This window comes from Streptomyces sp. NPDC030798, assembly GCF_055572275.1.
Genome location: NZ_JBVIDR010000005.1, coordinates 318512 through 369564 on the forward strand (window position 1 = coordinate 318512; position 51053 = coordinate 369564).

The 51053-nt window shown below is 69.8% G+C and carries 50 protein-coding genes and 3 pseudogenes (1 of these 53 cut by a window edge); 36 read left to right on the top strand and 17 right to left on the bottom strand.

Features of this window, described 5'->3' with window-relative positions; genetic code table 11:
- The 4 genes from ACZ404_RS14440 to ACZ404_RS14455 all read right to left on the bottom strand — a co-directional run.
- On the bottom strand, positions 1-205 hold the 5' portion of the coding sequence (locus ACZ404_RS14440; protein WP_468439844.1) for a penicillin-binding transpeptidase domain-containing protein. Its footprint begins 1253 nt before the window's first position; only the first 205 of its 1458 coding nucleotides appear in the window; its start codon is at positions 203-205; its stop codon lies beyond the left edge, outside the window.
- Between the two features lie 23 nt (positions 206-228).
- Positions 229-1590: an FtsW/RodA/SpoVE family cell cycle protein gene (locus ACZ404_RS14445; RefSeq protein WP_468439531.1), complete on the bottom strand. Its 1362-nt coding sequence runs from the start codon at positions 1588-1590 to the stop codon at positions 229-231.
- 65 nt (positions 1591-1655) lie between these two features.
- Positions 1656-2903 (bottom strand): ATP-binding protein, encoded by a 1248-nt coding sequence (locus ACZ404_RS14450; RefSeq protein ID WP_468439533.1) that lies wholly within the window; start codon positions 2901-2903, stop codon positions 1656-1658.
- Entirely contained in the window at positions 2900-3667 is a 768-nt protein-coding gene (locus tag ACZ404_RS14455; protein WP_468439535.1) for a hypothetical protein, read from the bottom strand. Before ACZ404_RS14455 ends, ACZ404_RS14450 begins: the two co-directional genes overlap by 4 nt.
- A gap of 218 nt (positions 3668-3885) precedes the next feature.
- Here ACZ404_RS14455 and ACZ404_RS14460 point away from each other — a divergent pair, with 218 nt between their 5' ends.
- On the top strand, positions 3886-4689 hold the full coding sequence (locus ACZ404_RS14460) for a nuclease-related domain-containing protein (RefSeq protein WP_468439537.1): 804 nt from the start codon (positions 3886-3888) through the stop codon (positions 4687-4689).
- 31 nt (positions 4690-4720) lie between these two features.
- Here the strand turns inward: ACZ404_RS14460 and ligD are convergent, their stop codons facing one another.
- The gene (ligD, locus tag ACZ404_RS14465; protein WP_468439539.1) at positions 4721-5608 is read right to left on the bottom strand and encodes a non-homologous end-joining DNA ligase; all 888 of its coding nucleotides are present in this window, start codon (positions 5606-5608) and stop codon (positions 4721-4723) included.
- Positions 5609-5670: 62 nt separating this feature from the next.
- On the opposite strand from ligD, the gene ku reads away from it, so the two are divergent.
- A complete protein-coding gene (ku, locus tag ACZ404_RS14470; RefSeq protein ID WP_468439541.1) occupies positions 5671-6699 on the top strand; it encodes a non-homologous end joining protein Ku in 1029 nt (342 codons plus the stop codon).
- Between the two features lie 41 nt (positions 6700-6740).
- Here ku and ACZ404_RS14475 read toward each other — a convergent pair whose 3' ends face one another.
- Positions 6741-7646 carry an RNA polymerase sigma-70 factor gene (locus ACZ404_RS14475; RefSeq protein ID WP_468439543.1) on the bottom strand — a complete coding sequence of 302 codons (906 nt, stop codon included), beginning with the start codon at positions 7644-7646 and terminating at the stop codon, positions 6741-6743.
- A gap of 173 nt (positions 7647-7819) precedes the next feature.
- Between ACZ404_RS14475 and ACZ404_RS14480 the strand changes: the two genes are divergently transcribed.
- Together ACZ404_RS14480 and ACZ404_RS14485 are read left to right on the top strand one after the other, a co-directional pair.
- The gene (locus ACZ404_RS14480; protein WP_468439545.1) at positions 7820-8308 is read left to right on the top strand and encodes a carboxymuconolactone decarboxylase family protein; all 489 of its coding nucleotides are present in this window, start codon (positions 7820-7822) and stop codon (positions 8306-8308) included.
- A 113-nt stretch (positions 8309-8421) separates the two neighbouring features.
- Positions 8422-8838: a hypothetical protein gene (locus ACZ404_RS14485; protein WP_468439547.1), complete on the top strand. Its 417-nt coding sequence runs from the start codon at positions 8422-8424 to the stop codon at positions 8836-8838.
- 73 nt (positions 8839-8911) lie between these two features.
- On the opposite strand, the gene ACZ404_RS14490 is transcribed toward ACZ404_RS14485, so the two are convergent.
- Positions 8912-9745: a class II glutamine amidotransferase gene (locus ACZ404_RS14490; protein ID WP_468439548.1), complete on the bottom strand. Its 834-nt coding sequence runs from the start codon at positions 9743-9745 to the stop codon at positions 8912-8914.
- Between the two features lie 257 nt (positions 9746-10002).
- Here ACZ404_RS14490 and ACZ404_RS14495 point away from each other — a divergent pair, with 257 nt between their 5' ends.
- From ACZ404_RS14495 to ACZ404_RS14505, 3 genes are all read left to right on the top strand, one after another.
- Positions 10003-12681: a winged helix-turn-helix domain-containing protein gene (locus ACZ404_RS14495; RefSeq protein WP_468439846.1), complete on the top strand. Its 2679-nt coding sequence runs from the start codon at positions 10003-10005 to the stop codon at positions 12679-12681.
- 32 nt (positions 12682-12713) lie between these two features.
- Positions 12714-13235: a hypothetical protein gene (locus tag ACZ404_RS14500; RefSeq protein WP_468439550.1), complete on the top strand. Its 522-nt coding sequence runs from the start codon at positions 12714-12716 to the stop codon at positions 13233-13235.
- A gap of 145 nt (positions 13236-13380) precedes the next feature.
- Positions 13381-13578 carry a hypothetical protein gene (locus ACZ404_RS14505; protein ID WP_468439552.1) on the top strand — a complete coding sequence of 66 codons (198 nt, stop codon included), beginning with the start codon at positions 13381-13383 and terminating at the stop codon, positions 13576-13578.
- 61 nt (positions 13579-13639) lie between these two features.
- Here the strand turns inward: ACZ404_RS14505 and ACZ404_RS14510 are convergent, their stop codons facing one another.
- Positions 13640-15049 (bottom strand): DUF2252 domain-containing protein, encoded by a 1410-nt coding sequence (locus tag ACZ404_RS14510; RefSeq protein ID WP_468439554.1) that lies wholly within the window; start codon positions 15047-15049, stop codon positions 13640-13642.
- A 621-nt stretch (positions 15050-15670) separates the two neighbouring features.
- Between ACZ404_RS14510 and ACZ404_RS14515 the strand changes: the two genes are divergently transcribed.
- From ACZ404_RS14515 to ACZ404_RS14540, 6 genes are all read left to right on the top strand, one after another.
- Entirely contained in the window at positions 15671-16336 is a 666-nt protein-coding gene (locus ACZ404_RS14515; RefSeq protein ID WP_468439556.1) for an HdeD family acid-resistance protein, read from the top strand.
- 315 nt (positions 16337-16651) lie between these two features.
- Entirely contained in the window at positions 16652-16777 is a 126-nt protein-coding gene (locus tag ACZ404_RS14520) for a hypothetical protein (RefSeq protein ID WP_468439558.1), read from the top strand.
- 108 nt (positions 16778-16885) lie between these two features.
- Entirely contained in the window at positions 16886-17674 is a 789-nt protein-coding gene (locus tag ACZ404_RS14525) for a ribonuclease BN (protein WP_468439560.1), read from the top strand.
- Between the two features lie 139 nt (positions 17675-17813).
- Entirely contained in the window at positions 17814-18290 is a 477-nt protein-coding gene (locus ACZ404_RS14530; RefSeq protein ID WP_468439562.1) for an SHOCT domain-containing protein, read from the top strand.
- A gap of 4 nt (positions 18291-18294) precedes the next feature.
- Entirely contained in the window at positions 18295-18729 is a 435-nt protein-coding gene (locus ACZ404_RS14535; RefSeq protein WP_468439564.1) for a DUF7144 family membrane protein, read from the top strand.
- 379 nt (positions 18730-19108) lie between these two features.
- Positions 19109-20578 carry an FG-GAP-like repeat-containing protein gene (locus ACZ404_RS14540; protein ID WP_468439566.1) on the top strand — a complete coding sequence of 490 codons (1470 nt, stop codon included), beginning with the start codon at positions 19109-19111 and terminating at the stop codon, positions 20576-20578.
- 10 nt (positions 20579-20588) lie between these two features.
- On the opposite strand, the gene ACZ404_RS14545 is transcribed toward ACZ404_RS14540, so the two are convergent.
- Positions 20589-21395, bottom strand: a complete 807-nt coding sequence (locus tag ACZ404_RS14545; RefSeq protein ID WP_468439568.1) for a YhjD/YihY/BrkB family envelope integrity protein — start codon at positions 21393-21395, stop codon at positions 20589-20591.
- Between the two features lie 102 nt (positions 21396-21497).
- Positions 21498-22244: a hypothetical protein gene (locus ACZ404_RS14550; RefSeq protein ID WP_468439570.1), complete on the bottom strand. Its 747-nt coding sequence runs from the start codon at positions 22242-22244 to the stop codon at positions 21498-21500.
- Between the two features lie 244 nt (positions 22245-22488).
- Between ACZ404_RS14550 and ACZ404_RS14555 the strand changes: the two genes are divergently transcribed.
- Together ACZ404_RS14555 and ACZ404_RS14560 are read left to right on the top strand one after the other, a co-directional pair.
- Positions 22489-24402, top strand: coding sequence for a glycoside hydrolase family 15 protein (locus ACZ404_RS14555; protein WP_468439572.1), 1914 nt, complete (start codon positions 22489-22491; stop codon positions 24400-24402).
- Positions 24395-25819 (top strand): MFS transporter, encoded by a 1425-nt coding sequence (locus tag ACZ404_RS14560; RefSeq protein ID WP_468439574.1) that lies wholly within the window; start codon positions 24395-24397, stop codon positions 25817-25819. The genes ACZ404_RS14555 and ACZ404_RS14560 overlap by 8 nt, the downstream gene beginning before the upstream one ends.
- A 21-nt stretch (positions 25820-25840) precedes the next feature.
- Here the strand turns inward: ACZ404_RS14560 and ACZ404_RS14565 are convergent, their stop codons facing one another.
- Positions 25841-27595, bottom strand: coding sequence for a CHAP domain-containing protein (locus ACZ404_RS14565; RefSeq protein ID WP_468439576.1), 1755 nt, complete (start codon positions 27593-27595; stop codon positions 25841-25843).
- Between the two features lie 233 nt (positions 27596-27828).
- Between ACZ404_RS14565 and ACZ404_RS14570 the strand changes: the two genes are divergently transcribed.
- The 7 genes and pseudogenes from ACZ404_RS14570 to ACZ404_RS14600 all read left to right on the top strand — a co-directional run.
- The gene (locus ACZ404_RS14570; RefSeq protein WP_468439578.1) at positions 27829-27981 is read left to right on the top strand and encodes a hypothetical protein; all 153 of its coding nucleotides are present in this window, start codon (positions 27829-27831) and stop codon (positions 27979-27981) included.
- A 45-nt stretch (positions 27982-28026) separates the two neighbouring features.
- Positions 28027-28407 carry a hypothetical protein gene (locus tag ACZ404_RS14575; protein WP_468439580.1) on the top strand — a complete coding sequence of 127 codons (381 nt, stop codon included), beginning with the start codon at positions 28027-28029 and terminating at the stop codon, positions 28405-28407.
- Positions 28408-28947: 540 nt separating this feature from the next.
- A complete protein-coding gene (locus tag ACZ404_RS14580) occupies positions 28948-29532 on the top strand; it encodes a hypothetical protein (RefSeq protein ID WP_468439581.1) in 585 nt (194 codons plus the stop codon).
- A 1014-nt stretch (positions 29533-30546) separates the two neighbouring features.
- Entirely contained in the window at positions 30547-30924 is a 378-nt protein-coding gene (locus ACZ404_RS14585) for a hypothetical protein (RefSeq protein ID WP_468439583.1), read from the top strand.
- Between the two features lie 1278 nt (positions 30925-32202).
- Positions 32203-33603 carry a serine/threonine-protein kinase gene (locus tag ACZ404_RS14590; RefSeq protein WP_468439585.1) on the top strand — a complete coding sequence of 467 codons (1401 nt, stop codon included), beginning with the start codon at positions 32203-32205 and terminating at the stop codon, positions 33601-33603.
- Between the two features lie 134 nt (positions 33604-33737).
- A complete protein-coding gene (locus tag ACZ404_RS14595; RefSeq protein ID WP_468439587.1) occupies positions 33738-34118 on the top strand; it encodes a transposase in 381 nt (126 codons plus the stop codon).
- Positions 34100-34522: pseudogene (locus tag ACZ404_RS14600) on the top strand (hypothetical protein); the annotation flags it as partial. The gene ACZ404_RS14595 and the pseudogene ACZ404_RS14600, both read left to right, overlap by 19 nt.
- On the opposite strand, the pseudogene ACZ404_RS14605 reads toward ACZ404_RS14600, so the two are convergent.
- Together ACZ404_RS14605 and ACZ404_RS14610 are read right to left on the bottom strand one after the other, a co-directional pair.
- A pseudogene (locus ACZ404_RS14605) lies at positions 34485-34589 on the bottom strand (GNAT family N-acetyltransferase); the annotation flags it as partial. The pseudogenes ACZ404_RS14600 and ACZ404_RS14605 sit on opposite strands and share 38 nt — an antisense overlap.
- A 603-nt stretch (positions 34590-35192) precedes the next feature.
- A protein-coding gene (locus tag ACZ404_RS14610) for an IS630 family transposase (RefSeq protein ID WP_468439589.1) occupies positions 35193-36268 on the bottom strand; the annotation gives its coding sequence in 2 pieces (ribosomal slippage) (positions 35193-35809 and positions 35809-36268; 1077 coding nt in all).
- A gap of 352 nt (positions 36269-36620) precedes the next feature.
- On the opposite strand from ACZ404_RS14610, the gene ACZ404_RS14615 reads away from it, so the two are divergent.
- The 3 genes and pseudogenes from ACZ404_RS14615 to ACZ404_RS14625 all read left to right on the top strand — a co-directional run bounded on the left by ACZ404_RS14615 (position 36621) and on the right by ACZ404_RS14625 (position 39560).
- Positions 36621-37211, top strand: coding sequence for a hypothetical protein (locus ACZ404_RS14615; protein WP_468439591.1), 591 nt, complete (start codon positions 36621-36623; stop codon positions 37209-37211).
- Between the two features lie 1171 nt (positions 37212-38382).
- A pseudogene (locus ACZ404_RS14620) lies at positions 38383-38988 on the top strand (tyrosine-type recombinase/integrase); the annotation flags it as partial.
- Between the two features lie 191 nt (positions 38989-39179).
- Complete coding sequence (locus tag ACZ404_RS14625; protein ID WP_468439593.1) at positions 39180-39560, top strand: DUF6083 domain-containing protein; 381 nt, start codon at positions 39180-39182, stop codon at positions 39558-39560.
- 413 nt (positions 39561-39973) lie between these two features.
- On the opposite strand, the gene ACZ404_RS14630 is transcribed toward ACZ404_RS14625, so the two are convergent.
- Together ACZ404_RS14630 and ACZ404_RS14635 are read right to left on the bottom strand one after the other, a co-directional pair.
- Positions 39974-40420: a hypothetical protein gene (locus ACZ404_RS14630; RefSeq protein ID WP_468439595.1), complete on the bottom strand. Its 447-nt coding sequence runs from the start codon at positions 40418-40420 to the stop codon at positions 39974-39976.
- A gap of 461 nt (positions 40421-40881) precedes the next feature.
- Positions 40882-41403, bottom strand: a complete 522-nt coding sequence (locus ACZ404_RS14635; protein WP_468439597.1) for a hypothetical protein — start codon at positions 41401-41403, stop codon at positions 40882-40884.
- A gap of 229 nt (positions 41404-41632) precedes the next feature.
- Here ACZ404_RS14635 and ACZ404_RS14640 point away from each other — a divergent pair, with 229 nt between their 5' ends.
- Together ACZ404_RS14640 and ACZ404_RS14645 are read left to right on the top strand one after the other, a co-directional pair.
- Complete coding sequence (locus tag ACZ404_RS14640) at positions 41633-42091, top strand: GntR family transcriptional regulator (protein ID WP_468439599.1); 459 nt, start codon at positions 41633-41635, stop codon at positions 42089-42091.
- A 1-nt stretch (position 42092) separates the two neighbouring features.
- Positions 42093-42659: an HD domain-containing protein gene (locus ACZ404_RS14645; protein ID WP_468439601.1), complete on the top strand. Its 567-nt coding sequence runs from the start codon at positions 42093-42095 to the stop codon at positions 42657-42659.
- Here the strand turns inward: ACZ404_RS14645 and ACZ404_RS14650 are convergent.
- Together ACZ404_RS14650 and ACZ404_RS14655 are read right to left on the bottom strand one after the other, a co-directional pair.
- Positions 42647-43120 carry an NUDIX domain-containing protein gene (locus ACZ404_RS14650; protein WP_468439603.1) on the bottom strand — a complete coding sequence of 158 codons (474 nt, stop codon included), beginning with the start codon at positions 43118-43120 and terminating at the stop codon, positions 42647-42649. The two genes, ACZ404_RS14645 and ACZ404_RS14650, sit on opposite strands and share 13 nt — an antisense overlap.
- A gap of 2 nt (positions 43121-43122) precedes the next feature.
- Entirely contained in the window at positions 43123-43881 is a 759-nt protein-coding gene (locus ACZ404_RS14655; RefSeq protein ID WP_468439605.1) for an XRE family transcriptional regulator, read from the bottom strand.
- Between the two features lie 516 nt (positions 43882-44397).
- Here ACZ404_RS14655 and ACZ404_RS14660 point away from each other — a divergent pair.
- From ACZ404_RS14660 to ACZ404_RS14700, 9 genes are all read left to right on the top strand, one after another.
- A complete protein-coding gene (locus ACZ404_RS14660; protein WP_468439607.1) occupies positions 44398-44667 on the top strand; it encodes a DUF6284 family protein in 270 nt (89 codons plus the stop codon).
- Positions 44664-45113: a Pycsar system effector family protein gene (locus ACZ404_RS14665; RefSeq protein WP_468439609.1), complete on the top strand. Its 450-nt coding sequence runs from the start codon at positions 44664-44666 to the stop codon at positions 45111-45113. The genes ACZ404_RS14660 and ACZ404_RS14665 overlap by 4 nt, the downstream gene beginning before the upstream one ends.
- Positions 45114-45181: 68 nt before the next feature.
- Entirely contained in the window at positions 45182-45787 is a 606-nt protein-coding gene (locus ACZ404_RS14670) for a GGDEF domain-containing protein (RefSeq protein ID WP_468439611.1), read from the top strand.
- Entirely contained in the window at positions 45784-46638 is an 855-nt protein-coding gene (locus ACZ404_RS14675) for a protein spdB (protein ID WP_468439613.1), read from the top strand. Before ACZ404_RS14670 ends, ACZ404_RS14675 begins: the two co-directional genes overlap by 4 nt.
- Positions 46638-46985, top strand: a complete 348-nt coding sequence (locus tag ACZ404_RS14680; RefSeq protein WP_468439615.1) for an RRQRL motif-containing zinc-binding protein — start codon at positions 46638-46640, stop codon at positions 46983-46985. Before ACZ404_RS14675 ends, ACZ404_RS14680 begins: the two co-directional genes overlap by 1 nt.
- Positions 46969-47343 carry a DUF6251 family protein gene (locus ACZ404_RS14685; protein WP_468439617.1) on the top strand — a complete coding sequence of 125 codons (375 nt, stop codon included), beginning with the start codon at positions 46969-46971 and terminating at the stop codon, positions 47341-47343. Before ACZ404_RS14680 ends, ACZ404_RS14685 begins: the two co-directional genes overlap by 17 nt.
- 79 nt (positions 47344-47422) lie before the next feature.
- Positions 47423-47629, top strand: a complete 207-nt coding sequence (locus ACZ404_RS14690; protein ID WP_468439619.1) for a DUF6257 family protein — start codon at positions 47423-47425, stop codon at positions 47627-47629.
- An 88-nt stretch (positions 47630-47717) separates the two neighbouring features.
- Positions 47718-49517 (top strand): cell division protein FtsK, encoded by a 1800-nt coding sequence (locus ACZ404_RS14695; RefSeq protein ID WP_468439621.1) that lies wholly within the window; start codon positions 47718-47720, stop codon positions 49515-49517.
- The coding region (locus ACZ404_RS14700) for a DNA primase family protein (RefSeq protein WP_468439623.1) at positions 49514-51053 on the top strand (1540 nt) is incomplete at its 3' end. The genes ACZ404_RS14695 and ACZ404_RS14700, both read left to right, overlap by 4 nt.

Consider the following 51053-nt stretch of genomic DNA (forward strand, 5'->3'; position numbering starts at 1 on the left):
CGGTGTCGACGGAGCCGGTGACCGGCCTGCCGCCGACCAGGATGTCGCCGCGCGGCTGCTGGTAACGGGCGATCGTGGCCCGGCGGTTGGCCGGATTGGCGGTGTACGAGCCCGACTGGACGACCTGCACCCGGGCCGCGTTGACCAGCAGGGCCACCAGCAGCAGGACGCAGAACGCGCAGGCGTGCCGGATGTACCGGGTCATCGGACGCCCGCCGCCGTACTCCGTCACGGCGCCTCCTGCCCGTCGTAGTGGCGGCGGGCGGAGTGGCTCACCCGGATCAGCAGCGCCACGATCGCCCAGTTGGTGACGACCGAGGACCCGCCCTGGGCCAGGAACGGCATCGCCATGCCGGTCAGCGGGATCAGCCCGGTGACCCCGCCCGCGATGACGAACACCTGCAGCGCCAGGATCGAGGCGAGCCCGACCGCGAGCAGCCGGCCGAACGGCTCGCGCAGCGCGAGTCCCGCCCGGTAGCCGCGCTCGATCAGCAGGGCGTAGAGCAGGATGATCCCGGCGAGCCCCGCCAGCCCCAGCTCCTCCCCGGCCGTCGCCAGGATGAAGTCCGACTTCGCGGCGAAGCCGATGAGGATGGAGTGTCCGAGCCCCAGCCCGGTGCCGAGGACACCGCCCGCCGCGAACGCGAACAGGGACTGCGAGAGCTGGTTGGGGCCCTGCCCCGCCTCGATGGTGGCGAACGGGTGGAGCCAGTCCTCGATCCGCCCGCCCACGTGCGGCTCGAGCCGGCCCACGGCCACCGCGCCCAGCACCGCCAGCACCAGCCCCACCGCGATCCAGCCGGTGCGCCCGGTGGCGACGTACAGCAGGACCACGAACAGCCCGAAGAACAGCAGCGAAGTGCCGAGATCCCGCTCCAGGACCAGCACCCCGACGCTCAGCAGCCAGATCGCCACGATCGGCCCGAGCACCCGCCCCGTCGGGAACTGCATCCGCCACACCCGGCGGCCCGCGTACGCGAGCGCGTTGCGCTTGTCGGCCAGATACGCGGCGAAGAACACCGCGAGCAGCACCTTCGCGAACTCGCCCGGCTGGATGGAGAACCCGGCGACGCGGATCCAGATGCGGGCGCCGTTGACCGCCGGGAAGAGGATCGGCAGCAGCAGCAGGGCCAGGGCCGCGACCACACAGACATACGCGTAGCGCTGCAGCACCCGGTGGTCGCGCAGCAGGAAGACGACCACGATGAACAGGCCCACCCCGAGCGTGGACCACACGAGCTGGGCCGGGGCGGCCCGGTCGCCCGGCGTCTCCAGGTCCAGCCGGTAGATCAGCACCAGGCCCAGCCCGTTCAGCAGCACCCCGATCGGCAACGGCAGCGGATCGGCGTACGGCGCCCGGAGCCGGACCGCGAGATGCGCCAGCAGCGCCAGCACCCCGAGCCCGGCACCGTACCCGGCGGCCCCCGGCGGCACGGTCCCGGTCCGCGCCAGACCGACGGCGCAGTAGCCGTACACGGACAGCAGCACGGCCACCACGATCAGCGCGAGCTCGACGCCCCGCCGCCGGGGCAGCCGCACGACGGCCCCGGCACCCTGCGGCGCCACCACGGCGGTTCCGGCCTTGGTCATGTCCGGAACTTACCGAAATAGGTCAGTCGGCGCTCCGTTTGCACGGTCAGCGTGGCGTGGGGGCGCTACCGCTCCTCAGCGCCCAGCCGCAGCACAGCGACCGCGCCCCCGTCCATGGCATTGCCGAACGCCAGCCGCGCGCCCAGCACCTCCGCCTGCCCCACCGCGATGGTCAGCCCCAGCCCGTGCCCCTTGGCCCCGCCCTCGGTACGGAACCGCTGCGGCCCGTGCGCGACGAGGTACTCCGGATACCCGCTGCCGTGATCCCGCACGGTCACCACCGGCCCGTCCACCGTCAGCACCACCGGTGGCGCCCCGTGCTTGTGCGCGTTGGCCACCAGATTGCCCAGCACCCGCTCCAGTCGCCGCCGGTCGGTCTCCACCCGGGCGTCCCGCAGGATCCGCACCTCGGTGTCGGTCCCCGAGGCCCGCACCACCCGCTCGGCCAGCGCGCCCAGCTCCTCGGTGTCGACCTCCAGCCTCTCCCGCCCGGTGTCCAGCCGGGAGATCTCCAGCAGGTCCTCGGTGAGCGTGCGCAGCGCCGCCACCCGGTCCCGGACCAGCTCGGTCGGCCGGCCCGGCGGCAGCAGCTCCGCCGCCGCGTGCAGCCCGGTCAGCGGGGTGCGCAGCTCATGGGCGACGTCGGCGGTGAACCGCTGCTCGCTCAGCAGCTTGCTCTGCAGGCTCGACGCCATGGAGTCCAGCGCGGCCGCCACCGTCGCCACCTCGTCCTGCGGGCGCGACGGGTCCTTCGTCCGGGGGTCGTCCACGCGGGCGTCCAGATCGCCGGCGCTGATCCGCCGGGCCACCCGCGCGGTGGCGTGCAGCCGCCTGGTCACCCGGGTCACCGCGAACGCGCCGACGAGCACCGTCGCCCCGATCGCCAGGGCCGAGGACCACAGGATGGACCGGTCGAGCGCCTCGATCGTGCGGGACTGCTGCGAGTAGTCGACCTCCACCGCGAGCGCCCGGTGGCCGTCGGCGGGGCCCGCCGCCCACATGGTGGGTTGCCCCCGGTGCCCGTCCACCATCGTGCCGCGCTCCCCGGCCAGCGCCAGTCTCCGCAGCGGCGCGGGCAGCCCCGGCGGATCCACCCCGGCGTCGGGCATGAGGGCGTCCCCGGCCTCGTACGCCTCCGTCGCGTTCTGCAGCCGGGACAGCGCGAGGTCCCGGGCCTGGCCGACGGTCTGGTTGGTCACCGACACGTGCACCAGGACGCCGAGCAGCGCGGCGAGCGCACAGCACATCACGATCAGGAACGCGGACGCCTTCGTGGCGAGGGCCCCGGCCCACTGGGGCAGCGCGATCCTCATCGCCCGCTCGCGGACGAGGACGGCGACGAGGAGGCGGAAGGGGAGGGCGTGCCCGGCTGATGGCTGTGCCGTCCCCGGCCCGTGCGCAGGAACTCGTCCCGCGAGAACACCATGGCCCGCTGGTCCGGGTCCCAGGTCCAGGTGGTCCGGTACTCGTACCCGGAGATGCCGGCCGGGGAGCGTTCGATCAGCGCCCGGCCCGCCAGCTCGACCCCGATGATCGCGTCGTTGTCGGCCAGCACCTGCACCAGCCGGTGGTGCTCGACCGTGTACACCCGTACCGCCGTCTGATTGGTCGGGTACAGCCGGAAACCGAGGGTCATGTCGGCGCGGCCGTCCCCCGTCAGGTCCCGGTAGTACGCCTTGAGCAGCGGGCACCGCGCGCCGCCCCCGCCCGGAGCGCACTCCTTCATGCGGTCCACGGTCGCGTGGTAGGCCCCCTTCGACCCGTAGTCGTCGGGGTGAGCGGCGAACTCCGCCTCGACCACGTCCACCGGCCGCACCCTGCGGATGTCGTCGCCGGGCACCGTGACAGCCTTGACGGTCTCCCGGGTCGCCACGTCGTACGGATAGGCCGGGCTCGACGCCGGCCGCAGATCGGGCCACAGCCGCGCCGGGCTGACGGCGGTCGGCGTCGACCCGGCGCCCTGCAGCCCGCCCTGGTCCCCACAGGCCGCCGTCGTCGCCCCCAGCAGGGCGACGACGGCCGCGGCGAGCGCGGTGCGCGCGGGACGACGGGCTGACACGGGACTCCTGGGGGCCATGAGAGGAGGGACTGGGGGACGGGGGGGCACGGGCCCGTACACCCTATGCGCAATTCGTAGGGAAGTCCGTTTTGCGCACTCGCGCCCCTGCCGGGGGAGAGGCTACCCGGCGGCCGCCCCGGGAGGAGCGGCACCTCTTCCCGGGCCCCTCTCGTGGGCACCCGGGTTCTTGCCGTGGAAGCGCCGTGCCTGTTCCCATGGTCGAGGGGTGATGGCGCATGAGCGGACTGCGCGTGGTGCCGACCTGGAGGCACGGCCACGAACGGCTGTACGTCTGCGGCCCGGACGGAGGGAACGTCGCCTGGTACGACCGGGAGACGGGCCGGGTGAACCTGCTCTCCGAGGCCGACCGGGCGGACGTGCTCGAAGCCCTGAGGCCGTTCCTGACCGGCCCGGTGACCGTGGGACCGCCCCCGGTCCCGACCCCCGCCGAACTGGCCCGGCTGACCCTGCATCCGGACGACGACCTCGCGCCCAACCGCCCCGGCGAGGCCCTGCTCGTCGCCCTGGAGCGGGAGCCCGGACCCGCCCACCGGCTCCGCCCCGACCCGCGCCGGCGCGATCTGAGTGCCGAGCAGACCGTCGGCGAGGCCCTGGACCGGCTGGAGGGCGCGGGCTGGCACACCCTGCACTCCCTGCCCCTGCCCGGCGGCGCCCGCATCCACCACCTGCTCATCGGCCCCGGCGGCCTCTACGCCGTGCACGCCGTGTACGCCCGCAAGCAGCGGGTCCTGGTCGCCGACCCGGCGGTCACCGTGGGCCGCCGTGCCCCCGAGCCGCTGCTGCGGGGCCTGCGCGCGGACACCGACCGCGCCTCCTACGCCCTGACGGCCGAGGTCCACCCGGTCCTGGCGCTGCTGGCCCCGGCCGACATACGCATCACCGCCCCGCCGCGCGGCGTCCGCGTGCTGGAGGACGCGGACCTGCCCTCCCTGGCCCGGCTGGGCGGCGTACTGAAACCGGCGGACGTGGAGGCGCTGCACGCGATGGCACGGGACCGCAGGACGTGGGAGCGGGTGTGAGACCCGGCGTTCGCCGCCGGCCCGGCAGGGGTCACGGCAGCGCGGCCGCCTTCCCCCCGTCCAGCAGCCCCGCCAGCAGATCCCCGTGATCCTGCACCCGGGGCGCCACGTCCTCCGCGACGAACTCGAGCTGCCCCGGGCTCCGGCACTCCTCGACCTCCTCCCACGTCACCGGCGCCGACACCAGCGGGGCCCGCCGCGCCCGCAGCGTGTACGGCGTGGCCGTGGTCTTGCGCCCGGCGTTCTGGCTCCAGTCCACGAACACCTTCCCCGGCCGCAGACTCTTCGTCATCCGGTGCACCACCAGCCGCGGCATCGCCCGCTCGGCCTCCACGGCCAGCGCCTTCGCGTACTCGCTCGTCCGCTCCGAGGAACTCCCGCGCACCGCGGCCAGCAGGTGCAGCCCCTTCGAGCCGGCCGTCTTGGCGTACGCCTCGATGCCGTCCGCCGCGAGCCGCTCCCGCAGCCACAGCGCGACCTCGCAGCAGTGCACGATGGTCGCGGGCGCCCCCGGGTCGAGGTCGAAGACCAGCCGGTCGGCCTCCTCCGGGGTCTGCACGAGCCACTGGTGCGTATGGAACTCGGTGACGAGGTTCGCCGCCCACACGAGGCTGGGCAGGTCCTGCACCACGACCATCCGGGCCGGCTCCTCGGACGACGAGCGCGGCACCTCGGCGGTCGTGACCCAGTCGGGCGTACCCGGCGGGACGTTCTTGGTGAAGAACAGCTGGCCGTCCGGCCCGTCCGGATACCGCAGGAAGGACACGGCCCGGTCGCGCAGGTGCGGCAGCAGCACCCCGGCGGTGGTCGCGTAGTAGTGCAGCAGCTCCCCCTTGGTGAAGCCGGTCTGCGGATACAGCACCTTCTCCAGGTTGCTGAGCGCGACCCGTCGCCCCTCCACCTCTGTGATAGGCGTCATAGGATGACAATCCCAGACAATCACCTACGTAACACCATGAATCGCAAGGAAGGGTGCGGCACGTGCGATCCATCTGGAACGGCGCCATCTCCTTCGGTCTCGTCAGCATCCCGATCAAGCTGGTGAACGCCACCGAGAGCCACTCGATCTCCTTCCGCCAGATCCACACCGAGGACAACGGCCGCATCCGCTACCGCAAGGTGTGCGAACTGGAGGAGCGCGAGGTCACGCAGGCGGAGATCGGCAAGGCGTACGAGGACGCGGACGGCACGATCATCCCGATCACCGACGAGGACCTGTCCCACCTGCCGATCCCGACCGCCCGCACGATCGAGATCGTCGCCTTCGTCCCGGCCGACCGGATCGACCCGCTCCAGATGGATGCCGCCTACTACCTCGCCGCGAGCGGAGCTCCCGCCGCCAAGCCGTACACCCTGCTCCGCGAGGCCCTGAAGCGCAGCAACAAGGTCGCCATCGCCAAGTACGCCCTGCGCGGCCGGGAGCGGCTGGGCATGCTCCGCGTGGTCGGCGACGCGATCGCCATGCACGGCCTGCTCTGGCCGGACGAGGTCCGTGCCCCCGAGGGCCTCGCGCCGGACGCCCACGTCACCGTGCGCGACAAGGAACTGGACCTCGCCGACGCCCTGATGGACACCCTCGGCGAGGTCGACCTGCAGGACCTGCACGACGAGTACCGCGAGGCGCTGGAGGAGGTCATCGCGGCGAAGGCGGCCGGCGAGTCCCCGCCCGAGGCCCCCGAGCCGGCCGCCGGCGGCAAGGTGCTGGACCTGATGGCCGCCCTGGAGAAGAGCGTGCGCGAGGCCCGCGAGTCCCGCGGCGCGGAACCCGCCGAACACGCCGAGGTCAGAGCCCTGTCCGGCCGCCGCACGACGCCCAAGGAGGCGGGCGGCAAGAAGTCGACGTCCACGACGGCGAAGAAGACGGCGTCCGCCAAGAAGACCACGGCCAGGACGACCTCCGACACGACGAAGAAGAAGACGACGGCGAAGACGACCTCCAAGTCCACCGAGAAACCCCCCGCCAAGAAGACCCAGGCCAAAAAGACAACCTCTCGCAAACGCCCGGCATAGCCACTGCGCCGCCGCTCACCCCGCGGAGACGGAAAGCGCGCTCAGCGCCGCAACGTCGTCTCGTGTTGCATGTGGGACAGCTTCTCCGGGTTGCGGACCGCGTAGAGGCCGGTGATGCGGCCGTGGTCGATACGGGCTGCGAGGACGCTGTCGAGTTCGCCGGCCATGCGGAGGAGGAGGGCCGGGTGGCCGTTGACGTGGGTGGGGCTGAGGGTGGCGGTGGCGGAGACCTTGAGGAGGCCGGCGACGAGGAGGCGGGCGACCTTGTCGGCGCCCAGGATCGGGCGCAGGACGGCCTGCTTGACCCCGCCGCCGTCGCCGATGAGGACGACGTCCGGGGCCAGGATGTCGAGCAGGCCCTGGAGGTCCCCCGTCTCGATCGCCTGCTGGAAGGCGGCCAGCGCGTCCCGGGTCTCGGCCGGGGAGACGGCCCCGCGCGGGCGGCGCGCGGCGACGTGCGCGCGGGCGCGGTGGGCGATCTGGCGCACGGCCGCCGGGCTCTTGTCGACGGCGTCGGCGATCTCGTCGTAGCCGAGGTCGAACACCTCGCGCAGCACGAACACCGCCCGTTCGGTCGGCGCCAGTGTCTCCAGCACCAGCAGCATCGCCATCGAGACGCTGTCGGCCAGCTCCACGTCCTCCGCCACGTCGGGCGCGGTCAGCAGCGGCTCGGGCAGCCAGGAGCCGACGTAGGACTCCTTGCGGCGGCCGAGCGTGCGCAGCCGGTTCAGCGCCTGGCGGGTGGTGATCCGCACCAGGTACGCCCGCCGGTCCCGCACTGCCGCGAGATCCACCCCGGCCCACCGCAGCCAGGTCTCCTGCAGCACGTCCTCCGCGTCGGCGGCCGAGCCGAGCATCTCGTAGGCCACGGTGAACAGCAGGTTGCGATGGGCGACGAACGCCTCCGTGGCCGGGTCCGCGCCCCTCGGTACGTCCTCGCTGCTCATCCCCTGCTCCCGCCTGCTTCCTCTGGACGACCTCACGTGCACAGGACGCCGCCCGCCCCGGGTCTGTGACAGCCCGGCGCGGTGGCGCAGGTCACATCGTGGGCCCGTCACAGCCGGCCGGCCGTCGGCATCTTGTGGTCGTCCAGCACACCGAGACACCGAGTGAGGACGACATGGACGCCGCCCGATTCAACCTGTTCGAGAACGAGGTCGCCGCCAACTTCGCCAAGCGGTTCGCGAACACCGGCCTGGTGATCCAGCGATCGCCGCTGCCGAAGTCCACCCAGGAACTGGTCTCGCTGCGCGCCAGCCAGATCAACGGGTGCGGCTGGTGCATCGACATGCACACCAAGGAGGCAGCAGCCGCCGGGGAGAGCGCCGCACGGCTCCACCTCGTCGCCGCCTGGCGCGAGTCCACCGTGTTCACCGAGGCCGAGCGGGCCGCGCTGGCCCTCGCCGAGGAGGGCACCCGGCTCGCCGACGCCCACACCGGCGTGTCGGACGAGACCTGGGAGCAGGTGCGCAAGCACTACGACGACGACCAGGTGGCCGCCCTGGTCTGTCTGGTGGCCCTGATCAACGCGGCCAACCGGCTCGCCGTGATCGTGCACCAGCGGGGCGGCTCCTACGAGCCCGGCATGTTCGCCGCCGCGTTCGACTGAGCGTCCCTCGCGGACGGGCCCGGCCCCAGGTGCTCGGACAGGGCGCAGATACTCGGCACGAGCTGAGTACCTGCGCCCTGTTCCACGGCCGGCCCGGCCGGGACGCTCGGAGCATGCGCCAAGGAATCCAGAAACCCGTATCGCACCTGTTGTCGATCCTCGTCCCGGCGGCGGCGTCGGTCGCGCTGTGGGCCGCCTGGCTGGGCTGGGACCAGCACGCCGACGTGCACCCCGACGGCACGACGAGCGGCCCGTACCAGGCCTGGCAGGTCATCGGGCTCGTGCTGACCCTGATCGCCCCCGTGTACTGGGCGGCCTCCCGGCGGCACGTCCCCGGTGCCGTGCTCGGCACCACGCTCGGCCTGACCCTGGCCGCCTACTACGACTGGTCCGACGACGCCAGCGGCCTCTTCGTGGTCGGCGTCGGGCTGGTCGCGCTGGGCAGCTTCGCCGGGACCGCCGTGGTGTCCACCGTGATCGTGAGCTTGAAGGGATCAGGGCCCCATCGCGGTGGCGGGGCCCTGACCTGACCGACGACCGAGCGCGCCCCGGTCCCGGCCGGCGCGGATCCCGACCGGGGCACCTGTCACGGCGGGGCGGTGGCTACCCCCGGTCGGGCTGGAAATCACCGAGCAGGTCCTGTCCCGGCTGGACGACGCCGTAACTGCTCTCGGGCACCTCGTTCCAGGCACCGGGGAGATCGCCCAGTGGCTCCGAGACGACCAGGCGGGTGTCGTCCGAGACGTCCCTCAGGAACGTGACGTCGGGGTGGAGGGCGCGCAGGTCGTCCACCCTGCTGCTGTAGTACAGCGACCGCGAGGCGGCCGTGCTGGAGTAGCGGAAGGCCCAGAGCCGTTCGCCCTCGGTCACCGCGACCGTCATCTGCAGGGGGTGCTCCACACCGTGCTCGTGCCCCACCTGCTCGACGTGGCCCGCCATACGGGCCACCGCGGCGGGTGGATCGTCGTCGAGTCCGTAGGTGAGAGCCAGATGGAACATGATCTCGGAGTCCGTCGTGCCTTCGAGGGCGGGGAACAGGGAGGGGTCGACCGCGAGGGCGAGGTCGCGGCGGAGCCGGGCGAAATCCGCGATCGAGCCGTTGTGCATCCACATCCAGCGGCCGTGCCGGAAGGGGTGACAGTTGGTCTGCTGCACGGCCGTTCCGGTGGAGGCCCGCACATGGGCGAAGAACAACGGCGAGCGGACGTGGGCCGCGATCTCCCGGAGATTCCGGTTGCTCCAGGCCGGGCCGATGTCACGGAAGACGGCCGGCGCGGGTACGGACTCCGTGTACCAGCCGACGCCGAAGCCGTCGCCGTTGGTCGTCTCGACGCCCATCCGCGCGTGGAGGCTCTGGTCGATCAGCGAATGCTTCGGGCGGTAGAGGACCTCCTCGAGCAGCACGGGCGTACCCGAGTAGGCGAGCCAACGGCACATGAGCGGTATCCCTGTCTGGAACGGCCCCGGACCCGGTGCGCGGCGCCTTTTGCCCCAGTGGACGCCCGGGCGCACGGCAGCCGCATCGCCCGCCGCGGGTGGTTCCTCCGAGCGGGATGCCGTCGAGGCGGAGGCCTGGCGGGCGGGTGCGGCACGCCCCAGGGGCGAGGGCGGCGGCGCACGGTGGGCGCGCGCGGGTGATCGAACGGTGAGATGCTGGCCGAGGAAACCCTGTCCACAGTCGGAACGTGAGCACCATGGCCGCAACCGACGACGACCGGGTGCCGGTGATGCCGGGGCCCGGAGTGGTCGATCCCGCCGGGGTCCCGTTTCTGCGAGCCCGCTTCGCCCTGCCGGCCCGGCCGGCCACCTTCCTGCGGCGCGAGCGGCTGGTCACCCACCTCGACGAGGCGATGCTGACCCCGTTGACGATGGTCAACGGGTCGGCCGGCGCGGGCAAGACCCTCCTGGTCGCCGACTGGGCCGCGCATCTGGACGTCCCGGTCGCCTGGCTCACCACCGGCCCGGCCGACCAGGCCCCCGGTCTTTTCTGGGCGTACGTCCTGCAGGCCCTGCGCCTGGCCGGCGTACCGGTGCCCGACGAGGTCGGCTGCCCGGCGGAGGCCGGCCGCGTGGACCGCGGGATGCTGGCCCGCCTGGCCGCCGGGCTGGAGCGGCGGGCGCGCCCCGTGGTCCTCGTCCTCGACGAATACGATCGCGTGACCGCCCCGGAGATCGCCGAGCAACTGCAGTTCGTGCTGCGCCACGCGGCCCGGGGCGTGCGCCTGGTGCTCGTCACCCGCACCGACCCCCCGCTGCCGATCCACCGGTACCGGGCGTCCGGCGAGATGACGGAGATCCGGGACGCCGAACTCTCCTTCACGGGCGAGGAGGCCGCGGAACTCCTCGCGCTGCACGGTCTCAGCCTGCCCGCGAGCGCCGTGCGCGCCCTGGTGGAGCGCACCCAGGGATGGGCCGCGGGCCTGCGGCTGTGCGCCCTGGCCGCCCGGCAGAGCGAGGACCCCGAGACGTACGCGAAGGAGTTCGAGGCGAGCCGCAGTGCGGTGGCCGACTTCCTCCTGGCCGAAGTGCTCGAACTCCAGCCGCCCGACACACAGGACCTGCTGCTGCGCATCAGCGTCCTCGACCGGTTCTGCCCCGAGCTGGTCGACGCGCTGACCCGCCGGAGCGACGCCGGACCGATCCTGGCCTCCCTGTACCGGCAGAACGCCTTCGTCCAGTACCTCGGTCACTCCTGGTACCGCCTGCATCCCCTGTTCGCCGAGATCCTGCGCGCCCACCTGCACGAGAGCGCTCCCGGGCTGGAGCCCGAGCTGCGCCGCCGGGCCGCGCTGTGGCTCAGAGGGTCAGGGGCCCTGTTCGAAGCGCTCGCCCAGGGGGCCGCCGCGGACGACTGGGAGTTCACCGCCGGCGCCGTCGTCGACGACCTGGCGATCGGACAGCTCTTCACCGGCCTGCGCTCCGACGACCTGTCCGCCCTGTTCGCGCGGATGAGCCCGCAGACCCCTGGGCCGGCCGCCGACCTGGTCCGCGCGGCCCGTGAGCTCGCCCACGGTGACCTCGAACCGGGCCTGCACCATCTGCACCGCGCCGAGGAGGTCCTGGACCGCAGCGGCTCCGGCCCGGTCGCGGCCCGGCTGAGCTGCGCCCTGCTCGAAGCCCTGGCGGCGCGGCTGACGGGTTCCCCGCACCGAGCGGAGAAGGCCGCCGCGGCGGCGCGGAGCCTGAGCCACGAGGTGCCCGCGCACCTCCTGGAGCAGCATCCCGAACTCACCGCCCTGCTCCTCACCCACCTGGGCTCCGCCCGTCTGTGGGCCGGTCACCTCGAGGAGGCGCGCGCCTGCCTGTCGGCGGTCGCCGGGCGCCGCGGCGGAGCCCCGATGGCACTGCCCCGCCTGGAGTGCCTCGGCCACCTCGCGCTGATCGACTACCTGAACGGCTGGCCCGGCCGGGCGGAGCACCGGGCCCTGGAAGCGGCGCGGGAGGCGGAACGCCACGGCCTGCCCCCGCCGTCGGGCTCCGGCATCGGCCGGCTGGTCCTGGCCGCCGTCCTCATCGACCGTGACGAACTCCAGCAGGCCCAGGCGCTCCTGGAGGAGACCGCCGCCTCGCCCGCGGTTCTCGAGGACCCGGTGATGCGGGCGAGCCGGGCCCTTACCCGGGCACGTCTGCTGCTGGCCAGGGGAGAGAACCGGGCCGCGCTGGAGGCGGCGGACTGCGCGGTCCCGGCGGCCGTGACCTCGCCCTGGGCGGAGGACGACGCGGCCCTGATCGCCTCCGCCGCCCATCGGGCGCAGGGCTCCTTGGAGGAGGCCGAGAAGGTCCTGCAGCACGCGGCACACCACCGCTCGGCGTGCGCGGTGGAGGCGGCGCGGGCGCGGCTCGCGGCGGGACGGGGCGACGAGGCGCTGGACCTGATCGACAGCCTGCCCGGCGGTGACCGGCCCGGTCCGGCGGTGACCGTCCGGGCCGCCCTGGTGCGGGCCGAGGCCGCCCAGCGGGCGGGAGACGACACCACCGCCCGCCGCCTCGTCGCCCAGGCGCTCCTGGACGCCCGGCGGGAGCAGCTGCGCCGGCCGTTCCGGGAGGCCGGCCCCTGGATCCGCCCCCTGCTCGGCGCCGAGAGTCCGGGCGCGCTGGCCCGGGGCTGGCTCGCACCCGGCCCGGGCGGGCGGGGCGACACCGGGCAGCCCGTGGTGGGCCCGCCACCGGCGCTCGTCGTCGAGCCGCTGAGCGGACGCGAGTGCGACGTCCTGCGGCGGCTGGCCCGGATGATGTCCACGGAGGAGATCGCGGCCGACCTCTACGTGTCCGTGAACACCGTGAAGACCCACCTCAAGAGCATCTACCGCAAGCTGGCGGTGAACCGGCGCGCCGACGCGGTGCGCCGCGCGACGGAACTGCGGCTGCTGTGAGGCCTCCCCACCACTCCGGCGCGAAGCCGCCCGTGACGCGTGGCACCGGGCAGCGCGCGGCTCGCTCGCGCAGGGCGGAACGCGTCGCCCACGCCGACTACACCGGTGGCGTCTACGGCTCCATGCTCGCCGCCTCCGTGATCATCGGCGCCGGCAGCCTCGGTTCGTTCCCGCGCACGGAGCTGGTGGTGCTGCTGGTGCTCACCGGAGTGGTGTTCTGGTGTGCGCACGTGCACGCCCAGCTCTTCGGGGCACGCCTGGCGCAGCGGGCCCTGGACCGCGCCACCGTGCTGCACGTGTGCCGGGACGAGTGGCCGATCGTCAAGGCCGCCCTCCCGCCGGCCGTCGCCGTCGCCGTCAGCCCCCTGCTGGGCCTCGACGTGTCGGGCTCCCTCTGGTTCGCGCTCGCGGTGGCCGTGGCCGGGCAGGTGGGCTGGTCGGTGGCCGCGGCACGGCGGGCCGGTGCCTCCTGGCGGCTGACGGCCCTCACCGCGTCGGTGAACCTGCTGTTCGGTCTGCTGATCACCGCGTTCAAGATCGCCCTGACGCACTGACCGGAACGATCCGCGCCCCCGGAACGATCCGCGCCGCCGGGTCACCTGTAGCGGGTGAAGGCACGCACGACGTGCGGGGCGGACCATCGCAGGAAGGACGCAGTCCGTCCGCGTCCGCCTGCCCCAGGGAGCCGGGGAGCAGCACATGCGCTACGAGATCCGCATCGACGGACAGCTGTCCGAGGCGCTGTCCAAGGCATTCCCGGAGCTGGACCACGTGGTGATGTCCGGTCAGACGGTCCTGTACGGCCCCGTCGTCGACGAGGCGGAGCTGTACGGACTGCTGGCCCGCTGCCGGTCGCTGGGGCTCCGGGTACTGGAGATGCGCCAGGCACCCCAGTGACCCGGCCGCACCGCCCTACCGGAAACCTTTCGCCCTGTGCGCGTGTCCCGGCGCGCGCCCGTCACAGGTCCTGGGCGCGGATCCGGCCCGAGCGGGCGGCGTCGCCGAGCGCCCGGAAGTCCCGCTCGTTCTGGTCGGCGTAGCCTTGCGCGAACTCGGTGAGGGCGCGGTCGAAGCGGGCGCCGCCGCCGAGGTAGGCCGCGATGGCGACCGGGTCGCCGGAGCGGGCGTGGGCCCGTGCCAGGCTGAACCCGCACAGCCGCGCGAACAGGCGCAGCAGCGCGGGGTGCATGGTGTCCGGCCGCGCGATGCCCTTCCAGTCCCGCAGCTGGCGGACGTAGAAGTCCCGGCCCTGCCCGTCCAGCCCCACGACGTGCGTCCAGCCCAGGAAGATGTCGCCGGACGTCTGCATCAGCCGCTGTCCGGTCACCACACGGCGGCCCTGGTTGTCGAAGCGGTCACCGCCCCGGTGCGCGGCCAGCACCGACTCCTGCGCCTCCTTGGCCTGCAGCAGCAGGGGATCGTCGTCGTCCCGGCCGAGCAGCAGCAGGATCCAGCAGCGGGTGCCGACACTGCCGACGCCCACGACCTTGCGGGCCATGTCCACGAGGCGGTAGTGGCCCAGCAGATGCCGGCGCTCGGCGGGCAGGGTCCGCGCGTACGCCTCCAGGACGGTCCGCAGCTCCTGCTCCTGCCCGCTCCCGGACGGCTGCGGCAGGAGATCCCGCAGCGGGGTGACCAGGGGCGGGTCCGCGGCGATCCGCCGGCCCTCGGCCGTGACGCGGGTGAGCTTCGCGAAGGCCTGGAGCGAGGTACGGGTCCGGGCCCGCGCCGCCGCCTCGGCGGTACGCCGCCTGCTCTCCTTGTCCATCGACGAGGCCAGCAGTTCCCGCAGGCGGTCGGCGTCGTCCTGCGCGTACCAGATGTCCAGCGTGCCCATGCCGGCGAACTCGCGCATCCGCTGCCGGTAGGCCCGCACGCACGTCTCCACCGCCCTGTCCTGGTCCCCGGCCGGAAAGCCGTTGGCACGGGCCGCGATGACGAAGCTGGTCGCCAGCCGTTTGACGTCCCACTCGAACGGCCCGGGCAACGTCTCGTCGAAGTCGTTGAGGTCGAAGACGAGATGGCGCTCCGGCGAGGCCAGCAGCCGGAAGTTCAGCAGGTGGGCGTCGCCGCAGAGCTGCACGGTCAGACCGGTGTCCGGAAGGGGGCCGAGGTCCATGGCCATGACCGCCGCCGCACCCCGGTAGAAACGGAACGGGGACTCGAGCATCCGGCCGTAGCGGAGGGGAACCAGCTCCGGCACCCGGGTGGCCGACTGCCGTTCCAGCACCTCCACCGGATCCGGCCGGCGCGGCCCGGCCTCGAACGATCCGTGGCAGGAGCGCGGGGCACGCTTGCGTGCGTTCCTGCCGTACGACGCTCTCTGGGCCGGCGTCGGCCTCGCCTCGAACGGGCTCGGTACGGTCATCGCGACACCTCCTGGGCAGCATCCGGCCGCGGCATCCCTGCAGGGCGTCCACCCTGGTCGGCGGTTCGCCGACCGAGCCCCGTGCGACGCTCCGGCCCTGGCGGACACCGGCGGACAGGACCACGAACAGGACCACGAACAGGACCACCAACAGGACCACGTACAGCGCCGGCGTCGCGGCCCGGCCTTTGCGGACTTCAGCCCGACCACGACGATCACGAGCGGGCCGGATGCGGCGAGCACGGTCGCAGAGCCGGCCGTGCGGCCCCCGTCCGGGCGCAGCGGGCCGGCACGCGGTGACGGGCCCCGTCGCGACGAACACGCACGCGCCACGGCTCGTGCCGCCCACCGCCCACCGCCCGCCGCCCACGGGCCGGGCCCGGCCCAGTGCCGCGCGCCGTCCGCCCGGACAGCCGGCGGATCGCTCATCCGGTGCCTCTGCCGGCGCCGTTCCGGTGCCTCTTTTCGGCTTCCACCTCATCGCCCGTGCGCCGCGCATGGATCACCCGCCGGGGGTGATCCCCCGGCCGGCGGCGCGCGGCACGCTGGCCCGGTGAGGTCCCCCCACACCGCCCCGCCGGCGGTCCGGAGGCGATTCGCTCGATCACGTCAGGAGGAGCCATGACCATGCCGCGTGATCCGGCATCGCCCACCGGACCGGACTACGTGCCCGGCGGGGCGGACCACCGCCCGGAGGGCGACGACGCCGCATGGGCGCTGGCGGCACTCGGGCGTTCCTGGACGTGGATCCTGGGATCGGCGGTCGCGACGCTCGTACCGGGCATCCTGATCCTGGTCTGGCCGGACGAGACCCTGCACGTGCTGGCCGTCATCATCGGCCTGTACCTGCTCGTGGTCGGGGCCTTCCGGTTCGTCGCGTCCTTCGCCCCGGAGGGGCACGGCGAGCGGCTTGCCGGGCTGCTGGTCGCCGTGCTGTACGTCCTGGCCGGGGTGCTGTGCCTGCGCAATCCGCTGCAGACCATCACCGCGCTCTCGGTCATCGTCGGGGCCCTCTGGCTGGTGTCCGGCGTACTCACCCTCCACACGGCCCTGGCGACCAAGGATCTGCCCCACCGCGGCTTCGTCCTCGCCGCGGCGGTGCTCGGCATCGTCGCGGGGATCGTCGTACTGGCCCTGCCGGCCGAGTCGGCCCGCGCCCTCACCCGGCTGCTCGGCCTGTGGCTGATCCTGCTGGGCCTCCTCGAGGCGGCGGTCGCCCTCGCGTGGCGCTCCGCCGTCCGAAGGGCCCGTGGCCCGGCACGGCACGGATCCACCGAGAGGTCCTGAGCCTCCATGCCCGCGAACGGCGTCCCGGCTTCGCCGCCCTGGTGCGGGTCCTCGAGGATGCCGGGCCTCTCGGACGCGGTCGGGGCTTCGGGGGTGCCTGCGTCACCGCACGCCGGTGGGGCTTCAAAGGTCTCCGGGGCGTCGGGCCCGGGCTGGGAGGTTCCTGGGTCGCCGCAGGTGGGCGGGGCTTCCGAGAGGCGTGGGCCGTCGTACGCCGGTGGGTCCCGGAGGATGCCTGGGCCGTCGTGCCCCGGTGGAGCCCCGCCGGCTCCCGGGCCCTCGGCCTCCGGCGGAGCCCAGGAAGCCGGCGGCGCGGTGGCATCAGCGCACCGCCCGGTCCTGGTCGCCGTGGCCGTCGTCGCCGTGCTCGCCGCCGCAGCGGGCCCTCCGCAGGCGGTGAGCGCCGTCGGCGAACCCGGGCGACGACGGCAGTCCCCGTGAGCCATGGCCGGCCGATTCCGTCAGCCATGGGCCGGGAAACCCGCACCCGCTCCGCGCCCCGGCGGCGGACGGGCGCAGCGGGTGAGAACCACCCTCCGATCGGGGCCCGTGGCGCAACTGCTGCCCCGGTTGTCGGCACTGCGCATCGTCGACGGCGCCGTGCGGCTGGCCGCTCAGACCTTCCTCACGGCGCTGCCGCTGCTGATGGCGGTGGCGGCGTTCGCGCCCAGCGGGGTGCAGAACCTCCTCGCCCACTCCCTCCGCGCGGTTCTGGGGATCTCCGACGACGCCATGCAAGAGGTACGCCGTACCTTCGCCGCCACCGGGCCGACGCGGAACTCCGTCGGAGTCGTGGGCGCGCTCGTCACCCTCGCCTCGGCCACGGCGGTCAGCCGGGCGCTCCAGGCGGTGTGCGAGCGCTGCTGGCACCTGCCCCGCGCCCGTCTGGGGGCGGGGGCCGTCTGGCGCTGGCTGGTCTGGCTGCTCGTCTGGCTCGCCGTCCTGCTGGTCCAGGCCCCGCTGCGCAGTGGTTTCGGCCTGGGCACGGTGCCCGGCCTGGTGCTGTCCGTCCTGTCGGCGACCCTGCTGTGGTGGTGGTCCCAGCACCTGCTGCTGGGCGGCAGGATCGGCTGGCCCAGCCTGCTGCCGGGAGCCGTGCTGGCCGGGACGGGCACGGTCGTCCTGAGCTGGGCCGCCCGCCTGCTGATGCCCACGGCCACGCATCGCAGCCTGGCGGAGTTCGGCCCCCTCGGCCTCGTCTTCACCTTCCTGTCCTGGCTGGTGTCCGTCTTCCTGGTCGCCGTGTCGGGCCTGGCGCTGGGCGAGGCGGTCGCGTCCTCCGCCTGGTACCGGACGGCCGTCGCCTCCCGCCACCACCGCACCGGAACCGACCGGTGACGTCCGTGGGCGGTACGGCCCGCCCGGCGGGCACCGGGGCAGTTCACCCGCCTCGGGTGAGGCCGCCCGGGTTTGCCGTGGGCACGCTGAGAACGGCATACGGCGCCCGCCGGGCGCAGGCCGGGGATGGAGGACAGACATGAGCGCGCCGACGTATCTCGCCTACGACTATCCGCTGTTGAGCGCCTTCTGGACCGTGTTCTGGGTCTTCCTGTGGATCATGTGGTTCATCCTGCTCTTCCGGATCATCGTCGACATCTTCCGTGACGACTCCCTCAACGGCTGGGCCAAGGCCGGGTGGCTGGTGTTCGTCTGCGTCCTGCCCTTCCTGGGCGTGTTCGTCTACGTGATCGCCCGCGGCAAGGGGATGGGCCACCGGGAGATCGCCCAGGCGCAGGCACAGCAGCAGGCGATGGACCAGTACATCCGGGAGACCGCCGCAGGCGGCGCGAGCCGGACCGGCAGCGTCGACGAACTCGCCAGGCTCTCCGAGATCCGCGCCCGCGGCGACATCACGGAGGACGAGTTCCGCAGGGCGAAGGAACTGGTCCTGACCGGGGCGGCCCCCTCGGGGCGCCCGACCGGCACCACCGGTCACACCACGGAAACGAGGTAACAGGATGACCGCCGCACACGCACCCGGGACGCACCCGGTCAGACAGGAGTGGGCCACCGGTCTGACGGCCTTCGGAGCCGTCATGCTCATGATCACCGGAATCCTCGCCATCATGAGAGGCATCGCGGCCATCGCCCAGGACGAGATCTTCGTCACGACGAGGAACTACACCTTCGCGTTCGACCTCACGGGCTGGGGCTGGATCCACCTCGCCCTCGGCGTCGTCGCCGTGATCGTCAGTCTCGGGCTGTTCCAGGCCGCGACGTGGGCACGGGTGGCCGGGGTGGCGATCGCCGGGCTCGTCATCATCGCCAACTTCCTCTCCCTGCCGTACTACCCGGTCTGGTCGGTCGTCATGATCGCCATCTCGGGGTTCATCATCTGGGCCCTGTGCGTGGTGCGGAAGGACGACGCCCTCGTGTCGGGCACCGACGCGTGAGGCCGTGAGCCATCTGGACACGGCACCCTCCGCGAGCCGCCCGGCCAGGGGTCCCAGCGCCCTCGGCCGAGGGGGATGAGCTCCCCCTCGGGAGGGCATCCCCCGCCGAGCCACCGCGGCCCCGTGAGCGCACCCGAACGGCGACGCCCACCGGGCCGCGTCGGCGTGTCCCGGCCGCGGCCCCTCACCCGCCGGTTGCTCCCTGCACCTGCCGCATCGCCGCCCGGGAAACGGAAACGGCCACCCCGAGCGCTCACCTCCTCCCCGCACAACCATCGGCCCCTGCCGCGTGTCTCACAGCCGAAGCACATCCGCGCACCGCGCAGCCGCACACCCGTGCCCGTGCGCAGGCGCACCGCTCGCGCCGCAGGGAGGAATCGTGGGGATCCGCAGGGCCGTCACCGCCGCCGCAGCCGCCGCGCTGATCGGGGCACTCGCCGTGCCGCTCGCCGCGAACCCGGCGTCCGCCGGGGAGGCCACCGCCCCGGTGCGGGAGGACTTCAACGGCGACGGCTACCAGGACCTCGCCGTCGCCGCCCCCGCCGCCACGGTGGGCGGCCACTCCTGGGCCGGCTACGTCGCGATCAGCTACGGCTCGGCGACCGGCCTGTCCCCGGCGCGTACGACGATCATCACCCAGGACACCCCGGGCGTGCCCGGCGCCTCCGGCGACAACCACGGCTTCGGCTACGAGCTGATCCCGCGCGACCTGGACGGAGACGGCCTGACCGATCTCGCCGTGGTGACGCACGACTACGAGCCGGCGAACAACGTCAGCGGTTCGGTGATCGTCCTGTGGGGCCGCACCACGGGCATCTCCGGCCAGGACGCGGCGAGCATCCCCGCATCCCCCGACGCATCGGTCGGCGAGGACATCACCGCGGGCGACTTCGACGGCGACGGCCACACCGACCTCTTCATGAGCAACACCGAGAACTACGACTACCGCGCGGTGCTCCACGGCCCCTTCGGCAGGAACGGAGCCCCGGCGCGCGAGCAGCAGCTGATGGTCTTCAGCAGCGACAACACCATCTGCTCCACCGCGTCGGGCGACTTCAACGGCGACGGCATCGACGACCTCGCGACCTTCTACGTCTACGAGGACCACGCCGAGGGCGGCAAACTCTGGCTCGGTACGCGCCAGGGCCTGTCCACCGTCCCGCAACGGCTCCCCTCCGCGAACACCACCGCCGTGGGCGACTTCGACAGGGACGGCTACGCCGACCTCGCCACCCGGGTCTACCCGAACGGCGAGACGGATCTGCAGTACGACCCGGGAACCGTCAAGATCTACTACGGCTCGTCGGCCGGCCCCAGCACGACCCGCACCAGGACGATCACGCAGGAGACGGCAGGTGTACCCGGCGTGAGCGAGAAGGGCGACCAGTTCGGCGCCCGGCTGAACGCGGGCGACGTGAACGGCGACGGCTACGCGGACCTGGCCGTGGGAGACCCCGACGAGGCCATCGGCTCGGTGGCGAAGGCCGGTTCGGTGGTCCTGCTCAAGGGCGGCAGGGGCGGCCTCACCGGCACGGCCGCACAGGCGTTCCACCAGGACACCCCGAGCGTGCCGGGCGTCGCGGAGAAGGGCGACCTGTTCGGCGGCTCGGTACGCCTGCTGGACGTGACAGGGGACGGCAAGGCAGACCTGGCCGCCGGTGCCCCCGGTGAGGACCTGGGCACGACCCCGAACGCCGGCGCGGTATGGCTGCTGCGCGGCACGTCGTCCGGCCTGACCGCCTCCAAGGCCTTCGCGGCGAACCCGGTGGACCTCGGGGCGCCGACGGCGAAGGCGGAGTTCGGCGAGAACCTGGCGGGCGACAACGGGCCGACGCTGCTGATCCCGTAGCGCCGGCACCTCAGCGGAACGCGCGGCCCACCACCGCCCCCAGGTGGATGATCACGCCCACGGCCACCAGCCACGACAGGATGACCATGACGACGCCGATCGGGCCGTACTTCTGCTCGTTCGCCACGATCGTCGTGGAGAAGTAGTGGGCCGAGAACACCCCGAGGCCGGTCCAGCACACGCTGGTGACCAGAGCGGCGGGAAAGAGGGCGCGCCATGGCACCGCCCGGGCGAGCAGCACGTACATGCTCCCCCACCAGAAGACGACCGCCCAGAGGAAGCCGACCAGAGCGGTCAGGAGCCCCCAGGGGACCTGCCTGCCGAGCACGGCCTGCGCGGCGGCGTAGGCGAACAGCCAGGCGAGCCACACGAGTTGGGCCGCGGTGTGCCGCCATCCACCGCCGCGGACGTCGAACAGCATCCGGTACCAGCTCTGCAGGGTGCCGGCCACGGCCACGGCTCCCAGCACGAGCAGGAAGGCGCTCGTCAGGGTGAGGGTGGACGAACCGGTCGCGGGGGCGAACAGGGATGCCACGGCCTTCGCCGCCTGCTCGTTCAGCCCCAGCCAGCCGACGACGACCACGGCCGCGTCGCGTCCTGCCGCCGCCGTGACGATGATCAGGAACGGGAAGAAGCACAGGAGCGCGAGCGAGGCCAGCTGGAAGGAGTGCCCGAAGAAGTCGGCCGCCGAGAGCCGGCCCCAGAGCCGCAGCACCCAGCTCTCCCGGACCCGATGGACAACGGCCCGCCCCCGCCGGCCCGCCTGCCACCACACCGCGTGCCCTCGCTCGCGGGCGGTCTTCCTGCCGTCACTCATGCAATGAAGTGAACTCCGGCCGACGAGCCGTGTCGCGGCGGGACGGGTGAACGGGCACACGAGGAGCGCCGGGTGGGTGCCTAGGTCGGGCCGGTGCGGTCGTCAGCCGCCCGACGTCCTGCCTGTTTCCGTGTGCCGCCTGGTACGGCGAACCTCTCTGATGGTCCCGGCCAGAAAGCCCACTGCGAGCACCCCGATCACGGTCGCCCCCCGCAGCACGCCGTCGGCGTCGCGTCCGTCGAGGTACGCGACGTGGCGGACCTCGGTGGGGTGCGCCGGGTCGTATGCGACGGGCAGCCGCGCTCCCGGCCTCGCATCCCTCGCCGAGCCGGCCGCGACGTCGACATCCGCGCGCACGGGGCCGGACGGTGTGCCGAGGAGCACCCTCACCGAGGTCGCCCAGCCCTCCTCCGACCGGCCGGTGACCTCGACCACGGTCGCGTCGGTCCGGCGGCCGTGGTCCCGGAGGTTCGCCACCACCCGGTACTCCTGACCGGCTTCCCGGCCCATGATCCCCGCGAGGGCGGCGAACACCAGGAACCCCACGGCGGCCACCCGGGCCCCGGCCCACTTGGGGGCCACCAGCCACGATTCGGGCCCGAGCCGCAGCAACCCGGCCAGAAGGCGGCCCGGCGAGGGAGCGGCCCGCCCCCGGCGCCGCACCAGCCGGGAGACACCGTCCGCCGCGCCCAGTGCCACCGCCCAGCCGAGAACATAGAGCCACGACGATCCGAACGGCCCGAACGCCGCCCACACCACGACGGCGACGACGACCGCGAGCACCCTCCACCCGCCGGAAGAGCCGTTCGGGTCCCGGCCGCCGCTCAGCAGGCGTCTGCGCTCGTCCACCGGCGCCTCCCCACCCCGTCACGAGAGGAGACCCACCGGCTGCCGCGCTGGTTGTACGAGGTCCGGCTGCCGCGCCGGTCGCAGGAGTACCGGGCCGTCCCACCCCGGACGGCCGGGCACCGGGCTGCTTTCACCCCCGGCGGGTGAGGCGGCTCCCACCGGGACGCCGGACCCTTGGCGTGAACAGGTCGGTGACAGGCGCCTGCCCCTGCGGTGAGGTGCGTCAGCGGACGAGGGAGCCCAGGTGAACCAGTATCCGCCCATCGCCGAGCACGGTATGGTCGGCGACCTTCAGACCGCCGCCCTGGTGTCCTCCTCCGGAACCATCGACTGGTGGTGCACGCCGCGCTTCGACTCGCCGAGCGTCTTCGCCTCGCTCCTGGACAGTGAGCGCGGAGGGCAGTGCCGTCTCGCCGCGGAACTCCCGGCCGAGAACGGCCTGGCGGTCAGGCAGCTGTACCTGTCCGACACGGCCATCCTGGTCACCCGGTTCATGGCACCCGGCGGAGTCGGCGAAGTCGCCGACTTCATGGCGCCCATCGACTCCCCGGAGCCTCACGACAGGCACCGCCTGCTGAGGCTCGTCCGGGTCGTCCGGGGAAGCCTGCCGTTCAGCTTCACCTGCCGCCCGCGCTTCGACTACGGCCGTGCCCCCCACACGCTCACGCAGTCCGACGACCACGGCGCGCTCTTCAGCGGTCCGGGGACGGACCTGCATGTGCACTCCACCACCGGCATCCCGCTCCGCGCCGACGGCGACGACATCACCGCCCGGTTCACCCTGTCGGCCGGCCAGGCGGCCGCGGTCGTGCTGACGAGCGCGGCGAGCGGTGGTCCCGTCCCGCGGCACCCGTCTCTGGAAGAGGCCGCCGACGACTTGGAGGCGTGCCGCGCCTTCTGGCTGACCTGGCTGCGGTCGTCCACCTACCGCGGCCGCTGGCAGGACGTGGTGAACCGCTCGGCGATCACCCTCAAACTGCTCACCTACGCCCCCACCGGCGCACCTGTAGCCGCCGCCACCATGGGGCTGCCCGAGCAGGTCGGCGGCGAGCGCAACTGGGACTACCGCTACACCTGGATCCGGGACGCGGCGCTCTCCGTCAGGACACTGATCGATCTCGGATTCCACGACGAGGCACACGCCTTCCGCCACTGGCTGCGCGACCGCGTCGAGGCCGGCGGCACCGTCTCGGGCGACCCCCTGCAGATCATGTACCGCGTCGACGGCGACCCCCACCTGACCGAAGAGACCCTCGATCACCTCGAGGGCTACCGGGGTTCTCGGCCGGTCCGAGCGGGCAACGCGGCGGCCGACCAGCTCCAGCTCGACATCTACGGTGAGGCTTCGGACGCCTTGATCGTGGGGGGCGACATCGGCGCGATCCGCGGCTGGAAGGCACTCAGCGACGTCCTGGACTGGCTCGCCGGCCACTGGGACCAGCCGGACGAGGGCATCTGGGAGACTCGCGGCGGCCGGCAGAACTTCACCTACAGCCGCCTGATGACCTGGGTGGCCTTCGACCGGGGCATCCACGCGGCTCGTGAGTTCTCCCGCCCGGCCGACCTCACCCGCTGGACCGACGCCCGGGACGCGGTCTTCCGCCAGATCGTCGAGCGCGGCTGGCACGAGAAGCGGCAGGCCTTCGTACAGCACTACGACACCGACGTCCTGGACGCCTCCCTCCTGCTCATGCCGGAGGTCGGCTTTCTCTCGCCACGCGACCCCGACTGGCTCAGCACCCTCGACGCCATGGACGAGGAACTGGTCAGCGACAGCCTGGTCTACCGCTACGACCCCACGGCCTCCCCCGACGGCCTGCGCGGCTCGGAGGGCACTTTCAACCTGTGCAGCTTCTTCTACGTCGCGGCACTCGCCCGCAGCGGACGGCTCCACCAGGCCCGGCACGCCTTCGACAAGATGCTCACCTACGCCAACCACGTCGGCCTGTTCGCCGAGGAGATCGGATTCTCGGGCGAACAACTCGGCAACTTCCCCCAGGCGTTCACCCATCTCGCCCTGGTCAACGCGGCCATGGCGCTCGACGAAGCACTGAGCAAGGCGGAGACCGGGCCCCGGACCGGCGACCACGGGCAGCCCGCGACCCACGGCCTCAGAGCGCCGGCCGAGGGCGCTCCGGGGGGCGCCACCCGTGGTTGAGACGGCGGCGCGGCAGCAGGTGGCGGGCCAGGGACGGGTGCTGGCCGCCCTGGCCCTCGCCCAGTTCATCTGCAGCTTCGCCGGCTCCAACATGAACGTGATGATCAACGACATCAGCGAGGACCTGGACACCACGGTCCAGGGCGTGCAGGTGGCGATCACCGTCTTCCTGCTGGTGATGGCCGCCCTGATGATCCCCGGCGGCAAGCTGACCGACCGCTACGGCCGCAAGCGCTGCTTCCTGACCGGTCTCGTCGTCTACGCGATCGGCGCTTTGCTGAGCGCGGCCTCACCGGGACTCGGGGTGCTCATCCTCGGCAACTCGATCCTCGAAGGGATCGGCACCGCGCTGCTCATCCCGCCGGTCTACATCCTCACCACGCTCCTCTACCCGGACGTGACCTCCCGCGCCCGCGCCTTCGGGGTCATCATGGCGCTGGGCGGCATCGGCGCCGCCGCCGGACCGCTGATCGGCGGGCTGATCACCACAGGCATCAGCTGGCGCGCGGCCTTCGTCTTCCAGGCCCTGGTCATCGCGCTGATCGTCGTACTCAGCCGCCGTATCGACGATCCGCTGCCCCCCGATCGGACCCGCTCCTTCGACACCGTCGGGGCGGTCCTGTCCGCCGCCGGCCTCGTCCTGGTCGTCATGGGCATCCTGGCCGCGGACAACAACATCTGGCTCATGATCGCCCTCCTGGTCCTCGGCGCACTGGTGCTCGGCTGGTTCTTCCGCACCGTACGTGCCAAGGAAAGGTCCGGCAGGGAACCGCTGCTGTCACTCGCCCTGTTCCGCAACCGCACCTCCAACCTCGGACTCGTCACCCAGAACGTCCAGTGGCTGATGCTCCTCGGCTCGTCCTTCACGGTGGCCGCCTACCTCCAGGTCGTGCGCCACTACGACGCCATACAGACCGGAGTCATCTTCACCGCGGCCACGCTGGGACTGCTGCTCACCTCCCTGTCCGCCGAGCGACTGGCCAAGAAGCGCTCCCAGCGCACGCTCATCATGACCGGCTTCGTCGTCTGCATCGTCGGCGTGGCCGTCCTGATCGCCCTGGCCGCGAGCTTCTCGACGGCCTGGGCCTTCGTGCCCGGACTCCTGCTGGTCGGGCTCGGGCTGGGCGTCATGCTGACCCCGTCGGTCAACGTCGTGCAGTCGAGCTTCCCGGAGGAGCAGCAGGGGGAGATCTCAGGCCTGTCCCGCAGCGTGTCGAACCTCGGCTCCTCCTTCGGCACGGCCATCGCCGGCACCATCCTGGTCTCCGGGCTGACCACGCATGCCTACGCCGCCGCGATGATCGCCCTGGCGGTCACCGGCCTCGCCGGCCTGACCGCGGCAGCACTCCTGCCCCGGGAAACGGGCGCCGGCCCCCGGGAAACGGGCGCCGGCCCCCGGGAAACGGGCGCCGGCTGACGTTCTTCTCCCGCCTCCTCGTCAGTACCCGTGGGGACGCCGGTTGGGGTCGAACTGCTGGACCTTCTTGGCGAGATCGGAACCGTCGGCAGCGACGCCGTACCGGCCGCGGACGTACCGCATCGCGGCGGCGATGCAGGCCACGGGGTCGTAGATGTTCACCGAGGTGCCGGGAACGTGGCGCTGGGCGAAGGTCTGCGGGATGCACTGCACGATGCCCCGGGAGCACTGGAAATGCGTGAGCGCGCCGTTCAGCCGCACGATCCGCCCGTCGCCCAGATAGCCGTCCCCGAAGTCCTTGACCTTGCTGAAGCCGGGAGGCGTCTTGGCGTTGCTGTCCCACATGTTGCAGGCGTTGGGATTGCCGGACGACTCGCGCGCGACGGCTGTCTTGAAACCCTTCACCCAGAAGTTGCTCGCCTGGACTCCGGCCGCCGTACTCGCCTGGGCGATCCAGTCGTCCAGCGTGCCCTCGGGTGTGTACCGCTGGAACGTCACCTGCTTCGGGTCGATCTGCCCCATGGCATCGACGCCGGTGCCTCCCGTCGTCCCGTCCACCGGGAAACCCGTACGCACCCGGAACAGCCCCGCGCGCTGCCCGAGTTCCGTCAGCGACTGCACGCCGGGTGCCCCGACGGCGTCACTGCCGGCGAGATGCAGCACGGTACGGCGAAAATCGTCGTAGAGGTCCTGGGTGGCGGACTCGAAGATCCCGCGTTCATCGGTCACGTGCGTGTGCATGACCCTCTCCAGCCCGTCCTGCACCAGAGCCACATCGGCCTTGGGGCTGGCGTCCCCGCCCGGCTGCGCCTGCTCCTCCTCGGCGCTGTGCGTCGAGGCCCAGACCACCTGGTTCAGACTGACCCAGGGCTGCTCCGCGGCCGGGGACGACCCCGCCCTGACGTTGAACAGCTGTGACTGCCTGCCCAGTTCGGCCAGCTCCTGCGGGCTCGGAACACCGTGCCCGTCCGCCTCGCAGCGGCCCAGCTTCTCCTTGCGGAACTGCTCGAAGAGCTCCTGCGTCTCCGCCTCGTACACGGAGTGCGGGTCGTCCGGGGCGACACCCATGACCTTCGTCAACGCGTCCTGCACGAGGGCGACATCGTCCGCCGTGGTGCCGTCGCCGTCTCCCGCGGCCTGCTCCTCGGCCGTGGAGTGAGTGGCCGCCCAGCTGATCCGGCTCGAGGACACCCACGGCAGCGCCTCCTCGACCTCTGCCGCCCGCAGCGCATCGGACTCACGAGAGGAGGCAGCTGCCATGTAGGTGTACCCGGGCTTGTTCTTCAAACCCGGATCGGCCGTGACAATCCCCTCCGCGAACTTCGGCAGCCCGTACCCGTAAAGATAACTGTCCCGACGGGCCCGCTTTTTCAGGTACACCCCGTCACCCTCGGCCGAACCGTTGGCGTTGGTGTTCCCCTCGATGGTGTACACGTAATCAGCGTCGTACTTGTGGACGAGCCCGACGTGCGAGCCTCCCGCGTGGCCGAAGAACACCATCGCCCCGATGGCGGGATAGTACGAGAACCTGCCGCGGCTCTTGTACCAGTTGACGGCCGCCGGGCATGAGGCGGTCACCGGTGCCAGGTCCTTGAGGCCCGCCTGCTGGAAGGCCCAGGACTGAAAGGTCTGGCACCAGGACTGGTTCTGCGACCACTCCAGCCCGGGAACGGCGGGGGAGAACTTCTGGTGGTTGTTGTAGTGGCCGTTCGAGAAACCCTCGTGATATCCCACTTCGGTCTTCTCGATGGCGATGAGATTGTCGGTCTGACTCATCGTGTCCCATCTCCTTTTCCGCATCCTGCGGGCCCAGAGAACGAAGGAACACGAAAGAGACACGAGGCGCACGAAGGAGCGCAAGAAGCGCAACGCCAGGGGAATTCGGCCACCGTTCACTGGGCTCGCGCGGCCGTTATGCCCATGCTATCGCCGGTGATACGGAGCCGCATCTCACTCCGCCTGGACGGCCGGGGCGACGACGGAGCCGGCCGGCGGGCAAAATCCTCGCCGTGGAAGACACGGAACCCGCCGGCGAAGAGACACCGGAAGGCCTGCTGGGCTGGTGCCTGGTGGCCAATGTGGCACGAGAAACCGCGCACGGCGAGAGCGGCCTCGACATCCAGCGCGGCACGAAGCATTTCCCCGCAGGCGCCCTGCTGTGAATCCCGCCCGTCCCCTGGGACCCCGGCCACTGCCGCTGGCCCGCGGTGGGCCGGCACCGGGGCAACGGCCGCCGGTACGTCAACATGGTCGTACGCGCCCGCGACTTGGAGAACTTCCGGGTCAAGGGGGTCTACAGCGAAGGTCTCGTCCGCAGCCGCAACGGCCACCGGCACGACCCGGCCACCCCCCGGACCCTCCAGAACCCCTGGTCCCGCGAGCGGGCCCAGCTGTGGGCGGACAGCTGGAACCAACCCCACGAGCCCGTCCGCATCGACGGCCACGCCCACCCGGGTCTCTCCGTACCCAACCCACCGCCGGCAGAACTGCACCTCAACGGCGAAACCCTCCACCTCGCCCACTACGGCACGAGAGGCGCCCACTACAGCCGCACAGCCCCTCCGTCGGAACGGGCACCGGAGCTCTGAGGGAACTCTCGCGAACGCACGAGTGCCAGGCCGCCGACAGGTGACTACGAGAGTTCCGCAGCGGTGCCGTCTCACCGACGGAAGTCATCTCGCGGTGCGCTCACGCCGGCACTGGCGGGCGCTGCTGCAGAGGTGACACCGCGCCTCGCCACCATCCCGGGCCAGTCCCTGCCTACCGTGCAGGCCGGTTCGTCCAGGTACTACCGCGTCTCGACAGCGTATTGACTGAAGTCGCCATGCGGGCGGTCATCAGTTGCGCGGGTACAGGAGAGATCAGCTGAACCTACTTTGAGGCCCCTGGAAACCTGTGTGCCTCTTCATTGGTGCAGTAGATCGTGGCAACGTGACCGCGTACCCTCTCACGCTCATGATCTCGCTTCACGCCTACCTGCGGCGATGCTTGCAACGGAGGGACGCGAACTGAACCGCGCCGTTCGCCCTGCGGACTTATGACTCTCAGTGTCACGTTGTGGTTCGCTCCGGTCGGCTCAGCTGATAAGAGCTGGCTCGTGCCCCGTCTCGTGCCTCAAAATTCTCGGCGTGGCAGACACGGGACCTACCGAAGAAGAGACGCCGGACGGGCTGCTGGGCTGGTGCCTGGTGGCCAACGTGGCGAGAGAAACCGCGCACGGCGAGAGCGGCCTCGACATCCAGCACGGCACGAAGCACTTCCGCGCAGGCGCCCTGCTGTGGATCCCACCTGTCCGCTGGGACCCGGGCGACGGTCGCTGGCACGCTGTGGGCCGTCACCGGGGCAACGCTCGTCGGTACGTCAACATGGTCGTACGCGCGGATGACCTGGAGAACTTCCGGGTCAAGGGTGTCTACAGCGAGGCTCTGGTGCGCAGCCTCAACAGCTATGACCACGACCCGGCCGCCCCGCGGACCCTACAGAACCCGTGGACTCGCGAGCGGGCCCAGGAATGGGCGGACGCCCGAAACCACTTCCGGGAGCCGGTCTTCATAGAAGGCCACCCTTACGCCCACCCACGCATCTCCGTTACCAACCCTCCACCGGCAGAGCTACAGGTCGACGGTGAAATCCTGCACCTGGCCCACTACGGCACCAGGGGAGCCCACTACAGCCGCATGCCCCCTCCCGTGGAATGGACCCCCGAGCCCTGAAAGGAACTTCGGAAGGTGCGAGCGGGAAACGGTGCCGCTGGTGGGGATCAAGTGAGGCTCCACGGTGGCTCGTCTCGCTTGCTGCTGGCATGTCGGCAACGTCGATGCGAGAGCACAGTGGGCTTTGTGGAGCTGCACGTCACGCGCTGGAAGCGGTACGGGCATGACCGTCTGTACGCCAACCTGCCTGATGGCACCGCGGTCGGTTGGGCGGACATCACGACGGGGGACATCACGGTTTTGCGGGCCGAGTGTCGTGACGACGTGATCGCCGTGCTCACGAAGCACTTACAGAACCTCACCGCGCCTGTCCCGCCAGACAGGGCGCCGGAGGCAGGCGCGTCCGATGCTGCCGCCTCTGACGCCGGCCGACGACCTGGCCGTCAACCCTCCAGGGCAGGCGTAGCGTGATCTGCTCGCCGAATCCGGCCCGGGGCTGATGGAGCGAGTCGTATCACGGCCTCTTCGGCGACCCTCAGAATGGGACTCCTGGCGAAAGGGATTGGCGGGCGGGGGAGCGGCGAGTGGGAGCCGAGTTGAACCAAGCACCACCCTAAGCGGGCTGTATGGGTCGGAGACGATTCCGTGAAGGTCGGTCACGGGAAACCGGCACCCTACGCACGCAAGAGCCGTGCGGAGGCCGAGTGGGTCGCCCAAGTGCTTGAGCGCTATCGCCACTTCCCGGTGTGGAGCCGGTACTCGTCCGGGTGTACCAGGAGCGCCAGGTATCGGCACTCGCCCCCCTCAGGCGTTCTCACGGCAGACCAGGTAGAGCAGGTACGGCGTCGCTCGCCATCGCCAGGCTTGGAGTTTGGCCTGAGCCGGTGCGTCTCAGCGAGCTGCCGGCCTTCCCTACGGGGCCTGTGGACGGTTTCCAGCGTGTGACCGTCGTCGGGCCGGGGTGCTCTGTCAGTGCCGTCTCTTACGCTCCGCTCTTGAACAAGCAGTTCGAGTGGAGAGGGGACGCGGATGGGTGGCAACGCATGGACTCATACGGGCCCGTATCAGCATGATTTGGCGGCCGCGTTCCGGCGGGAGCAGGAAGACGAGCTGGCGCGGGACAACCACGGCTTCGAGGGGCGGTCCGTCGAGGAGCTGTGGCGTGACCCGGAGTGGCATGAGTACATCTTCACCGGCGGCACGGGCTCCGTGTTGGACTTCCCTCTCATGATCGAGGCCGCGGACACCAATGACGGTCCGTTCATGCGGCCGCTGACCGATGACGAGGTACGAGCGTGGGCTCCTCACGGCCGGCCCACCTACGAGGAGTGGGACGCCGCGCTCGACTCCGAGCAGTTGGACTTCCCAGGGCGCGCCCAGGGGAACTGCACAGTGCTCTACCGCGACGGTAGGCCCGCGCAGATCGCCTACTGGGGGGTCACCGCCGACTAGGGGAGTCGGTACCGCCTTGCGATGTGGTCCCACACCTGTCCCGGGTCCGGGACCACATCGTTTTGCCGGGCTCACCAGGCGTGAGGCATCGAGATCCCGTGCACGCCTCGTCCACAGACCCCGGCATACGGCCGCTCCGGGCCGCATATGGCGTCCGCGGCTGGGCGCGCGCACGACGAAGCGCCGACACCTTGGTCGATCAGCTCGTGCTGCTCGGGCTGGACTCCGACTTCCCCGGTCTGATGGCTGACGTAAATGTCTCCGGTGAGGGTTGGAGCTCGGGACCGTTCGCCTCGACGCGGCGGAACTGCTGGCGAAACTGATCACGGCGGGACTGAATGCAGAGCTGGACGGCTCTGAGAGTGAGAAGGGCGTCTTTCCACGCCGACGGGAAACGCCTGCGGCCTAAACGGCCCCGGACGCCGACTGCCAACGGTCCGAGCGTGGTCCTGGGATCAATCGGCGTAGCCCCGCCCGACATAATTCCTCGCGCTGCCGTGCGGGGCCACTTGCTGCCCTGGCGCACTTGGTCGGTCTGCCGCTCGGCCGGGACCGGCGCCCCAGCGCCGCAGCCCGGACGAAGCGGCAGGCCGACGTGTGACATTAGCTTGGGAAGCTGAGGTGATTCAGGCCTCGCTGTGGTAATGACCTGCGGCGGAAGGTTATCGGCGTCTCACGAGCCCGTTTGATGGTTCCCGCGGTGCCCCGTGGTTACCCGCAGGATCTGGCACGCGTATGGCACGCCCTCTTCGTCCCGAACTCGGCCGAGAGGCCATTGAGGTCTACTGGGCTGATCAGTCGGCTGGTCAGTAATGATCAATCCGGCCCTCCGACGGCCGGCCCGTGACGACGGAATCGAGACCCACAACTTGGGAAGCTCGTGTCTCCTGGCCCCGGTTGCCTGCTGACCTGCGACCACGGCTGTCGGCTACTGGTCAATGACCTGCCAGGGAAGCGGCTGACGGCGGAGGTCGGCGACGACGGCAGTTGTCCGGCTGGCAGCTTGCCTGACCTGCCGCAACGCGCCAGCCACGGGGGAGATGGGGCCGTTTTCGTCGCTGCGCCGACTTGGTCCGGATATCTGAGACAGGCTGGGGGTACCCGCCTCGCAGCATGGCCCATGGCCGAGTCCGGTACGCGGTGACAGCAACGGAGAACCAGATGAAGGCCCGCCAATCAGCAGCCCCGCCGACGCCAGCGCCGGTTCCAGCGGATGAGCAGCCCGCCGAAGTCCTCTCCGGCCGCTACCGGTTGGGCGCGAGAATCGGATCGGGAGGCATGGCCGATGTGTACGAGGGCGTTGACACGTGCCTTCGGAGGCCCGTGGCCGTCAAGGTGTTCCGGCCCGGCCCGGACCCGCAGACGGAGGGCCGTCTCACCGCGGAGGCCGTCCTTCTGGCCCGCCTGCAGCACCCGGGACTGGTCACCGTCTACGACGCCGGACGCCACGACGACCGCACCTACCTGGTCATGCAACTGATCAAGGGCCCCACGCTGCGCAGCCTTTTGGCGTGTGGAGCGCTGTCAGAGCGGCGTGTGGTAGATGTGGGCGCCGCCCTCGCGCGGGTGCTGGCCTATGTCCACCGCGCCGGCGTCGTGCACCGAGACATCAAACCGTCGAACATTCTCCTTGACGCGGCCGGTGCTCCTCACCTGGCTGATTTCGGCATCGCGCGCCTGGCCAACGCCACCCGCCATACGGCACCGGACGTGCTGATAGGCACCGCCGCCTATCTGGCACCGGAGCAGGTTCAGGGCAGGCGGATCGGGCCGGCCGCCGACGTCTACGCGCTCGGCCTGGTCTTGCTGGAGTGCTTGAAAGGCGAACTGGAGTACCAGGGCACCCCATTGGAAGCGACAGTCGCCCGCCTACACCGTCAACCCGAAGTCCCCACCTGGCTCCCCTCGGAACTCGCGGCCCTGCTGCGGGCCATGACCGCCCAGGACCCAGAGGCCCGCCCCGACGCCGAGCAGTGCGCGCAAGCCCTCGCCTCCCAGCACGCCGGACCTGATCCACACCCCCTGCCGCTCTCGGCTCCCTCCGAGGCGCGCCTTCCGACGCCGCTGGCCGCTCACCCCGGAACGGAAGAGCACAAACGCTCTCAGGAGGCGGCAGTCACCCGGCGCACCCTCCCCGGCGGCACTCGCCACAGCCGTCGCCTGGCAGCGGGTACGGCCCTGGCCCTCTCCGTGGCCCTAGGCGCAACTCTTGCCGTCACATCGAGCACTAGCGGAAGCGACGACCGGGCAGCAGCGACGCCCGCCGAAACCGCCTCGCACCCGCCCTTCGGTACGGCGACTGCCAAGAGCGGGCCCGGTGCCCTCCCACCCACCCGATCTCACGGGGCTCAGCCCCCCTCCAGGGCATTCGGTGCATCCCACCCCGCGGCTGCGGCAAGCGGATCTCATGCCCAGCCCGTCTCCAGGACACTCGGCGCTTCCTATCCGGCGGCTGCCCCGAGCTCGAGCCGCAGCGCCTCTGCACCGCCCGCGAGCTCGAGGCCGCCCGGATCGGCGTCACCGCCGCCACGATCCGTGCCGACCACAGCCGGGGCCGCTGGCCCGAGCCGGACGACATCTGCGGCGGCGCCAACCGCTGGCACGGCGCCCCCATCACCAAGGCCCTCGAAGGGCGGTGCCGCTACCGGCGCACCGCCCAGCCCAAGCCCGACGCATTAGAGGCCGAGGACCAAACCCGCCGTGCCGTTACATGCTTCAGAGCTCGTGACACGATCTTGTGGATGCGTGCTGGTGGTGCGTGACCAGTACGACGATTCCGCCGTTCGTGAGGCGTGGGGAATCGGCCGTGGATCGTGGAGGATGAACTGTGGGTACTGAGCGAGCCATTGCCGCCGCCCTGGCCTGAGAAGGCGCCGGGACCCAAGCCGGTGGATGACCGGCTGTGCCTGCAGGGCATCCTGTACGTGCTCCACAACGACATCAGCTGGCAACTGCTGCCGCTGGAGCTCGAGTTCGGCTCCGGACAGACCTGCTGGCGCCGACTGGGCCGGTGGCACGAGGCCGGCGTCTTCGATCATCTGCACCGCATCCTGCTTGCCGAGCTGCACGCGGCCGACGCCCTGGACTTGTCCCGGGCCTGCGTTGATGCCTCCCACATCCGCGCGAAAAAGAGGGCGAAGCCACCGGCCCGTCGCCGGTCGACCGCCGGAAGACGGGCAGTAAACACCACCTGATCTGCGACGGTAAGGGCACCCCGTTCAAGGTCATCACCACCGCGGCCAACGTCAACGACGTCACCCAGACCCTGGCCCTGGTCGACGGCATCCCGTCCGTCGTGGGAAAGCCGGGCCGTCCGGACAGGACGACGCCTCGACCTGCACGACGCCCTTGTCTCCCTCGCGTGCGGCCTCATCTGCTGGAGACGCCTCAAGAAAGTCTGACCATGATCGTGTTACGAGCTCTTAGGGGCACACCCGCTTTAGGAGATCATCCGGGTGATCCGTTGGTCAGGGGCGACGCTTCATCGTCTGCTGCGAATGGTGCGCGGGTGGTCCTCCTGGTACGGCAGTGTGCGCCGGTGTTGCCGTCAAAGAGTGCCGTCAAACCAAGGGAGCCGGAGCTGTGGTTTCGTCCGTGAATCGGTGTTCTACCGGTCGGGCAGGACGCTGAGCTAGCGACCCCGAGACCCGTGGACCGCCGTTCACGGGCGACAAGACCTAAGTCCGGTGGAGAGAAACACCCCATCTTGCCGTACCGCCACCCCTGTGCGGAAACGCGTCTGCCCGGGCGCCTCTGACCTGGGGTTTCGCCGCTGCAGGCTGAACGTCGTCTGTCACTGTCGGTCGCCATCGGTCGGCCTCGGGCACCCTCGCACGGCCCAGAGACGGCCCAGGGAAGATCACTCGTAGTCCGCCTGCCACTCATCGAGCCGGACCTTCACCTGAAGGTTGTGTGCGTCGTGCCAGTAGACGACGCCCGTGACGAAAGCCCGTGGCGCAGGCAGCTCCATCCGTAGTTGCTCTGCCCGTAGGGACCAGGATCACCGGAGAGGTCGTGCGCCGTCAGCCGTTCGGGATCTTCATACGTCGCCGGCCAGCTCCGCCGCACCATGTCGCTGGCCGGCACCTCAGGGCTCGTGAGCGTATCCATTGCTAGATCATGACGCCCTGGGCGGGTCGGCGCTTAGAAGATGCGGCATGCCTTGGTGGAGTGGGCCGACGGCGCCCGGCCGCAGCTATGCCGGGCTGCCCAGTGGCGCTACCGTCCGCCGTCGTTGCCGCTGAGGTTGAAAGGGTGGGGTGACAGCGTTACGGAGGCTCCAGTGCCAGTCCGGTCCCGGTGATGAAGCCGTCGAGTAAATCGGGTCGGCGTTGGATGGCGCGTAAGCGGTTCTTCACGAGCGGGGTGAGGTCTTCGATCGCGCGGGGTGCGAGGTTGGCCAGGGATTTCTTCAGGTGGGCCCAGACGCCTTCGACGGGGTTGAGGTCGGGCGCGTAGGGCGGGAGCTTGACGATGGTCAGCCAGTCGCTGTTGCGCTCGCAGAACTCCCGCAGGGGCTTGGCGTGATGGGTGCTGGCGTTGTCCCACACCACGATCAGCGGGATGTCGCCGAGCTGCCGCCGGGCAGAGGTCAGCAGGTCGGCGAACTCGCGGGCCCGGAAGCCCTTCTTCTCGCCGGTACGGCCCCTGTATGTCTGGGTCCGGTAGATCAGACGCGTTTCGTGGCCTGGCCGGACGCAGATCATCCCGGCCATCAGAACCCGGCCCGAACCCTTGCCCACCACTGTGACCAGAGGCGTCCTGCCCCGCCTTGACCACGTGCGACCCTGGCCGGGCTTCAGATCCTGCCCGGCTTCGTCCTCGAAGAGGATCCACGCGCCCAGGAGCTGGGCCGTCCTCTTACCCGTGACCACTGCTCCGTCCGCCACCTGGCCACTGCCTGCTCATCGCGCTCGACGGCCCTGTGCGCGGGGACCTGCGGTGACCAGCCCAGCCGGTGCAGCAGATACGACACTCCACGCGGGGTGTACCGGCAGCCGAACAGGTTATGGATCAGCTCCGCGACTCTCGCCAGGGTCCACCGCTGGTCCTCCGTCCAGCCGTGCGCCGCCGGCCCCGCCTCCAGCTCGGCCTGTAGCCGTTCCGCTTGGACATCACTGAGCTGACACGGGAAGCCGCCGGGCCCCTTGGAGGACAGGGCCGCGCTGCCGCCCTCTCGCCAGGTGGCGTGCCAGGCGTACGCCGACTTCCGCGACACCCGTAACCTGCGGGCCACCTCCGGCGGCCGCACGCCTCGCTCGAACATCTCCGCGGCCTCGAAGCGCACTGCCTCGCGCTTCGCCCGCCCCGCAGCGGTCAGGCCGCCGCCATCCGCGTACCTCATGACGAGGATGTAGCACCACCCACGTCCGCTGTCACCCCACCCTTTCAACCTCAACGTCAGCATTCCCGTCACTGCCGTCGGTGGCAACCATCGAACTCCTCCTAAAGCGGGGCTTACGCGGCGGATGTCAGCGAAGCGATGAGGCGGCGGTTAGGCCCTGCTTCGGCGAGCGGGAGAGTGAGCGGTTCGCTGGCCAGGTGTCAATCATGCTGGCCAAATGGAGCAAGACAGTAGACCAATGACTCTGATCTCAGCAGAGAGTAGAAGCGTGAATGGCACGGATGAGAGGACGACGGAGTCCCGAAGGACGCGATTCGAAAGTGTGCACAAGTGGGCTGCCACAGTAGCCGCTGTGGTTGCGCTTGCTTTCTCTAGCTACAACTTCGCCGAACTCCAACAGAAGCCACGGATCGACCTGACGCTTCCTCACCTGTTGCGTATTGGAGCGGTAGACGATGGGATCGCTTTCGAGATTCAGCCCACGGTGTCTACCAGGTTCAAGACTCAGAACGTCGAGGTGATTCGTGATGCACACTTGCAACTGACTCCCATCGGCTCGATCGCCTCTCTAATGAAGCCTGATTTCTACTGGCACGAAACAGGAGCGTATGCCTACGATCCCGCTTCAGACAATATCAACTATCACTGGGTCAGCGACCCCGCCCCATTCATCGTCAGTCAGGATAAACCTCAGCAACCCACACTTAATTTCTGGGCCGACAAATGGACCTTCCAACCTGGCCAGTACGATGGGTCGCTTCAGTTGAGCCGGTCAGAGAGTCGAAATCCTTTGACGAAAAAGTTCTGCCTGATCATTTCAAAGAAAGCCGTCGATGAAATGAACGGTGCAGCGCCACGCCAGATCTTCTTCTTTCGCAATGACCTGCCCAAGTTCCACTCGTCTAGTCAATCTCCGGGCTGCTACCGGCGGGAAACAGATTGAGCGCTTTCGCCATGCACTTCTCTGCTGCACCGCAGGCACTGGATGGCGCTTCGGCCTTGACCGTTTCGGCAGGCCATAGGGGCTTTGGTGTCCCTTGGCGCAGTTGGTCGGTCCACATTTAGTCCACGCTGGCGGCCCGTACCGCTATGGGGTTGGAGTCTCGTCGTCGAAGTACCCGAGCAATTGGCCACACGGGGTCCAGCGGTCTCGCGGGACGACGCCACGATCCCGTGCGTCGATGCATACGCTCGGTGTGGGCACAACGGCCAGGCCGTCATCCGTGACACTGCTCGGCACGTCGTCGGACAGGTCGGGTGCCACAGTTTGCGTCTCAGTGACAGTCACCCTCGGCGATGGGGTGGGCTCATCGGTCAGGCTGAACAGGTAGTTGACCCCGCCGAGGAACATGACGAGAGCGACGGCGGCAAGCAACAGCCACCAGAGCGCGACGAGCAGGTTGGGTTCGGATGGCGGCCGGCGACTCATCATGGCTCATCATGCCGCCCGGTCTCGGCTCATGTGGTGGCTTTGTGTGATCTCGTGAGCCGATGCCGGAAGGAGCCTCTGTACCCGCGCTATGAGCTCGGGACTTTGGGCACAGTCGCCACGGGCCTGCACGACCTTGCGATGCGGGCAGGGGTTTAGAAGGCGCCCGGTGGATCTTGGGTCACACCCTTGCTGACCTGCTTGTCTCCGTCCGGCGCGCGTGTCATCGCCTGCACTTCGACACGCATTCGACCCATGGATAGGTACGGCCTCCGCCTGCGCCCAAGAGTTGGGTGCCGCGGCTCGCCATTCACTCCACCGCACTACGGCTCCTCCAGCAGCAGGAAGCTGAATTCGACGCGTTGAGCCGGTTCCTCGAGCAGCTGCGCACCCGCACTCCCCGCGAGAGCAACACTGCGGTCCGTACCGCTGAAGTTGGCCTAGGTGTATGCCCTGAGAGGTCGGGGACGGGTTTCGCGCTCATCCCCGAGGTCACCCTGACTCCCGCGCGGCTCGTCATCGCAGCCGACCCGACATCTGTCGAACTGCTGGCGTAGACGACATCGCCAACCCTTTCGGCCGCGAGACGTTCCGTGTATCGCCTTCCACTGACCCGACGGCGCCCGCATCTGGGTCGCGTGGACCGAACGCGGGACGGCCGCGTGTCCTCAACTGCGGCCCAATGCGAGCGCGCGGCCGTCGGCTCGTCGGTCTGTTCGCCTGTATGTACTACGGCGCTCTGCGGCCGGCCGAAGCAGTTGGATTGACCGAGGCGGATGCGAAGCTCCCGGAAAGCGGCTGGGGAACCGCTGTGCTCAACCGGACTCGCCCGAGCGTGGGCAAGCGGTGGACCGACTCCGGAGAAACGCACGACGATCGCGGGCTCAAGAATCGACCCGTGGAAGAGGTGCGACTCGTGCCGATCCCGCCTCAGCTGGTCGCCATCCTCCGCGAGCACCTAGCCACGTTCGGCACCGCGGCGGATGGGCGCCTGTTCACCAATGAACGTGGGGGAGTGGTCGGCTCGTCCACGTACTACCGCGTATGGCAGGAAGCGCGGATGCTCGCACTCTCGCCGGCTGTGGGTGCCTCTCCGCTCGCTGCTCGCCCGTACGACCTGCGGCATTCCGCGTTGTCGACGTGGTTGAACGCCGGAGTCGACCCGACTGAGGTTGCCGAACGTGCCGGCAACAGCGTCGAAGTCCTGCTGAGCCGCTACGCCAAGTGCATCGATGGTCGTCAGGAAATCGTCAACCGAAAGATCGAACAGCTCTTGCGTGAGTACGAGTAACTGGCCACCAGACCTTCGCCCCCAGCCTCTCGCGCTGGGGGCTTCGTCGTATCTCGGCCGCGCTTCTTCGGCCGGTGGTTGCTAGCTGCACCTGCCGCGTCGTATTTCATTTCATCAGCGCACGACTGCCCCAGGTGTCCCGTCCGGTTCGCGCTCTACGCACAGGCCGTCGAGGTGTCGACCCTCGGCCTATGGGGGCTTTAGAGAGGACACCGCGCCGGCTGGGTAAGGGACAGTCGCGCTGCCCGTACTGCGGCTTACCGCAGGATCGGGCGGCGACGCTTGAGTATGACTGGGTGATGTTGGAACCGGACATGGCTCCACTCGCCCACACTGTGCCGGCGGAGCACCGGTGGATCGAGTTGTCCGATGGACGGGTGACCGTCTACGGGGTGTGTCCGCCAGACCAGTTCCAGCGGTGCCGTATCGAGCACCGTTTGGCCTGCCCGGCGCAGCCCCTACCAGATCTATGGCCGTGGCTGACGGCCCTGCGAGGGGAGAACGCGCGGCAGGCGGAGCGGGACGAGCCGGAGCCGCCCCCGACCTCTGAGCTATGGCCGGACGCCGGCTGACGGGCACTCGGAAAACGCCTGGGCTGACCAGGGCGAATGCCCAAAGATCCTGTCCACGAATAGTCCACAGACCCCGACATAGGGCCGCTCAGCGCTGCATACGCCTGCACATACGCGAAGACCCCGGCCTCAGCGTTTTCCGCTGGTGACGGGGTCTGTAGGCACCTCATGCTGGGTGCCCCCGGCAGGATTCGAACCTGCGCACACGGCTCCGGAGAGCGTGCCTGAAAATCCCCAGGAACCTTGGATGACCTGCGCTTTCTTCCCCTCCACGTGCGGAGTGGAGCGAACATCTATCGCATATCGTGCGCCAGGTGGCCTCCAACCGTTCCGACGGCGGAGGCACTGGGGGGCGGACGCGGACACGTCCGTTGGGGGGACTGGCGAGAACTATGTCGCCCTCACTTGTTTGATCAGCTACGGAGCAAGAGGGTGATGACGAGACCCGCCATGTTAACCAAGAACCCTCCCAAGGCGACAAAAGAGAACCCCAAAAATTTCCTGCCAAGATACCGCTGCGGTCGGGAAAGGTACATCGCCTTGTCGGCCAGCACGAGAACCACTGTAAAAATGAGGAATATCGTTCCGATTTCCCATGTTGAAAAGTTTTCAGGCAGTCCGAGGCATACCCCGACTCCTGTCAATATTACGGCCGGTACAACCTGAACAGCATCAAGCGAGAAATCTATGTAATCCTCGATTTGACTGGGGGACAAATAATAAGGCACACGGCCTGGTTCGCCTGAGCGAGTCGCTTCCGAAGCTATCCAAGCGCGAATAGAATTGCGCGCTACTTTATTTAGGAGCGGGCTGATCAGGTACATCACACCCGCGGCGATAAACGGAATCAGGTCTTTCATGTGAGGCCCGCTAAAAAGTATCCAGAGGCAATTTGACGGGCTGCGGCAGGCTCCCTTCAGTGCCGAAACTCCGTATGTCCTGGCACTGCCACTCAATGTCAACTATTATTTCCTGATCGTCGCGGTTACTGGACAGTGCGATGATTGGCTTGAACTTTCGAGTGCGACTGTCTTTTTTCCCCCTGGATCTAAGGTCGATTTTCTTATCCCACTTCAACTTGCGGGTGCCGTCAGATTCGATGAACCTCAACTGTGCAGAACAGGAAGACTTCACCGTAACGAGCCAAGGTAGAAGGGAGTAGTTCCGTGCGAGCACCACTAGCTGAGAGTCGTCATTGTTGGGTCCGGCTGCGCATCTCTTCCGCGAAGCCACGTAGGCGGTTATGAAGAGACAACCTGGAAGGATGTGCTCAGGTGCGTCATCTCGGCATTTATCCGATTTTCTTGGGCTTCTGCGTCGCTCAGGCATAAGTTTCACGCTCGCGTTCTTGCAAAATGCGTTCCATGAAATGCATCGACAACGGCTGTTGTCGACGGAACAGGCGCGAAACCTCGACTGTTCCGGAACCGACTTGAAGGTCTACCAGTATTTTGTAAGCGTCTGCCGGCCCTGTATTCATTGCACTGAGGATCTTCCCTTCTTCGAAAGAGTGGTAAGTTACGATCATGGTTGATGTGTCGAGGCGCAAAAAGTCGCATTCTTCGTCGACGTTTTCGGGTTTATAGCTGCTGTCCAATTCTTCTATCACTTCTGCGACACTTCCTCGCAGCCTGCGGTCAGGCAAGGCGACCATTATGGTAGCTTCATCGTCTCCTTCGCTTACCTTTTGGCAGAATTCGAGGAGTCGATAGGCTTTCCACCACGTCGTCCAGCTAATGACTATATCCTTGGCGTAGTGGTCCACGAAGATGAATTCGTCCGCTGCGAGATCGAGGCGATTTCGCCGTCCGTTGGCAGGCAACTCTTGCTCACGTGTCTGCATTGCACCCTCCGTTACACCTCTACATCACGCTAGCGCCACTCCTGCATACCTGCCTCTGGAGGCATTCAGTTGAGCGTCGAACGAGCCCCGGGGCGGGCTGCGTCAGGCGAGGTCCCTTGACGGGCCGCGCTTGCTGAGCCCGAGAAGGCGGCCAGTGTCCTCGGCTTTCATCAAGCGTGGGAAACTGGGGGCGGCGAGTTCGGACGTAAGCCGATGAAGGGAAGTGAAGGTGCCGCAGGCCAGCCCTCGGGGCACGTTTCTCAAGATCGCTGAGGCAGTGAAGGCACGGATTCAGGCCGATCCGAGCATGACGGAACTGCCGTCTGCCGCCGACCTCATGCGTGACTACAACATCTCGCGCGGTGTCGCCCTGCGAGCCTTCGGCGTACTCCAGCGCGAGGGCGTTGCCGAACCGGTGCCTGGCGGGCGGTGGCGTGTCGTGCTGGCAGGTGAATCGGCCAACCGGCGCCCGCTGGATGAACGTATCGCGGCGATCATCACGGATGAAGGACTCGAACTAGGGGCAGCCTTCCCCAGTGCTTCCGTCCTGGCCGACCGGTTCGGGGTGTCGCGGCCCACCGTGACCAAGGCTCTCGACAAGTTGGAGGCCGCCGGCGTGCTGGCGAGTGGAGGACAGGGCAGGGTTCGGACGGTCCGTGCCGTGCCAATTCGAGAGGAGCGTTCGTAGCTTGTCGAAGCTGACGGAGTGGGCCTATCCCCTCGCTGAGTCGCTGCTTGCTGAGCCGCTGCCCCGGCGCTGGCAGCACTGCTTGGGTGTTGCTGAGCGGGCCCGTACCATCGCGCCCAGCTTGGGTGAGGATGCCGACCTGCTTGAAGCAGCGGCCGTCCTCCATGACATCGGGTACGCCCCCGACCTCGCCAAGACCGGCTTTCACCCGCTCGACGGCGCTCGCTACCTCCGGGACGTCGCCGATGCCGACGAACGGGTTCTGAACCTCGTAGCCCACCACTCGTGCGCGTGGATGGAGGCGGAGGCCCGCGGCTTGCACGACGAGTTGGTGGGCGAGTTCCCACGCGAGAGCGCGCATCTCAACGACGCTCTCTGCTACTGCGATATGAACACCACGCCAGACGGCACACCCACGAACCCGATCGACCGAGTCAACGAGATCGCCGGACGCTACGGCCCTGACAGCCTGATCGGCACGTTCATCCGACGCGCGGAACCGGAGATCCTGGCGAGCACATCGCGTGTGCTCGAACGCGTCGCCGGCGTAAAGCGTCAGCCGATGTAGGGAGTCGTCCGCGTCCGGTCCATGGCGTGCTCAATGCGGAGCCGCATGGTGGGGTGGACGTCCAGGTCACTCAGGTCCGCCGGGTCTACCCAGCGAACCTGAGTGGTCTCGTTGCTCGTGCGCAGGTCACCGCCGACCGGCCGGGCGCGAAAGCAGATGCTGAACTGTTGACGCACTTCACCGTCGTCGTACTGCATCACGTGTCCGGGGTCGGTGTAGATCCCGGATAGGCCGACGACTTCGGCCTTGATGCCGGTCTCTTCCCACACCTCGCGCACCACGGTGTCACTGATCGATTCGCCCACGTCGTGGCCGCCGCCGGGCAGGGCCCAACGCCCGTTGTCGGATCGCTGAATCATGAGTACCTGCCCTGCGTCGTTCTGGACAAACGCCACGACGGAGGGCACGACTGAGTTGGCCTGCGGGGCGTCGGGGTCGTGAAGGTAGTCGATGCGTCCCATGCTCAAGCTCCCGTAATGTCGCGTTCAGTTACTGGCCTGGCGCCTTCCCAGGTCTGCTGAACGCTATTGGCGAAGGTATCGAACAGACCACCTCCGGGGAGTCTCCGCAGGTGGAACACGGGTGCCATGTAGGCGCCAATGCCGTACACGTGGGTGTTGGCCAACATCTCGTCATCAGCGAGGTAGATCGAGTTGTAGAGCACCGTGTCGTGCAGGCGGAACGCGATCTCGGGGTGGCTGGTGAACAGTGGGCGGTAGTTGACCAGCGCATTACGGATCTTGCCATCCATGATGCGGTGCCCTTCGTCAATGCCGCGCTGAATGACGGCTTCGCACTCTGGATCACCCATGAGCACCCGGATGCGGACACCGCTCTCGGCCTTCTCCTTCAGCGTCGAGAAGAAGAGAGGGTCCTCCGCCAGGTAGATGCCGGCGTACACAAGGATGTCGATGCGCTCCGTGGCGCGCTCGCACATCTCGCGCCAGAGGCCTGACGGCACGACATGCCGATGAGGGTAGATGGCCATGATCTCGGCTTTGCTCAGGTCCGATGCGGAGTCTTGCGTCCGGGAGTCGTCCCATAGCGTCGTTACGTCGACCTTGAGCGCTGCCGCCGTCGCGTACTGGTGACGGCGGTACGGCACCTTCCCTTGAGTGATCCAGCGTTCGACCGTCTTCGGGTTGACCTTGATCTCATCCGCGAGTTCCTGAACGGTCATGCCGCGCGCTAACAGGGCTGACCGCAAACGCTCGTTGGACATCTGCACCCCCCGGCGGGACGTCTAGGGACCTCTTGACCGTAGTGAGAACTCCCTGAGCTGTCCACGTAGGGGGTGACCAACTCCCCTGACCTGCAGCGATTCTGATGGTGCGCCAAGAAGTCCCGGCGCGAAACCAAGAGGTTCGCGAGCAGTGCTTGACGGACCCCTATGCGATACCTGTAAAACAGGTATCGCAACGGACGCCCGGAGGGTCCTCGAAAGGGACTCGAAGGAAGCGACTGCTGCTTGAGAACTCAACAGTGTGCCGAGGGAAGCCCGCCCCACCTTTGCGAGCAAGAGGGCGGGCGTGCGCAGGTCCTGTCCCTGCGCGCGGTAGAGCGCAATCGCCCCGATGGTCGTAGGCCGGGTTCGACTCCCAGCCGGGGCACTTCGACCGCCGGCCCGGCGGTCGTGCCGCGTATCTCGCGGCGTCACCTTCAACGGCACGCGCCCTCCGGATGCCGGTCCGGAGGGCGCTGTTCGGGCCGTTCCACGCTTCGAGAGGAACACGACCCAATGAGCCACATCGTCACTGATCAGGACGCTGTTACCGCGTTCGCGGACCGGCAGGAACCCACCAGCGCGGAGCTGGACGGGATCGAGCAGGAGATGCCGCTGATACTGGCGGAGGTCGACCTGTTGGACGCGCAGATCATCACCCTGGACCGCATCCCGAGCGAGCTGGACGCCCGCCGTCTGCGCCGCGCGCGTCGCCGGGTGCTGGCCGAGCGGGCGGCGCTGGCCAACCGTACGGCCACGGTGAGCCTGCCGGGGGGTGCGGCATGACGCTCAGCACCGGACAGAGCCTGACGGCCGCGCACGCCGAGGTGAAGGCGGAGATCGCCCGCACGGACGGCAAGACGAGTCTTCTGCTGGCGTTCGTCGGTGCGGTTCTCGCTGGGGCGTGGAGCGTCGGCCACGGCATGACGCTCGACCTCCCCGCCCGCATCGTCGGCTGCGCCGGGATGGCACTGCTGCTCGCGGCGGCCGGTCTGCTGCTGCGGTCGGTCCGCCCGAACCTGGGTGGCGGGCACGGGTTCCCGCTGTGGGCCACCCTGTCCCCCGAGCAGATCACCCACACGTTGTCCCAGGATTTGGCCGCTGACATCGCGGGCCTGTCCCGGCTGGCGGTCGCCAAGTTCACCTGCCTGCGTCGCGCCGTCGACCTCATCCTGGCGGGCGGCGTCCTGCTGATCTTGGCGGCCCTGCTGGCGTTCGGGGGTGCGTGGTGAACGACCTGCTCACCATGGCGTCGGTGGCCGGGCCGTTGGCTGGCGGGTGGGGTGTCCACAGTGTGTGGATGCGCCGCCGCCTCTCGGCCGCGCGCCGGGACCCGCTGTCGGGTCTGTGGACCCGCGCCCCGTTCGAGCGCCGCGCGGGCCGGCTGCTTGCACATAGCCCGAACACGGCGGTCGTGCTGGTCGACCTCGACGGCTTCAAGGCCCTGAACGACACGTTCGGGCACGCCGCCGGGGATGAGGCGATCCGCGCCACCGCCGCGAGCCTGGATGACGCGCTCGCCGAGGAGCCCGGGGCGGTCGTGGCGCGGCTGGGCGGGGATGAGTTCGCCGCCGTCGTGCCGCTGGCGGTTGCGTCCACGCTGCCGTGGCTACTGAACGGGCTGCACGGCGCGATCACCGCCCCGTTCCGCCACGCCGGCCATGACCTCACTGTCGGCGCATCCATCGGTGCCGCCCTGTCCAGCGACCTCCCCCCGGACACCAGCCGGAGGGGCGTGGAGATGCTGCGGGTCTTGTTGCGGCTGGCGGACGAGGCCATGTACGCGGCCAAGCGCGCCGGCGGTGGCTGGCGCTGCGCCGCTTTCGAGCCGCGCTGCACGACGACCGCCGGACGGCGCACTGGACGCCCCGGCACCCACACCCCGCACCACGAGGAGGTGGCATGAAGGCGAAGACCGTGTTGCCCGCCGTCGCGATGACGGCGGTCTCGATGGTGCTCACGCTGGCCGTGGTCGTGATGTGGCTCGGTCGGGCGGTGCCGTGGCCGGTCGCGCTGGTCGTCGGTCTCGGGATCGACGGCGGGTGGCTGGCCACCCTCGCCTACGAACGCCGTCTGGCGGCGCAGGGCGACCACAGCAACGCCGTGACCGCAGTCGGCTGGTCGTTCGGTCTCATCGCGGCCGGTGTCCTGGTGGCGCATGCGCTCACCGCCGGAGGGTCCGCCGCCGCGTGGTTGGCCGTGTCCTGGTTCCCCATCGCGGCCAAGGCCCTGTGGCTGGTGCACGGGCTGTGGGAGCGCACCGCGCTCACCCCGGCCGCGCTGGATGCGATCCGGGGTATCCAGCAGGAGGCACGCGACGAGGCGGCCGTGGCCCGCGCCCGGCTGCGTTCCGAAGCGGCCACGGAGGAGACCCGGCTTGCGGCCGTGACGGGGGCCGGGGCCCGCGTCGCACGCGTCACGGCCAAGACCGCCAAGACACTCTCCCAAGCCTGGGCGACGCTGGAGGCGACCCGCGCTGCTGAGGAGACCGGCAGGGCCTTGACCAGCGTGACGGCCCGCGTCACACCCGGTGTCACGCCCCGCTGGGAACTGCCCGTGTGGGGTCCGGTGGAGCCGGTAGCTCCCGCGCTGGAGGGACCCGCGCTTACCGACGCGGAGCTGGATGCGCTGGTGGACGAGATCCGCCGTAGCGAGGTGCCGGCGCTGTCGTACCGCGAGATGGCCACCCGGTTCCGGGCGGCCGGCCACTCCGCCTCCGAGGTCCGCTTGCGAGCCGCGTGGAAGCGCGTCGCCTGATGGGTGCGCTGCCGGCGTTCCGATGGCGCCTCGCCCCGGACGGCTACGCCACCCGCCGCCAACTCCTTGCGCGCGGTCTGCGCCCGGGTGGCCAGGACGTGGCCGCGCAGCTCGAACGCCCGCGCCGCCGACGCGGCCCGCTCATCGCGCACCTGTACCGCGTCGACCTGGCCAAGCCCGTGCGCCCCATGACCCCGGCCAAATGGGCGGCCCTGAACAAGGCCAACGCCGCCCGCCGCACCTGCCCCGCCTGCCGCCGGGACGCCGGATACGTCATCCCCGCGTCGCTCGGCATGTGCGTGCCGTGCGCCTACCCCGAAGGAACCTGCGATGGAATCGCTGCCTGACGTGCCCAAAGTCGTCCAGCTCTCGGACGGCACCTACGCCTACACCGACCGCCTGCCCGCGCCGTCGCAGTACAGCGGCCCGCAGGTCATCCACCAGCACGTGCACCAGGCTCCGCCGGACCGGACCGTGCAGCGCATCGCGCTCGGCTCCGGCGTCGGTGCCGGCGCGGTCGCGGCCGGGGTCTACTTCGGCCCGCTGCTGGTCGGCGCGCTCACCGCCATGGCCGCCAACCTCGCGCTGATCGCGTTCATCGCGGCCGTGTGCGCGTGGGGTGTCGTCACCGTCGTCCGCTCGGTGGGCGGCGAGGAGGGCAAGCGCGCCGCTGCCAACGTGCGCCGCGCCCGCGGCCGTCGCTGACGGCTGCCTGCGGCACCCGGCCGCACCTGCCGGGGGCCGTGGGGAGCCGGACAGTCCGGCCCAGATCGGAGATGCAGCCGTGAGCAGCAAGCAGCCCCGCCTCACCGCTGGCGAGAAGGCCCAGCTCGCCTGGTACGTCGCCCGGATGGCCAAGCGCGGAATCGCCGACGACCGCCAGTACGGCGGCCGGGTCGACCAGAGCGACCTGCAGCGCAAGTTCGACCGTGTCATCGCGCAGGCCCGCCGGCGCGAGGAGGGCGCCAAAAACAGCAAGAACGGCAAGTAGCAACGCCCCGGGGGCGATCGCCCCGGCCAAGGAATCAGGCCGCCCCCGGGCCACCCACCACCCGTTTGAGCAGCAGGGAGACCCCAGCATGACGGAAAGCACGACGGGCCCGCACCTGCGCCCCGTGCCCGACACCGCTCCCGACGACACCCCGGCGGCGCCCGTCCCGGTGGACAACCCGGCCCTGCCGGACCCGAAGGTGACCATCGAGAAACGCAAGCCGGTCCTCGCCGGATGGCTCACCAACCGGCGTGACTTCCTCGCCACCGCCCGCCACGCTGGCGCGAACGTCGGCTACGCCGCCCTCTACCACGGGGTGAGGACTCCGGTGTACGCCGGACGCCTCACCTTCATGGCACCGAGAGGCGCGTGCCGGTTCATCGCGGCCACGAACCGGTGGGTGTGGGACCGCGAGGCCGCACCCCTGCGGGAGTTCGCGGTGCGCACCGAGGACGTCGAGCAGTACATGCGCCTGGCCCGGCTCCGCGCCGGCCGGATCCGGCTGCGCGGTCTGGTCACCGTGGTCGCGGCCGTGTTCGGTCTCGGGTTCGCCCTGTACCTGTACGTCCTGGCCCCCGCCTACCTGTACGCGTTCGCCGCCGGCGGGGTGCTGCTGCTCGGCATGGGCGGACAGCAGCCCGACGCGCCGGTCATCGGGCCCGCCGTGATGCGCTCCGAGTTGCAGAAGCTCACCGGCACGATCGTCCTGCGGGGACTTGACTCGATCGGCATCCCGAAGATCACCGCGGCCATCAAGAAGGGTGGCGACATGGACGGGATGCGGTTCACCTCGGAGATCGTCCGGGACGGCCCCGGCTACCGCGCCGATCTCGACCTTCCCTACGGGGTCACCCCGGACGACATCATGGAAAAGCGCGAGGCCCTCGCCTCCGGCCTGCGCCGCAAGGTCGGCTGCGTCTGGCCGTCCGGCGATCCCGACGAGCATGAGGGGCGTCTGGTGCTGTGGGTCGGTGACCGGCCCATGAACGAGACGACGAAGCCGGCCTGGCCGCTGCTGAAGGACGGACGGGTCGACCTGTTCAAGCCCGTCATCTTCGGCAACGACCAGCGCATGCGCTGGGTCGAGGTGACGCTGATGTTCGCGGCGATCGTCATCGGCTCCGTCCCCCGCATGGGCAAGACGTTCCTGCTGCGTCTGCTGCTGCTGATCTGCGCCCTCGACCCTCGCGCAGCCCTGTACGCGTTCGACCTGAAGGGCACCGGAGATCTCGGCCCGCTGGAACCCGTCTGCCACCGCTACCGCTCCGGCGAGGAAGACGAGGACGTCGAGTACATCCTGCACGCCCTGCGGGAGGTCAAGGAGGAACTGCGGCGCCGGGCCAAGGTGATCCGCAGCCTGCCGCGTGCACGGTGCCCGGAATCGAAGGTGACGCCCGACCTGGCCAGTGACAAGAGCCTGGGTCTGCACCCGATCGCCATCGGTATCGATGAGTGCCAGGTGGTGTTCGAGCACGAGAAGTACGGCGCTGAGATCGAGGCCATCTGCACCGACATCACCAAGCGCGGCCCCGCGCTGGGCATCATCGGCATGTTCGCCACACAGCGGCCCGACGCGAAGTCGCTGCCGCCCGGCATCTCCGCCAACGCCATCCTGCGGTTCTGCCTGAAGGTGATGAACCACCAGGCCAACGACATGGTGCTCAGCACCGGCGCCTACAAGGCAGGCATCCGCGCCACCATGTTCAGCCGCCGCGATCTGGGCATCTGCTGGATGGCCGGCGAGGGCGACGACCCGCGCATCGTCGCGAGCGCGTTCGTGGACGCCCCGAAGGCCGAACTGGTCGTCACACGGGCGCGGAAGATGCGCGAGGAGTACTTCTGCACCGGAATCCCTGCCCCGCCTGCCGAAGGGAGGACCGCCGCGTGACCGGCACTGAGGAACTGCCCGCACCGTCTAACCCGCTCGCCGTCGCCCGGTGCCTCCTGCCCGACTGGCAGACCCAGGACGGCCACCTGACGTGCCGGCGCTGGCGCGGCTCGTGGATGTACTGGACCGGTACGAGCTGGCGGGAGCTGGATGAAGCACAGATGCGCGCCCACATGTACAAGCGGCTGGAGCACGCCACTTTTGCCGCGCCCGGCAAGGACGGACAGCCCGAACAGCGCGACTGGGCCCCGACCAAACAGAAGATCAGCAACCTGCTGGACGCCCTGGGCGCGATCACCCTTCTGCCCACCGACACCGACGCTCCCGCCTGGATTGACGAGGACCAGGCCGGTCAGCAGGACACGAGCCCGATCGTGGCCTGCGAGAACGGGCTGCTGCGCATCCGGGACCGGGCCTTGCTCCCACACGGTCCGGGATTCTTCAACCTGGTCTCCGTGCCGTTCGCCTACGACCCAGCGGCGACCGCCTCCACCTGGGAACACTTCCTGGGACAGATCTGGCCGCAGGACCCCGACGCCATCGAGGCAGTACAGGAGTGGTTCGGCTACGTCCTGTCCGGCCGCACCGACCAGCAGAAGATCCTTCTCATGGTCGGCCCGTCCCGCTCCGGCAAAGGCACCATCGCTCGCGTGCTCAAAGAGCTGGTCGGCAAGGACAACCTCGCCGGGCCCACCCTCGCCGGACTCGGCACGAACTTCGGGCTGTCCACGCTGATCGGCAAGCCGCTCGCGGTCATCTCCGATGCCCGACTGTCCGGTAACGACAACAGTCAGGTCGTGGAACGGCTGCTCACCATCTCCGGTGAGGACACCATCGACATCGACCGCAAGTACCGGGAGCCGTGGACCGGCAAGCTCCCCACCAGGCTGATGATCCTCTCCAACGAGCTGCCGTACTTCGGCGACTCATCCGGCGTCATCGCCAAGCGGTTCGTCGTGCTCAACATGACCGTCTCGTGGCTAGGCAAGGAAGACCCCACGCTTTTCGACCGGCTCAAAGCAGAGATGCCTGGCATTCTCAACTGGGCCCTGGAAGGACTCGCCCGGCTGGAGAGCAAGGGTCGGATCACGGAACCGGCTTGCAGTCGCGAGGCGGTGACCACGATGCAGGACACCGCCTCGCCGACGTCGGCGTTCATCCGTGAGCGTTGCGTCACCGGCCCGACGTGCAGCATCCCGGTGGACACGCTGTGGGCGGTCTGGCGGGAGTGGGCCGAAGACAACGGCGTGAAGGCGATCGGCACGAAGCAGATGTTCGGCCGCAACCTCCTCTCCGTTGTCCCCCAGCTCAACCGCACCCGCCCCCGCGACGCCTACGGCCGGCAGGTCGCCACCTACAACGGCATCACCCTCAAGCCGCAGGATCCACATCAGCCTGAGTCGTGGGGGGGGGGGGGGGGGGGGAAGCCCCCCCCCCCCCCCCCCCCGCTGCGGGGGGAAGCACAAAAACAGGGGAGTCACACTCACAAAAAAAACCACCTACCAGGCAACCCCGCGCCCACCCCAAGAAATAGGC

What these genes read in the sequence shown, in the direction of transcription:
- ACZ404_RS14445 (WP_468439531.1), bottom strand. Translation starts at nt 1,590, where the DNA reads ATGACCAAGGCCGGAACCGCCGTGGTGGCGCCGCAGGGTGCCGGGGCC.
- ACZ404_RS14450 (WP_468439533.1), bottom strand. Translation starts at nt 2,903, where the DNA reads ATGAGGATCGCGCTGCCCCAGTGGGCCGGGGCCCTCGCCACGAAGGCG.
- ACZ404_RS14455 (WP_468439535.1), bottom strand. Translation starts at nt 3,667, where the DNA reads ATGGCCCCCAGGAGTCCCGTGTCAGCCCGTCGTCCCGCGCGCACCGCG.
- ACZ404_RS14460 (WP_468439537.1), top strand. Translation starts at nt 3,886, where the DNA reads ATGAGCGGACTGCGCGTGGTGCCGACCTGGAGGCACGGCCACGAACGG.
- ligD (WP_468439539.1), bottom strand. Translation starts at nt 5,608, where the DNA reads ATGACGCCTATCACAGAGGTGGAGGGGCGACGGGTCGCGCTCAGCAAC.
- ACZ404_RS14475 (WP_468439543.1), bottom strand. Translation starts at nt 7,646, where the DNA reads ATGAGCAGCGAGGACGTACCGAGGGGCGCGGACCCGGCCACGGAGGCG.
- ACZ404_RS14480 (WP_468439545.1), top strand. Translation starts at nt 7,820, where the DNA reads ATGGACGCCGCCCGATTCAACCTGTTCGAGAACGAGGTCGCCGCCAAC.
- ACZ404_RS14485 (WP_468439547.1), top strand. Translation starts at nt 8,422, where the DNA reads ATGCGCCAAGGAATCCAGAAACCCGTATCGCACCTGTTGTCGATCCTC.
- ACZ404_RS14490 (WP_468439548.1), bottom strand. Translation starts at nt 9,745, where the DNA reads ATGTGCCGTTGGCTCGCCTACTCGGGTACGCCCGTGCTGCTCGAGGAG.
- ACZ404_RS14495 (WP_468439846.1), top strand. Translation starts at nt 10,003, where the DNA reads ATGGCCGCAACCGACGACGACCGGGTGCCGGTGATGCCGGGGCCCGGA.
- ACZ404_RS14505 (WP_468439552.1), top strand. Translation starts at nt 13,381, where the DNA reads ATGCGCTACGAGATCCGCATCGACGGACAGCTGTCCGAGGCGCTGTCC.
- ACZ404_RS14510 (WP_468439554.1), bottom strand. Translation starts at nt 15,049, where the DNA reads ATGACCGTACCGAGCCCGTTCGAGGCGAGGCCGACGCCGGCCCAGAGA.
- ACZ404_RS14515 (WP_468439556.1), top strand. Translation starts at nt 15,671, where the DNA reads ATGACCATGCCGCGTGATCCGGCATCGCCCACCGGACCGGACTACGTG.
- ACZ404_RS14530 (WP_468439562.1), top strand. Translation starts at nt 17,814, where the DNA reads ATGAGCGCGCCGACGTATCTCGCCTACGACTATCCGCTGTTGAGCGCC.
- ACZ404_RS14535 (WP_468439564.1), top strand. Translation starts at nt 18,295, where the DNA reads ATGACCGCCGCACACGCACCCGGGACGCACCCGGTCAGACAGGAGTGG.
- ACZ404_RS14545 (WP_468439568.1), bottom strand. Translation starts at nt 21,395, where the DNA reads ATGAGTGACGGCAGGAAGACCGCCCGCGAGCGAGGGCACGCGGTGTGG.
- ACZ404_RS14565 (WP_468439576.1), bottom strand. Translation starts at nt 27,595, where the DNA reads ATGAGTCAGACCGACAATCTCATCGCCATCGAGAAGACCGAAGTGGGA.
- ACZ404_RS14590 (WP_468439585.1), top strand. Translation starts at nt 32,203, where the DNA reads ATGGCCGATGTGTACGAGGGCGTTGACACGTGCCTTCGGAGGCCCGTG.
- ACZ404_RS14625 (WP_468439593.1), top strand. Translation starts at nt 39,180, where the DNA reads ATGGGGGCTTTAGAGAGGACACCGCGCCGGCTGGGTAAGGGACAGTCG.
- ACZ404_RS14630 (WP_468439595.1), bottom strand. Translation starts at nt 40,420, where the DNA reads ATGAAAGACCTGATTCCGTTTATCGCCGCGGGTGTGATGTACCTGATC.
- ACZ404_RS14635 (WP_468439597.1), bottom strand. Translation starts at nt 41,403, where the DNA reads ATGCAGACACGTGAGCAAGAGTTGCCTGCCAACGGACGGCGAAATCGC.
- ACZ404_RS14650 (WP_468439603.1), bottom strand. Translation starts at nt 43,120, where the DNA reads ATGGGACGCATCGACTACCTTCACGACCCCGACGCCCCGCAGGCCAAC.
- ACZ404_RS14655 (WP_468439605.1), bottom strand. Translation starts at nt 43,881, where the DNA reads ATGTCCAACGAGCGTTTGCGGTCAGCCCTGTTAGCGCGCGGCATGACC.
- ACZ404_RS14660 (WP_468439607.1), top strand. Translation starts at nt 44,398, where the DNA reads ATGAGCCACATCGTCACTGATCAGGACGCTGTTACCGCGTTCGCGGAC.
- ACZ404_RS14665 (WP_468439609.1), top strand. Translation starts at nt 44,664, where the DNA reads ATGACGCTCAGCACCGGACAGAGCCTGACGGCCGCGCACGCCGAGGTG.
- ACZ404_RS14670 (WP_468439611.1), top strand. Translation starts at nt 45,182, where the DNA reads ATGCGCCGCCGCCTCTCGGCCGCGCGCCGGGACCCGCTGTCGGGTCTG.
- ACZ404_RS14675 (WP_468439613.1), top strand. Translation starts at nt 45,784, where the DNA reads ATGAAGGCGAAGACCGTGTTGCCCGCCGTCGCGATGACGGCGGTCTCG.
- ACZ404_RS14680 (WP_468439615.1), top strand. Translation starts at nt 46,638, where the DNA reads ATGGGTGCGCTGCCGGCGTTCCGATGGCGCCTCGCCCCGGACGGCTAC.
- ACZ404_RS14685 (WP_468439617.1), top strand. Translation starts at nt 46,969, where the DNA reads ATGGAATCGCTGCCTGACGTGCCCAAAGTCGTCCAGCTCTCGGACGGC.
- ACZ404_RS14695 (WP_468439621.1), top strand. Translation starts at nt 47,718, where the DNA reads ATGACGGAAAGCACGACGGGCCCGCACCTGCGCCCCGTGCCCGACACC.